The 57,671-nt window shown below is 57.7% G+C and carries 48 protein-coding genes and 2 pseudogenes (2 of these 50 cut by a window edge); 35 read left to right on the forward strand and 15 right to left on the reverse strand.

Features of this window, described 5'->3' with window-relative positions; translation table 11 throughout:
• Positions 1-807, forward strand: partial view of an RHS repeat-associated core domain-containing protein gene (locus H7698_RS28780; protein ID WP_194693671.1) — the end only. 3,441 nt of this gene lie to the left of the window's left edge; 807 of the gene's 4,248 nt are visible here — the last part of the coding sequence; the start codon falls outside the window, past its left edge; its stop codon occupies positions 805-807.
• 16 nt (positions 808-823) lie between these two features.
• A complete protein-coding gene (locus H7698_RS28785) occupies positions 824-1,393 on the forward strand; it encodes a hypothetical protein (RefSeq protein WP_194693672.1) in 570 nt (189 codons plus the stop codon).
• 300 nt (positions 1,394-1,693) lie between these two features.
• Here the strand turns inward: H7698_RS28785 and H7698_RS31985 are convergent, their stop codons facing one another.
• Complete coding sequence (locus H7698_RS31985; protein ID WP_442966341.1) at positions 1,694-1,993, reverse strand: hypothetical protein; 300 nt, start codon at positions 1,991-1,993, stop codon at positions 1,694-1,696.
• A gap of 351 nt (positions 1,994-2,344) precedes the next feature.
• Here H7698_RS31985 and H7698_RS28790 point away from each other — a divergent pair, with 351 nt between their 5' ends.
• The 4 genes from H7698_RS28790 to H7698_RS28805 all read left to right on the forward strand — a co-directional run bounded on the left by H7698_RS28790 (position 2,345) and on the right by H7698_RS28805 (position 8,708).
• Entirely contained in the window at positions 2,345-3,808 is a 1,464-nt protein-coding gene (locus H7698_RS28790; protein ID WP_442966344.1) for an RHS repeat domain-containing protein, read from the forward strand.
• 4 nt (positions 3,809-3,812) lie between these two features.
• Complete coding sequence (locus tag H7698_RS28795; protein ID WP_194693673.1) at positions 3,813-4,424, forward strand: hypothetical protein; 612 nt, start codon at positions 3,813-3,815, stop codon at positions 4,422-4,424.
• Between the two features lie 230 nt (positions 4,425-4,654).
• On the forward strand, positions 4,655-8,359 hold the full coding sequence (locus H7698_RS28800) for an RHS repeat-associated core domain-containing protein (RefSeq protein WP_235992980.1): 3,705 nt from the start codon (positions 4,655-4,657) through the stop codon (positions 8,357-8,359).
• A 16-nt stretch (positions 8,360-8,375) separates the two neighbouring features.
• The gene (locus H7698_RS28805; protein WP_194693674.1) at positions 8,376-8,708 is read left to right on the forward strand and encodes a DUF7716 domain-containing protein; all 333 of its coding nucleotides are present in this window, start codon (positions 8,376-8,378) and stop codon (positions 8,706-8,708) included.
• Positions 8,709-8,829: 121 nt separating this feature from the next.
• Here H7698_RS28805 and H7698_RS31990 read toward each other — a convergent pair whose 3' ends face one another.
• A complete protein-coding gene (locus H7698_RS31990) occupies positions 8,830-9,360 on the reverse strand; it encodes a hypothetical protein (protein WP_442966342.1) in 531 nt (176 codons plus the stop codon).
• 138 nt (positions 9,361-9,498) lie between these two features.
• Between H7698_RS31990 and H7698_RS28810 the strand changes: the two genes are divergently transcribed.
• The 9 genes and pseudogenes from H7698_RS28810 (at position 9,499) to H7698_RS28850 (ending at position 15,727) form a co-directional block, all read left to right on the forward strand.
• Positions 9,499-10,968, forward strand: coding sequence for an RHS repeat-associated core domain-containing protein (locus H7698_RS28810; RefSeq protein ID WP_442966345.1), 1,470 nt, complete (start codon positions 9,499-9,501; stop codon positions 10,966-10,968).
• A gap of 7 nt (positions 10,969-10,975) precedes the next feature.
• Positions 10,976-11,395: an NTF2 fold immunity protein gene (locus tag H7698_RS28815; protein ID WP_194693675.1), complete on the forward strand. Its 420-nt coding sequence runs from the start codon at positions 10,976-10,978 to the stop codon at positions 11,393-11,395.
• Between the two features lie 141 nt (positions 11,396-11,536).
• Positions 11,537-11,983 (forward strand): annotated as a pseudogene (locus H7698_RS28820) (type IV secretion protein Rhs); the annotation flags it as partial.
• Positions 11,984-12,248: 265 nt separating this feature from the next.
• Entirely contained in the window at positions 12,249-12,980 is a 732-nt protein-coding gene (locus H7698_RS28825) for a hypothetical protein (protein ID WP_194693676.1), read from the forward strand.
• A gap of 71 nt (positions 12,981-13,051) precedes the next feature.
• Positions 13,052-13,276, forward strand: a complete 225-nt coding sequence (locus H7698_RS28830) for a hypothetical protein (RefSeq protein WP_235992981.1) — start codon at positions 13,052-13,054, stop codon at positions 13,274-13,276.
• A 39-nt stretch (positions 13,277-13,315) separates the two neighbouring features.
• Positions 13,316-14,044, forward strand: a complete 729-nt coding sequence (locus H7698_RS28835) for a hypothetical protein (protein ID WP_194693677.1) — start codon at positions 13,316-13,318, stop codon at positions 14,042-14,044.
• Positions 14,045-14,425: 381 nt separating this feature from the next.
• A complete protein-coding gene (locus tag H7698_RS28840) occupies positions 14,426-14,854 on the forward strand; it encodes a hypothetical protein (protein ID WP_194693678.1) in 429 nt (142 codons plus the stop codon).
• A gap of 183 nt (positions 14,855-15,037) precedes the next feature.
• On the forward strand, positions 15,038-15,316 hold the full coding sequence (locus tag H7698_RS28845; protein WP_194693679.1) for a hypothetical protein: 279 nt from the start codon (positions 15,038-15,040) through the stop codon (positions 15,314-15,316).
• A 123-nt stretch (positions 15,317-15,439) separates the two neighbouring features.
• Positions 15,440-15,727: a hypothetical protein gene (locus H7698_RS28850; protein ID WP_194693680.1), complete on the forward strand. Its 288-nt coding sequence runs from the start codon at positions 15,440-15,442 to the stop codon at positions 15,725-15,727.
• A gap of 394 nt (positions 15,728-16,121) precedes the next feature.
• Here the strand turns inward: H7698_RS28850 and H7698_RS28855 are convergent, their stop codons facing one another.
• Together H7698_RS28855 and H7698_RS28860 are read right to left on the reverse strand one after the other, a co-directional pair.
• Positions 16,122-16,754 carry a response regulator gene (locus H7698_RS28855; RefSeq protein ID WP_194693681.1) on the reverse strand — a complete coding sequence of 211 codons (633 nt, stop codon included), beginning with the start codon at positions 16,752-16,754 and terminating at the stop codon, positions 16,122-16,124.
• A gap of 32 nt (positions 16,755-16,786) precedes the next feature.
• Positions 16,787-18,148, reverse strand: a complete 1,362-nt coding sequence (locus tag H7698_RS28860) for a cache domain-containing protein (protein ID WP_194693682.1) — start codon at positions 18,146-18,148, stop codon at positions 16,787-16,789.
• A gap of 463 nt (positions 18,149-18,611) precedes the next feature.
• Here H7698_RS28860 and H7698_RS28865 point away from each other — a divergent pair, with 463 nt between their 5' ends.
• Both H7698_RS28865 and H7698_RS28870 read left to right on the forward strand, forming a co-directional pair.
• Positions 18,612-20,669, forward strand: a complete 2,058-nt coding sequence (locus tag H7698_RS28865) for a carbon starvation CstA family protein (protein WP_194693683.1) — start codon at positions 18,612-18,614, stop codon at positions 20,667-20,669.
• A gap of 13 nt (positions 20,670-20,682) precedes the next feature.
• Entirely contained in the window at positions 20,683-20,880 is a 198-nt protein-coding gene (locus H7698_RS28870; RefSeq protein ID WP_059406027.1) for a YbdD/YjiX family protein, read from the forward strand.
• 143 nt (positions 20,881-21,023) lie between these two features.
• Here the strand turns inward: H7698_RS28870 and H7698_RS28875 are convergent, their stop codons facing one another.
• The 3 genes from H7698_RS28875 to H7698_RS28885 all read right to left on the reverse strand — a co-directional run bounded on the left by H7698_RS28875 (position 21,024) and on the right by H7698_RS28885 (position 24,770).
• Positions 21,024-21,314 carry a hypothetical protein gene (locus H7698_RS28875; protein WP_162438091.1) on the reverse strand — a complete coding sequence of 97 codons (291 nt, stop codon included), beginning with the start codon at positions 21,312-21,314 and terminating at the stop codon, positions 21,024-21,026.
• Positions 21,315-21,756: 442 nt separating this feature from the next.
• On the reverse strand, positions 21,757-22,485 hold the full coding sequence (locus tag H7698_RS28880) for a class I SAM-dependent methyltransferase (protein WP_194693684.1): 729 nt from the start codon (positions 22,483-22,485) through the stop codon (positions 21,757-21,759).
• A 116-nt stretch (positions 22,486-22,601) separates the two neighbouring features.
• Complete coding sequence (locus tag H7698_RS28885; protein WP_194693685.1) at positions 22,602-24,770, reverse strand: TonB-dependent receptor family protein; 2,169 nt, start codon at positions 24,768-24,770, stop codon at positions 22,602-22,604.
• A 705-nt stretch (positions 24,771-25,475) separates the two neighbouring features.
• Here H7698_RS28885 and H7698_RS28890 point away from each other — a divergent pair.
• The 16 genes from H7698_RS28890 (at position 25,476) to H7698_RS28965 (ending at position 47,550) form a co-directional block, all read left to right on the forward strand.
• The gene (locus tag H7698_RS28890; RefSeq protein ID WP_442966343.1) at positions 25,476-27,071 is read left to right on the forward strand and encodes an ABC transporter substrate-binding protein; all 1,596 of its coding nucleotides are present in this window, start codon (positions 25,476-25,478) and stop codon (positions 27,069-27,071) included.
• Positions 27,068-28,000 carry an ABC transporter permease gene (locus H7698_RS28895; RefSeq protein WP_194693687.1) on the forward strand — a complete coding sequence of 311 codons (933 nt, stop codon included), beginning with the start codon at positions 27,068-27,070 and terminating at the stop codon, positions 27,998-28,000. Before H7698_RS28890 ends, H7698_RS28895 begins: the two co-directional genes overlap by 4 nt.
• Positions 28,001-28,023: 23 nt before the next feature.
• A complete protein-coding gene (locus tag H7698_RS28900; RefSeq protein WP_194693688.1) occupies positions 28,024-29,298 on the forward strand; it encodes an acyl-CoA dehydrogenase family protein in 1,275 nt (424 codons plus the stop codon).
• The gene (locus H7698_RS28905; RefSeq protein WP_194693689.1) at positions 29,295-30,644 is read left to right on the forward strand and encodes an LLM class flavin-dependent oxidoreductase; all 1,350 of its coding nucleotides are present in this window, start codon (positions 29,295-29,297) and stop codon (positions 30,642-30,644) included. Before H7698_RS28900 ends, H7698_RS28905 begins: the two co-directional genes overlap by 4 nt.
• A gap of 38 nt (positions 30,645-30,682) precedes the next feature.
• Complete coding sequence (locus H7698_RS28910) at positions 30,683-31,735, forward strand: NADP(H)-dependent aldo-keto reductase (RefSeq protein ID WP_194693690.1); 1,053 nt, start codon at positions 30,683-30,685, stop codon at positions 31,733-31,735.
• Between the two features lie 84 nt (positions 31,736-31,819).
• Positions 31,820-32,668: an ABC transporter permease gene (locus H7698_RS28915; protein ID WP_194693715.1), complete on the forward strand. Its 849-nt coding sequence runs from the start codon at positions 31,820-31,822 to the stop codon at positions 32,666-32,668.
• On the forward strand, positions 32,665-34,323 hold the full coding sequence (locus H7698_RS28920) for a dipeptide ABC transporter ATP-binding protein (RefSeq protein ID WP_194693691.1): 1,659 nt from the start codon (positions 32,665-32,667) through the stop codon (positions 34,321-34,323). Before H7698_RS28915 ends, H7698_RS28920 begins: the two co-directional genes overlap by 4 nt.
• A gap of 122 nt (positions 34,324-34,445) precedes the next feature.
• On the forward strand, positions 34,446-34,868 hold the full coding sequence (locus H7698_RS28925; RefSeq protein WP_235992983.1) for a hypothetical protein: 423 nt from the start codon (positions 34,446-34,448) through the stop codon (positions 34,866-34,868).
• Positions 34,869-35,287: 419 nt separating this feature from the next.
• Positions 35,288-36,973: an ABC transporter substrate-binding protein gene (locus tag H7698_RS28930; protein WP_194693692.1), complete on the forward strand. Its 1,686-nt coding sequence runs from the start codon at positions 35,288-35,290 to the stop codon at positions 36,971-36,973.
• Positions 36,970-37,962 carry an ABC transporter permease gene (locus H7698_RS28935; protein ID WP_194693693.1) on the forward strand — a complete coding sequence of 331 codons (993 nt, stop codon included), beginning with the start codon at positions 36,970-36,972 and terminating at the stop codon, positions 37,960-37,962. Before H7698_RS28930 ends, H7698_RS28935 begins: the two co-directional genes overlap by 4 nt.
• The gene (locus tag H7698_RS28940) at positions 37,959-38,822 is read left to right on the forward strand and encodes an ABC transporter permease (protein ID WP_194693694.1); all 864 of its coding nucleotides are present in this window, start codon (positions 37,959-37,961) and stop codon (positions 38,820-38,822) included. Before H7698_RS28935 ends, H7698_RS28940 begins: the two co-directional genes overlap by 4 nt.
• Positions 38,819-40,531: a dipeptide ABC transporter ATP-binding protein gene (locus tag H7698_RS28945; protein WP_194693695.1), complete on the forward strand. Its 1,713-nt coding sequence runs from the start codon at positions 38,819-38,821 to the stop codon at positions 40,529-40,531. Before H7698_RS28940 ends, H7698_RS28945 begins: the two co-directional genes overlap by 4 nt.
• Positions 40,532-40,557: 26 nt before the next feature.
• Positions 40,558-41,766 carry an acyl-CoA dehydrogenase family protein gene (locus tag H7698_RS28950; protein WP_194693696.1) on the forward strand — a complete coding sequence of 403 codons (1,209 nt, stop codon included), beginning with the start codon at positions 40,558-40,560 and terminating at the stop codon, positions 41,764-41,766.
• A gap of 150 nt (positions 41,767-41,916) precedes the next feature.
• Complete coding sequence (locus tag H7698_RS28955; RefSeq protein WP_194693716.1) at positions 41,917-43,281, forward strand: MFS transporter; 1,365 nt, start codon at positions 41,917-41,919, stop codon at positions 43,279-43,281.
• A 94-nt stretch (positions 43,282-43,375) separates the two neighbouring features.
• The gene (locus H7698_RS28960) at positions 43,376-45,202 is read left to right on the forward strand and encodes an ABC transporter ATP-binding protein (protein ID WP_194693697.1); all 1,827 of its coding nucleotides are present in this window, start codon (positions 43,376-43,378) and stop codon (positions 45,200-45,202) included.
• 227 nt (positions 45,203-45,429) lie between these two features.
• Entirely contained in the window at positions 45,430-47,550 is a 2,121-nt protein-coding gene (locus tag H7698_RS28965; RefSeq protein WP_194693698.1) for a TonB-dependent receptor family protein, read from the forward strand.
• A gap of 57 nt (positions 47,551-47,607) precedes the next feature.
• Here the strand turns inward: H7698_RS28965 and H7698_RS28970 are convergent, their stop codons facing one another.
• Together H7698_RS28970 and H7698_RS28975 are read right to left on the reverse strand one after the other, a co-directional pair.
• Complete coding sequence (locus tag H7698_RS28970) at positions 47,608-48,558, reverse strand: magnesium transporter CorA family protein (protein ID WP_194693699.1); 951 nt, start codon at positions 48,556-48,558, stop codon at positions 47,608-47,610.
• A 66-nt stretch (positions 48,559-48,624) separates the two neighbouring features.
• Positions 48,625-50,211, reverse strand: coding sequence for a RimK family protein (locus H7698_RS28975; protein WP_208525888.1), 1,587 nt, complete (start codon positions 50,209-50,211; stop codon positions 48,625-48,627).
• 92 nt (positions 50,212-50,303) lie between these two features.
• Here H7698_RS28975 and H7698_RS28980 point away from each other — a divergent pair.
• A pseudogene (locus H7698_RS28980) lies at positions 50,304-50,768 on the forward strand (GNAT family N-acetyltransferase); the annotation flags it as partial.
• Between the two features lie 446 nt (positions 50,769-51,214).
• On the forward strand, positions 51,215-52,045 hold the full coding sequence (locus tag H7698_RS28985; RefSeq protein ID WP_194693700.1) for an alpha/beta fold hydrolase: 831 nt from the start codon (positions 51,215-51,217) through the stop codon (positions 52,043-52,045).
• Between the two features lie 130 nt (positions 52,046-52,175).
• Here H7698_RS28985 and kdgD read toward each other — a convergent pair whose 3' ends face one another.
• From kdgD to H7698_RS29015, 6 genes are all read right to left on the reverse strand, one after another.
• Positions 52,176-53,087, reverse strand: a complete 912-nt coding sequence (gene kdgD / locus H7698_RS28990; protein ID WP_194693701.1) for a 5-dehydro-4-deoxyglucarate dehydratase — start codon at positions 53,085-53,087, stop codon at positions 52,176-52,178.
• Positions 53,088-53,253: 166 nt separating this feature from the next.
• The gene (locus H7698_RS28995; RefSeq protein ID WP_194693702.1) at positions 53,254-53,982 is read right to left on the reverse strand and encodes an amino acid ABC transporter ATP-binding protein; all 729 of its coding nucleotides are present in this window, start codon (positions 53,980-53,982) and stop codon (positions 53,254-53,256) included.
• Complete coding sequence (locus H7698_RS29000) at positions 53,979-54,665, reverse strand: amino acid ABC transporter permease (RefSeq protein WP_194693703.1); 687 nt, start codon at positions 54,663-54,665, stop codon at positions 53,979-53,981. The genes H7698_RS28995 and H7698_RS29000 overlap by 4 nt, the downstream gene beginning before the upstream one ends.
• A gap of 3 nt (positions 54,666-54,668) precedes the next feature.
• Positions 54,669-55,397: an amino acid ABC transporter permease gene (locus tag H7698_RS29005; protein WP_162438446.1), complete on the reverse strand. Its 729-nt coding sequence runs from the start codon at positions 55,395-55,397 to the stop codon at positions 54,669-54,671.
• A 127-nt stretch (positions 55,398-55,524) separates the two neighbouring features.
• Complete coding sequence (locus tag H7698_RS29010) at positions 55,525-56,424, reverse strand: transporter substrate-binding domain-containing protein (protein WP_162438447.1); 900 nt, start codon at positions 56,422-56,424, stop codon at positions 55,525-55,527.
• 55 nt (positions 56,425-56,479) lie between these two features.
• Positions 56,480-57,671, reverse strand: the 3' portion of a protein-coding gene (locus H7698_RS29015) for a pyridoxal phosphate-dependent aminotransferase (RefSeq protein ID WP_194693704.1). The gene runs 11 nt beyond the window's last position; only the last 1,192 of its 1,203 coding nucleotides appear in the window; the start codon falls outside the window, past its right edge — the gene reads right to left on this strand; its stop codon occupies positions 56,480-56,482.

The raw sequence follows: 57,671 nt of genomic DNA on the forward strand, positions 1-57,671 counted from the left end.
CTTTATGTGTATGAGCCGGGGAGTTATGCGCCACTTGCTCGGGTGGACCAGGAAGAGGGTGGGGAGCAGACGCTTTATTACTTCCATACCGACCAGATTGGTACGCCGCTGGAGATGACTGACCGGGAAGGGCAGATTGTCTGGCAGGCGACGTATAAGGCGTGGGGTGCCCTCGAAACGCTGACGGTGAATGAGGTAGAGCAGAACCTGAGGTTTCAGGGGCAGTATTTCGATGATGAGACGGGGCTGCACTACAATACTTTTCGGTATTATGATCCGGAGGTTGGGCGGTTCTTAACTCAGGATCCGATAGGCGTGGGTGGTGGGCTTAACGTCTACCGCTATGCTCCAAATACTCTAATGTGGTTGGACCCTTTAGGGCTGACCGTTAGATATAAACCGAATGATAGTTTGACTCCGATGCAGGGTGGCAGGAGTACTGCAATTGATAGGGCTTGGGCTCAGGAAAAAGTACTTGTCGCCGAAACGGGAAGCGGAACCAGGGCGTGGACGGGGGCTGAGAAAGATCTTATAACGGGAACCCCCAACAAAAATCTGACATCCGTGATGTCTCGGGCCGGTTACACTGGGCACCATATCAACTCAGTTGAGGGAAATGGGAAGCTGGGCGCGTTGTGGCAAGGAGACCCCCGGAACATAGTTTTCCTGCAAAATCATAATCATCCAAGCGGTATTAATGAGCACGTTCATGGAAAGCAAGGGCATCGGGGCAATACCAAGAATTCGACTAATGGTAGATTGATTGATCGACAAGCTACGATGAAACACGGCGCGACAGGGTGTTAATACTGGAGGTTAAGTCATGACTAATGATGTGATAAAAAAATTCGCGGATCGATTTAACAACAATAATCAAAATATGGGTACGGTTTTATACAGTACAGATCCAATTGTTCGAAAAAGCGACGTATTTCCTCACCTAAACGAACAGATTGAGGAGTTCTATCTGCATATCCACCTAGAGAATGCTCCAACAATCGGAGGTGATTTTTTTCTCCAAATATTCGCGCTGAATGAGCTGGAGAATGCTCAGGTCGGATGGTCGGGGCCAGACGATGAGGAATTGGCTTGGAAACAAAGCTTTGTGGTTTTTGCCGACAGGAATGGGGACGCATTGGTTTACGATTCGGAACAAAAGAACTGTCCTGTGTACGGGAGTATCCAGAAGCATAGTTTTTTAGTGGCTAATTCGTTTTTTTGCTTTTTAGAAGCGTTGCTTGTCGGGATCGCGGTTGAAGAAGAGTTTGGCGGCGATACGAGGGAAGAGGACTTGAGTTATAAATCTAATTTTATAAGTGAGGTCGAGAATAGAATTTCCAGTATGGGTGATGTAGTGAGCGTCCAAGGGTTTATGAAGTTTTTTTTCAATTAAAGGTCTATTGTCCTGAGCTTTTTTACAGCTGCGAGATGCATTTACCCCGGTGTCTCGCAGTCCACCTAGTTTGTGACCAAATACTTGTGGTGGAACGCGCGACGCCAAGGGCAACCTCATCGCTGTTTATTCCGTTTTGCGCTTTACCTGTGCCTAGGCTTGCCGCACACCATTAACGCTATGACGAGCGTCGGCATTTGGTCGCCGTTACGGATGCGCTGAATCAGACGACAATTCGTCTCGACGTTGCCGGCAGAGAAAGTTTCGCAGATTCTCAATTCCGGCATCCAGCCTGGCCTATTAGTAAAACATTTCTACAATCCGACCCATCGCCGTCACTTGCGCACTGCTCGCGGTTTGCCACGCAGCCGCCAGGACGCCAAAGGCCAGCGCATCCGCTACGAATAACACCAGGCCATTCGCCTGACCGCGCTGGTTAACGAAAACAACGCGGCGTACCAGTTCGCCTACGACGCGTCCGATCGTCTGATCGAAGAAAAACGCATCGACAACCTGACTCGCCAGTTCAGCTACAACCTCGGCGGGCACCTGACACGGGTCAACGAAATCGGCTACGGCGAACGCGCCGAACGACCACAACGTCAGACCGAATTCGAACGCGATTCCATCGGCCGACTGCTGGCCAAACTCAATGCCGATGCCCGTCAGGATTACACCTACGATGACGCAGACCGCTTGCTCACCATCGAGCGCCTGCCTACCGCCAACGGCAAGAAACTCGGCGTCAGCGAAGAAACACTAGAATTCTCCTACGACTTGCTGGGCCGTCTGATCAAAGAGACCACCCCACAAGGCGCCTTGTCCTACGACTACGATCCACTGAGTAACCTGACCACCCTGACTTTGCCCACCGGCCAGCACCTGAACCACCTATATTACGGCAGCGGCCACCTGCACCAACTCAACCTCGACGGCCAGCTCATCAGCGACATGGAGCGCGATGACCTGCACCGCGAGGTGTTACGCACCCAGGGCAAACTCACCAGTTGTTTCGGCTACGACGCCATGGGTCGTAAAGCCTGGCAATTCGCCTCGACGTTGCCGGCAGAGAAACTCTCGCAGATTCTCAATCCCGGCATTCAGCCTGAGCTGTTGGTAGAACACGCCTACAACCCGATTCACCGCCGTCATCACTACGACCCGGCCGGCGAACTCATTCGCACCCTCGACAAACTGCGCGGCGAGATCAAGTACGAGTACGAAGCCAACGGCCAGTTGCACAGCCGTGATACCGGCAAGTTGGTGGACAGTGAAGAGTTCAGGTACGACGCGGCGGCGAACCGGTTGAACTTCAACACCAGTCAGTTTGATCACGTGAAAGACAACCGGATCAAGCAGTGGCGGGATCAGGAATATACCTACGATGCGTGGGGTAACCTGATTGAAAAGCGCAGCGGGATGAGCCGGCTGCAGACGTTCAGCTATGACTGCGAGAATCGGTTGGTCAGGGCTGAGACGTTGGTGGGCGGCAAGCTGGAAAGCACCGGAGCTTATCGTTATGACAGCCTCGGACGACGTGTTGCCAAGGTGTCGGAGGTCAACGGGGTCACTGAACAGAAGCATTTTCTGTGGCAGGGCTTGCGGATGTTGCGTGAGGAAACGCCGGGGCAAAGTAGCCTTTATGTTTATGAGCCTGGGAGTTATGCGCCGTTGGCGCGAGTGGATCAGGAAGAGGGTGGGGAGCAGACGCTTTATTACTTCCATACCGACCAGATTGGTACGCCGCTGGAGATGACTGACCGCGAGGGGCGGATTGTCTGGCAGGCGACGTATAAGGCGTGGGGTGCCCTCGAAACGCTGACGGTGAATGAGGTTGAGCAGAACCTGAGGTTTCAGGGGCAGTATTTCGACGATGAGACGGGACTGCATTACAATACGTTTCGGTATTACGATCCGCAGGTGGGGCGGTTTATTACGCAGGATCCGATTGGGTTGTTGGGGGGGGATAATCTCTATCAATATGCACCCAATACCACTGGGTGGATTGACCCGTTTGGCCTATGCAAAAGCTCTGCAAGTGGTGTTAAAGGCACAAATAAAGCACGGCATGATCTTGAGCGAAATGGATATAAGGTGATTTCGGAAGAGGTTACGATGAAAGTTAATGGCAGTAGGGTTCGTGCCGATATAGTCGCTCAAGATACACATGGGAATTACCACGTATTCGAGGTTAAGCATGGTTCTGGTGGACTCACTAAGAATCAAAAAGCAGCTGGAGTCTATGATATGTCAAGTCCTGCCAACACTACGCAGCATCTGGGTGGTGGGACCATAAAGCATTCGCAAGGTACAGCAGGCACATTCAAAGTTGATACCAAAGGTAAGCCAGGTAAATCCTTAGGTGGCAAAGGCGCCGTTCATAATGCTACGTTCAATGTTTTGAAATATGGGTGATTTTATGAGTAAAGAAGATAGGGTTTATTTTGAGAGTGAACTGCTAAAGGAGCTGAAGGATCTTGAATGGCCTGGCTTGTCGATTAAGGCGGTAAAGGGGGGGGTTAAATTTCGCTGGGAAAAAAATTTAGTAGCCGAGCTTGATTTTCAGTATTTGGTAAATTCGAATGCATATGTCCTGAATGGCATGGTCTTCGGGGGGCCTATTTTTGACTGTTGCTCTGAAGTCAATCCTCCTTATAAAAGCAATTTGGGTAGTGCTGCGTGTTTCTCATTTACAACATCAGGAAGGCAAGATAAAAAATTCGGCACAAGTATATATGGCACCATAAGTGCACCTAAACGAGAGGATGTTGGTGCGATATGTGCGCATATCCGGCGCGCGCTTGAAAGCCACTATATTCCCCTCGTGGCAGGGTGTATATTGCCAAGCGCCCGGACTATTGATGATGTGCTGGCATCTCCGACTGACTATGCATATCCCGCATTGTTTATTCATTGTGCTGTTTCTTATAACTCAGAAATCATCGGTAGCGAAAATCTTGAGAGGGTGAAGTTAAATAAAAAGATAATTAAGAATAAAGATTTTGATTTGGGGCTTTTGAGCGGCTTGTAGTATTGTTGGCTGTACATTAGCTTAGGTGTTGGCACTGCTGAGAATTGAAAGCGTTAGTTTGAGTACTTCCTGCATTCGTTTTGGGTTTGCTCTTTAATAATTTAATTAAAAGTGGTTGCGAGGTTAGCGCAGCCACTTACCCCGCTATGAACTGAGACCCTTCTGGCAACGTATTCATCGGCGGGGGCACCCACCGCTACCTTCCGGTAGATGACGAGATTCCCGGCTGGTTGCGCACTACCGTCGATATTCTGATGGCGGTCGCCGGTGCGGCGGGCGGTATCGCTCAATTGATCAAGAACGCTTCCCAGGCCTGCCTCAAATCCGGCATGTCCTGCGTGTTGAAATTCACCGCCGGGTTCGTCGCCGGTGAAGTGGCCAGCCGTTACGTCGTGGGACCGGCGATCGAGCGTGCAGTCGGCGGTCTGATCGGCAACCCTGTCGATGCCACCACCGGCCGCAAGGTCATCCCCGACGAAACCGATTTCAGCCTCCCAGGCCTGATGCCCATCGACTGGTCACGCTTCTACGCCAGTGACCTGACCGTCGACAGTGTGTTCGGCAAGGGCTGGGTGTTGCCTTGGGAACAAAGTCTGCGCCGCAGTGGCAGCTTCGTTTACCTGACCGACAATCAAGGTCGCACGGTGCCCTTCGTAGACGTCCAGCCGGGCGAACGCATCTACAATCCGCACGAACAGGTGTATCTGGTCTGCACCGAAGGCGGTCACTACCTGCTGCAAACCCTCGACAACATCTTCTTCTACTTCGGCGAAGTGCCGGACGACAACAACCCTGTCCCGCTACAACGCATCGAAAATGCCCTCGGCCACTTCCTGCATTTCACCCGCACGGTCGACGGCACGCTGACCGACATCAGCGCCACCGGCGGCGTTCGTGTGCACCTGCATTACGACAACCCGCTGGGTCGTCTGACCGATGTCAAACGCGTCGTCGACAATCAGGCCGTCGAAACCCTGGTGCAATATCGCTACGACGAGAATGGCCAACTCATCGAGGTGATCAATCGCAACAACGATTCGGTTCGCCGCTTCAGTTACGCCGACGGCGTCATGGCCAGTCACAGCAATGCCTTGGGCCTGACTTGCAATTACCGCTGGGAAAACATCGCAGACCAACCTCGAGTGGTGGAACACTGGACCAGCGATGGCGAGCACTTCCATTTCCGCTACGACATGGATGCCCGCACCACGTCGATCACCGATGTGCTCGGGCGCGAAGCTGAACTTCATTACAACAGCGATAACCGCGTTACCTCGAGCCGCGACTTCGGTGGCGAACACTACGTTATAGAGATTGACGACACCGGCAACATGACCGGACTTACATTGCCCGATGGCAATACCGTCAAGCTCAAGTACGACGAGTACGCTCGGCTGGTCGAAGAAACCGATCCGCTCGGGCGCAAGATCAAATACCAGCACCACCACCTGACCACTCTGGTTACGCAGGTTGATTACCCTGACGGCAGCACCTGGAAAGCACGCTACGACGCCAAGGGCAACCTCATCGCCGAAGTCGATGCGCTGGGCAACAAGACCGAATACCTCAACAGCGATGACGGCCTGCCGCACACCATCATCGACGCCACACACAAATCCAAATACCTGTGGTGGAACACCCTGGCCCAGGTCGAACGCTTCCAGGATTGCTCGGGCAAAAACACCCGGTACCGTTTCGACGAACGCCATCACCTCGTCGCCGTCACCGATGCCCTGAACCAGACCACCACCCTGGAGCGCAAACCCGACGGCGAAGTGCTGCGCATCCAGCACCCGGACGGCAGCGCCGAATCCTTCACCTACAACGCCCTCGGCCAAGTGCTGACGCACACCGACGGCAAAGGCCAGACAACGCGTCTATTGCGCACTGCTCGCGGTTTGCCAAGCAGCCGTCAGGACGCCAAAGGCCAGCGCATCCGTTACGAGTACGACCAGGCCATTCGCCTGACCGCGCTGGTCAACGAAAACAACGCGGCGTACCAGTTCGCCTACGACGCGTCCGATCGTCTGATCGAAGAAAAACGCATCGACAACCTGACTCGCCAGTTCAGCTACAACCTCGGCGGGCACCTGACACGGGTCAACGAAATCGGCTACGGCGAACGCGCCGAACGACCACAACGTCAGACCGAATTCGAACGCGATTCCATCGGCCGACTGCTGGCCAAACTCAATGCCGATGCCCGTCAGGATTACACCTACGATGACGCAGACCGCTTGCTCACCATCGAGCGCCTGCCTACCGCCAACGGCAAGAAACTCTGCGTCGGCGAAGAAAAACTCGAATTCTCCTACGACTTGCTAGGTCGCTTAATTAAAGAGACCACACCCCAAGGCGCTCTGTCCTACGACTACGATCCACTGAGTAACCTGACCACCCTGACTTTGCCCACCGGCCAGCACCTGAACCACCTATATTACGGCAGCGGTCACCTGCACCAACTCAACCTCGACGGCCAACTCATCAGCGACATGGAGCGCGATGACCTGCACCGCGAGGTGTTACGCACCCAGGGCAAACTCACCAGTTGTTTCGGCTTCGACGCCATGGGTCGTAAAGCCTGGCAATTCGCCTCAACCCTGTCGGCGGAGAAACTTTCGCAAATCCACAATCCAGGTATTCAACCCGAGCTGTTGGTAGAACACGCCTACAACCCGATTCACCGCCGTCACCAATACGACCCAGCCGGCGAACTCATCCGCACCCTCGACAAGCTGCGCGGCGAGATCAAGTACGAGTACGAAGCCAACGGCCAACTGCACAGCCGTGATACCGGCAAGTTGGTGGACAGTGAAGAGTTCCGATACGACGCGGCGGCGAATCGCCTGAACTTCAATACCAGTCAGTTTGATCACGTGAAGGACAACCGGATCAAGCAATGGCGGGATCAGGAATATACCTACGATGCCTGGGGCAACCTGATTGAAAAGCGCAGCGGGATGAGCCGGCTGCAGACGTTCAGTTACGACTGTGAAAATCGGTTGGTTAAAGCTGAGACCTTGGTTGGCGGCAAGCTGGAAAGTACCGGGGCTTATCGTTATGACAGCTTGGGACGCCGTGTGGCCAAGGTGTCGGAGGTCAACGGGGTCACTGAACAGAAGCATTTTCTGTGGCAGGGCTTGCGGATGTTGCGCGAGGAAGCGCCGGGGCAAAGTAGCCTTTATGTGTATGAGCCGGGGAGTTATGCGCCGTTGGCGCGAGTGGATCAGGAGGAGGGTGGGGAGCAGACGCTTTACTACTTCCATACCGACCAGATTGGTACGCCGCTGGAGATGACTGACCGCGAGGGGCAGATTGTTTGGCAGGCGACGTATAAGGCTTGGGGGGCGGTGGAGCGTCTGGACGTCAACGCAGTCGAACAGAATCTGCGGTTTCAGGGGCAGTATTTCGACGACGAGACGGGGCTGCATTACAATACGTTTCGGTATTACGATCCGGAGGTGGGGCGGTTTATTACGCAGGATCCGATTGGGTTGTTCGGGGGAGACAATCTCTACAGATATGTAGAGAATCCTATTAGATGGATTGATGTTTTGGGTCTTGCAAGCTCAAATCCTGGGGTGTACGACGTATTTTTTGAAGCAAGATTACCTACACGTGAAATGTATAGGTTGTCGGATCCCGTGCACTTTAGTGAGTCGAATAGACAGCTTTACTATGCAATGAAAAATGATCCGGCTCTAAGGTCTCACCTAGAGGGGAAATATCCCGGAATTGAATCCCACGTTTCTCCTACTACACGTGGAACCTTCCGAGGAAAAGCTTTCCCAGGAACTACATGGCACCATCATGGCCAAGTTGGAGGTCTCCTACAGCTAGTCGACATGAAGGATCATAAATCAAGACATACGGATTATCATGCTAAAGGTGTTGGTGGTCGAAAGGGTTGGGGTGGCGGAAGTTCATGCAGGTAAATAAGGGAATTTAGCTATGATCAGATATAAAAATTTTGGCTCTCTCCTTGCTGAAGTTGACAATCTTGACAAGTTCGGGACGTTGTTTGCATGTAAAAGCGGCTGGGCTGAGGATCCTAGCAATACTGAAATATTATTATTGCTTGGCGATGATGAGCTTGAAGATTTAGATGAACGTGGCAACCCGGTGTTGGCCAATAAATATGGTGCAAGCTATTTTTTTGATGTGGAGATATTTCAGAGTGTGATCGACTTGCAAAGAAAGAACAACTCAAAGTCAAACGTTAACGACTATATTCATGCAATAAACTATTACCTTGAAAATGATGATTTTTATGAGGTGACTTAAATACAGTTACACATGGAGGTGACGGGCGGGGACAGCATTTCGACGTAGAGACGGCGCTGTATCACTACGGAACCCCGAAGGAGTTCCTTAGCGGGCCGCGTTGATACCACTGTCACAACGTTTAGCCTGGTTGAAAAAACGCAGTGGGATTAACCGACTGTAGACGTTCACGCGTCTGCTGCGCACCGCCCGAGGCCTGCCAAGCAGCCGACAGGACACCAAAGGCCAGCGCATCCGCTACGAATACGACCAGGCCATTCGCCTGACTGCGCTGGTCAACGAAAACAACGCGGCGTACCAGTTCGCCTACGACGCGTCCGATCGTCTGATCGAAGAAAAACGCATCGACAACCTGACTCGCCAGTTCAGCTACAACCTCGGCGGGCACCTGACACGGGTCAACGAAATCGGCTACGGCGAACGCGCCGAACGACCACAACGTCAGACCGAATTCGAACGCGATTCCATCGGCCGACTGCTGGCCAAACTCAATGCCGATGCCCGTCAGGATTACACCTACGATGACGCAGACCGCTTGCTCACCATCGAGCGCCTGCCTACCGCCAACGGCAAGAAACTCGGCGTCAGCGAAGAAACACTGGAATTCTCCTACGACTTGCTGGGCCGTCTGATCAAAGAGACCACCCCACAAGGCGCCTTGTCCTACGACTACGATCCACTGAGTAACCTCACCACTCTGACTTTGCCCACCGGCCAGCACCTGAACCACCTGTACTACGGCAGCGGCCACCTGCACCAACTCAACCTCGACGGCCAGCTCATCAGCGACATGGAGCGCGATGACCTGCACCGCGAGGTGTTACGCACCCAGGGCAAACTCACCAGTTGTTTCGACTATGACGCCATGGGCCGTAAAGCCTGGCAATTCGCCTCGACGTTGCCGGCAGAGAAACTCTCACAGATTCTCAATCCCGGCATTCAGCCTGAGCTGTTGGTAGAACACGCCTACAACCCGATCCATCGCCGTCATCAATACGACCCGGCCGGCGAACTCATCCGCACCCTCGATAAACTGCGCGGCGAGATCAAGTACGAGTACGAAGCCAACGGCCAACTGCACAGCCGTGATACCGGCAAGTTGGTGGACAGTGAAGAGTTCCGATACGACGCGGCGGCGAATCGCCTGAACTTCAATACCAGCCAGTTTGATCACGTCAAAGACAACCGGATCAAGCAGTGGCGGGATCAGGAATATACCTACGATGCGTGGGGCAACCTGATTGAAAAGCGTAGTGGGATGAGCCGGCTGCAGACGTTCAGCTATGACTGTGAGAATCGGTTGGTTAAAGCTGAGAAGTTGGTTGGCGGCAAGTTGGAAAGTACCGGGGCTTATCGCTACGACAGCCTCGGACGACGTGTTGCCAAGGTGTCGGAGGTCAACGGGGTCACAGAGCAGAAGCATTTTCTGTGGCAGGGCTTGCGCATGTTGCGCGAGGAAGCGCCGGGGCAGAGTAGCCTTTATGTGTATGAGCCGGGGAGTTATGCGCCACTTGCTCGGGTGGACCAGGAAGAGGGTGGGGAGCAGACGCTTTATTACTTCCATACCGACCAGATTGGTACGCCGCTGGAGATGACTGACCGGGAAGGGCAGGTTGTCTGGCAGGCGACGTATAAGGCGTGGGGTGCGGTGGAGCGTCTGGACGTCAATGTAGTCGAACAGAATCTGCGGTTTCAGGGGCAGTATTTCGATGATGAGACGGGGCTGCATTACAATACTTTTCGGTATTACGATCCGGAGGTGGGGCGGTTTACTACGCAGGATCCGATTGGGTTGTTTGGGGGGGATAATCTTTACCAATATGCCCCCAATACCAATGGGTGGATTGATCCTTTGGGTTGGTGTGTCAGTACCGCAGTCACACGTGGCGCAGCAGGGCAGCCTCTCCGAGCAACGGCGACTATTACTGCGAAGGATTTAGGAACAGGAACGGCAACGAATGCATCATCTAGAGTGTGGGCGCGGGCGCTAGGTAACTCTAAAGATGACGCAGGTCACATAATCGGAAAGCTGCTGGGTGGTTCAGGCGGTAAGAATGGTGTTTTTCCACAGCTCTCAAGAATAAACCGAGGTCTTTTTAGAGATTTTGAAGGGGAGGTAGCCAGCTTCGTAAGAAGTAATGGTCCCGTCGATGTAGATATTAAATTTATCTATGGTGCATCCAGCACGAGGCCAACGAAAGTTGTGTATAACGTTTTCCAGCAAGGGAAAACTGTACTGTCAGACATTTTTAGTAACTGAGGTTGTTATGGAAGAAAAAGTTTTAGTTGTTGAGGTCTTGAAGGGTTTTATGTCAGAAATGCGGAACTGGGAGACAGCCTTTCGCGATGAGCAAATGGGGCTGATCAATGAAGATAAAGATACCTCTGACTGTGATAAAGCATATGAGCTTAAGCTTAAGAGTGTACTAGCTAAGTATTCTGTATCAGATGAACGAAGCTGGGCTCGTCTTGTAGATCTAGGTTGTGGATCACCTCCGACTTATGATCCAGAGAGGGATGTAATAAATGACCCTGTTCAAGAAGGTAAAAATTATACTGTGATTGTCGAACAGATGGCTAGGCTAAAGGCTGTATATAAGTTTTTTATAAAAAATACTGTAGATGGATGGCTGATAGTGAAAAAAGAAACAAAAAATGGTGATAAGTGGAAAAAAACGGCTCTATGACGATTTTTGTAAAATTGTGCGGTTTTTCGTTGCAAAGATTGATCTGAAATTTACGTGTATGTAAATTTGCTTGTGGGGCGTTAAATATGGCTTACAGCGAACTCGCCGGATGGCCACAACACCAACGCCGAACTCTAACTCGATTCAATCGGAAGTTTACTGGCCTAATTTACCGCCGATGCCTGTCAGGCTTATACCTACGAAGATGCGGACCGCTTGCAGTCCACCGGGCACCTGCCTACTACTAACGGCAGGAAGCTCGGCGTCAGCGAAGAAACACTCGAATCCTCCTACGATTTGCTGGGCCGCCTGATCAAAGAGACCACCCCACAAGGCGCTCTGTCCTACGACTACGATCCACTGAGTAACCTGACCACCCTGACTTTGCCCACCGGCCAGCACCTGAACCACCTGTATTACGGCAGCGGCCACCTGCACCAGCTCAACCTTGACGGCCAGCTCATCAGCGACATGGAACGCGATAACCTGCACCGCGAGGTGTTACGCACCCAGGGCAAACTCACCAGTTGTTTCGGCTACGACGCCATCGACTGGTCACGTTCCTACGCCACCGACCTGACCGTCGACAGTGGGCTCGGCAAGGGCCGGGTTTTACTTTGGGAGCAAAGTTTACGCCGCAGTCAGCCAACGAACCTGGCCTCGTTAGCCGGGGGCATGTAAGGTGGGGCTGGCTTTACGCTCCTCTATGTCACGGCTTTTGCGGCCGCTGCACCATTAGCTTTAGTTTTGATTGTCGGATCCACTGCCGGTCTCTTTGCGCAATATATAATGGTTAGCAATGGCAATGGCTATGATAAAGATGTCGAAAATTACCTGAAGAGATGATAGTCAAATGATTTTAGACTTTAAAAGTCTTAAGCAGGGTGCATGGGTTTCGCTAGGTGCGCTGGTTTTTGCCATGGTCCTGGGCCTCTCCGCGATCCCGTTTTTTTGGCAGGCATATATTTTTATTTTTATTATTAAGCTTGGATGGTGCGTTTACTTAGTGTGTGCGTGTGAGAAGTTCACTTTCTATGTGGGGTGGCTTTTTATTGCTATGTTAGGATTTTTAGTTTTAATGGCTGGTAGTGCGGCCTATTTTTTGGCGGTCAAAAGTTTGGGGGTGGGGAATATTCAAGCCGTTATTGTGGGCTTGTTGCCAGCCGCCTGTTCGCTTCTAGTATATTTGTTCATAGTTAACACCAAGGCGTTATTCGATCCTTTTGAATATAATGGAATTAAAGTTCAACCTAGACCTCAAGCTGCAAAAAAAGATTTTGCTTATTACCCTCTCGTATTACTAGCTGGTGCGACGACGCTAGCGGCTAGTGTTTTTACCAAATCAGTGGGAATACCGGTCGGCGGTGTCATCGGTGCATTGCTGCTAACATTTTGCACCATATTTATTTTAATCAATTTGCGCCATTCGATCCGAGGCCTGCGCACCCTCCGCATCCAAGAAAAAACCATGCCCATCCCCTACACCTTCATGCAAATCGACGAAATTCGCGAAGCGCGCAGTCGTTGGTGGTTGAGCAGATTGTTCAAGTGGGTCGCTTCCTGGTGCAAGTCGCCGGGTGCCTGATTTTCGATGATCACTACGTGCAGGCCGTCCAAACCTGATGACGTGTTACTGGTTAAGGAGTAGTTGAAGCGATGGATCTTTCCTCACTGTTTTTGGCGCAGAACAGGCGCCTGTTCAAGCTGACCATGGTCCTCAAGAGCGGGGGGCAGGCCGCGACGAGTGAAATCGAACTCGCCATCGACGGTAGCCGTTATATCAACGGCCATATGCTGAGCATCGGGAACAACGGCAGCAGTGGCAGCAATATCGCGCTACTCAGCCTATGGGGTTCGTGGTTGAGCTTGATTGCGACTTAATAAGACGGTCAGCGACGCGTTGAAAATTGAGGATGATGAATGATCGACTCCCAGAATATTAAGAAAACCAGTTGGGGTTTTTTTGGGTTCTTAGTTTTTTTTATGGCATTTGGGCCTTCAAATTTAAAGTATTTTTGGCATGCATTTTTTATTATGTCGCTGCTCGCATTCATGTGTACTATATATCTTGTCTATGTATGTGAGAGAATTACTTTTTATTTGACTTCGGTGCTTGTTATGGTCGTATGCGCATTTTCCTATATGGCCTGTACGGCAGCTTATATACTTGGTGCAAGTTTCTGGGGAAAGACAAGCATTGCTGCCCTCATGATGTGGCCTGTGCCAATGGGGGTCGTGTCATTGACGTATTTAGTCCTGGCAAATGGCAAATCGTCATTTCATCCATTCGAATACGATGGAATCAAGGTCCAGCCACGTCCGCAAAACAAGCAAAAATCATCGGCCGCATATAGCCCTCTTTTTGTGGCCGGCGCAACCACCTTGGCGGCAAGTTTTTTTACTAAGACAGCCGGTTTCCTCACTACCGGTATGGTTGTCCTGTTTGGGATGCTAGCTGTTTCCGTCACAATATTATTCTACGCGCGCCACATAATCAGAGGCCTGCGTACCCTCCGCATCCAAGAAAAAACCATGCCCACTCCCTACACCTTTATGCAAATCGACGATATTCGCGAAGCCCGCAGTCGTTGGTGGTTAAGCCGGTTGTTCAAGTGGGTCGCTTCCAGGCGCAAGTCGCCGGGTGCCTGATTTTCGATGATCACTACGTGCAGGCAGCTCAAGCCTGATGACGTGTTACCGGTTAAGGAGTAGTTCAAGCGATGGATCTTCCTCACTGTTTTGGGCGCATAACAGGCGCCTGTTCGAGCTGACCCTGGCCCTCAAGGGCGGCCAGGAGTTGTTGCTTGTTTGCTTTGCCGGCAGTGAAGGTTTATCGACTGATTTCGGGTTTAAGCTGGATCTAATTCCTGCAGACGCGAGCGGACGCTGCGGCGAACCCCCGCAGACATCTGGCGGACGTCTGTCCCAGGCGGGGAAAGTCAAACTCAGGTTCTTAATTATCAGGATAGGGCTAAAATGAAGCCGGTAGGAAAACCAATAGCGCTACATTTTAGTGGTTGTGGAGGTTGCATGAGCGTTATTGAAAGTTTTTCTGTAATAGACAATCTTGGATCGTATGATCGCGCCGCCAACCCTCAAGGTTTAAGCGTCTGGGAGCTTTTGCCTACGGGAGTCGCATGGTCATTTCTTGGATATTCATACAAAATCGAAAATCCCCACAAACTTATCCCTAAATTATTACTGGACGGTATTGGCATAGCGGTCGTGATTGCTCCTTTTAATACAAAAGAGAATAAGGCCCTGATTGTCAAGTCAGACGGAGATCTGATGTGGGATATCAGTGCTGCTGCAAAAGCTATAGTTGGACAAGGTGTTTTTTCTGATGTCTATTATGTAGCTGGGCAACTGTGTTTTTTTGTAAATATCAATAATATAGACCACAGGTTTTCGTTTGATGTTGTTTCTGGAGCAGTCGGTGTATTAATCCCTTCATATTAAATTAATTTCGTAATCATCTGATTGTAGTCGGTTCTTGGTTTTGTGTTTTGTTTTTGCCTTGTGGTGTTTTATATTCTGGGTGAAATAACCATGTCTTCAGCAATGTTATTGATTACCATGTGTCATGCTCTATTTATGGTCGTCGTGTTGAATTGAGAACTTTTGCAATCCAAGGAGTGGCCATTGAATAAACATATGATGCTGGATTTGTTACTGGAAGTGCTAGATGAGTTGCGGAGCATTAAGAGAGGACGTGCGGAAAATCTTCTTTACTCGGTGATTAGTAGTTACGAAGAGGCGGTGCGGAATTTGGAGAAGGATGAGATTAATGAAAACCCAATCACAAATTCACCTCGAGTATATTTAGAAATCTATAGCGACTATGATAATCCCTTGCTTCAAAAAATGGATTATGCGCAGCGACAATTAAATTTTTTCGTTGTAACTGGTACTCGAAAGTGAAGTAGCAATTGGCGTGTTGGCTAAGCTTTGCCGAAATTCACCGGAGGGTGGGACAGCAGATTAAGATTTGGGGGGGGTGAGTTCCAGTATGGTATTACTTAACGACCTTGGAGGGATGGCGGCATGAAAGATTCTAAAAAAGCTGTTGAGCTGGTTGGTCGAGCTATAGGAGGCATTGACGAGGCACTACTACGTCACCGCAAGGATGTTTTCTCAAGCATAACTGACAATCAACTCGTCAGATTTAAGCACAGCTTACTGCATGTTTTGGATATGATTGGTTCGGGCGATATCCCTAACAACAGTAATCGTGATCTCGGATTGGCGCGGGTTATCGTAGATCAGTGGACAGAGGATCTTGAGCTGGGGCTATTGATTATTGATGCAGAACAGGCTTACAAGAATTTGTAAGTGCCCTCTAAATGTCCGTCGTGGGAATTTGTATGAATTTTATCTTCACCTGCACAACGGTTTCACGTTCTGTCCGGCGCAGTCCATGGGCTCACTAAAGCCCAGAATTTTTCCATTTTTGCTGATATATCGATGAAGAAGTTAAGAGTTTCGCGGAAATCTGGCTTGCGATTTTTCCCAATCGCGCATGGGATTATCTATCGATAGACACGGAAAGTCTGGTTCAGGATCGAAGCGTTATTTGGTGGCACGAACAGCCCATGGAACCCGAGCTGGATGTCGATATCTTGGAAGTCATGGATGCGTGGATTTTTCTGAAGGACACGCTGCCGCGGAAAGAAGTGCTGTTGTACAGCTCCGGTACTTAAGGCGACGGCCTCATGTGTCGGAACGCCTACCGCGAAATAATCCCATGATCAATCGCATACTTCACCAATGCCGCCGGCTTATCGATATTCAGCTTTCGACGAATACTCAATCGATGCGTCTCAACAGTCCGCACGCTGATATCCAGTTCCCTCGCCATTTCCTTGTTGTTCAACCCCTGAGCCATTTTGTACAGCACCTGACTTTCCCGTGGTGTCAGCTCAGTGTCGGTGCTTTTATCAGCGATCAGCCGTTGGGCAATTTCCGCGCTGTAAAACGATCCGCCGTTGGCGATGGCTTCGATGGCCGCGATGATTTCCCGGGACGGTGAGTTCTTGAGGACGTAGCCGCTGGCACCGGCGCGGACGGATTCGCTGACGTATTCATGATTGTCGTACATGCTCAGCACCAGCACTTTGAGGGTCGGGTAGCGGTTGCGCAGCAGCCGGGTGAGTTCCAGGCCGTTCATGTCTTTGAGGCCGATGTCGACCAGTACCAGGTCTGGCTGGCAGCGGCCGACCATGTCGATTGCGTCTGCGCCGTTCTCGGCTTCGCCCACTACTTCCAGCGGTGCCATGACCGAGAGCAGGGCTTTGATGCCGTCGCGGACCAGGGAGTGATCGTCGACCAGGGCGACGCGGATCGGGGAGGGCAGGTTCATCGCGGCTTTTACTCTTGTTGTTGGGTGGGCGGTCAGCGTGTGGCGCCGGTGGGTTTCATCGGCAGCAACACGTCCAGCTCGCTTCTTCCCGGTGTCGATATCAGGGCGAACTGGCCACCAAAATGTTCGACGCGTTCGCGGATGTTACGCAGGCCGATGCCGGTATGGCGACGTTCGACCTGGGCGACGTTGAAGCCGATGCCGTCATCGACCACGCTCAGGCGTACGCCTTCTGTTGAGCCGTGCAGGGTGATCGCTACGTTTTTCGCCTGGGCATGGCGTTCGATGTTGGTCAGGCCTTCTTGCACGATGCGAAACAGCGAGACGGCGGCGCCGTCCACCAGATCACAGTCGAATTCGTTGTCGTTGTAGGTCACTTTCAGGCCGCTGCGTTGCTCGAATTCGGCGGCGAGCTGGCCGATGGCGGCGGGCAGGCCGAGGGTGTCGAGCAGGGACGAACGCAGGTCGTGGGACAGGCTGCGGACTTCGCCAATGGCATCGCCGAGGCGTTCGGTGGCTTCTCGCAGGATGCTCAGGCCTTTGTCCTGACCGTTCTCCAACACATGGCTGGCCAGCTCGAACTGGAATTTGATCGAGACCAGCACCTGGCTGATGCCGTCGTGCAACTCGCGGGACACTCTGGAGCGCTCTTCTTCTTGCAGGCTGACGATGCGTTGGGTCAGGCGCTGGAGTTTTTTGTCGGCCAGTCGGTGTTCGCTGACGTTGAGTGTCATGCCGCTGGCGAAGACGAACAGCACCGCGACGAGGGCTACGGCGGCGATGGCCAGCATGGTTTTGCGGATGCCTTGGGCGACTTCGTCTCGGGCTTGCTGGGTGGCACGTTCGACGTCTTCCAGGTAGATGCCGGTGCCGAGCATCCAGCCCCAACGGTCGAGCATCACCACGTACGCGAGCTTGTCGGTGACTTGTCCGGATGAGGGTTTGTTCCAGGCGTATCGCTGGAAACCTTCGCCGGATTCGGCGCTTTTCAGCAAGGCCTGGATCACCGGCAGGCCGTGCGGGTCTTTCATGTCCCACAGGTATTGGCCGACCAGTTCCGACTGGCGCGCGTGCATCAGGCTGCGGCCCTCGCGGTCGTAGACGAAGAAGTAGCCGTTGATGCCGAAGCTGAGTTTGCGCAGTTCTTCCAGCACTTGTTGCTGCGCGTGAGCGTCGCCGTGGCCGTCGTCGTAGAGCGGGGCGATGAGGCTTTGCGCCATTTCCACGTAGTTTTTGAGCTCTGCGCGCTTGCTCGCCAGGATGCTGTCTTCGATGAGCTGCGCCTGCTGGTCGCCGAGTTGGCGGTTCAGGGAAATCACCAGCGCACAGATGACCGCGATGGCCAGGACCAGCGGCAGGATGCCGAGCGCGACGATTTTGTGTTTGAGCTGCATCTGGGCTCCTGTCCGGGCCGAGGGGGAAAGCGAGGGCCCGGCATCATATGCCAAAGATACGCGGGTTCTGTAGCGCTGCTGGACGGAATGACTTGTGGCTAATCCCCGTAGAAGCAAAGCTTGCCCACGATAGCGGTGGATCAGCTGGCATCATTGTCGAACGAAAGATTGTCATCGCGGGCAAGCCCGGCTCCCACGGTAATACTGTTCACTTAAGAAGAGGCAAGCACAGTACTGTGCTTGCCTGAAGCTCTCTTACAGAGAAAAGCATTATGGCTCCCATTTAGGCTTTGTGTTTGGGCCTGTAAATGGGGGTATCTACGTAGAACTACGTAGGCCGGTTGTACGTAGTTCTGCGGATTTATTTGTGGACGGCATGCGGGGATATTGGGCCAGCTCCGCACAGCGGACACAATTATAAAAATTACCGCCGCGGCCACGAGCTGTCGGCAGGAGACACACAATGCCCCGTCTGGCTAAACACCTCGCCTGGTTTGCCGTGGCTGTCCTTGGAGCGTTCGCGCTGAGTGTCGTGGCCTTGCGCCGTGGCGAAGCCATCAACGCCCTGTGGATCGTAGTCGCAGCAGTCGCTATCTACCTCGTCGCTTATCGCTATTACAGCCTGTTCATCGCCAACAAGGTGATGCAGCTCGACCCCAATCGGGCCACGCCCGCTGTGCTCAACAACGATGGTCTGGACTTCGTACCGACCAACAAGCACGTCCTCTTCGGTCATCATTTCGCGGCCATCGCTGGCGCGGGGCCTTTGGTCGGTCCGGTGTTGGCGGCGCAAATGGGCTATCTGCCCGGTACGCTATGGCTGATCGCCGGCGTGGTGCTGGCCGGTGCGGTTCAGGACTTCATGGTGCTGTTCCTGTCCACCCGCCGCAACGGTCGCTCCTTGGGCGACATGGTGCGTGAGGAAATGGGCCGCATTCCCGGCACCATCGCCTTGTTCGGCTGCTTCCTGATCATGATCATCATCCTCGCGGTGCTGGCGCTGATCGTGGTCAAGGCCCTGGCCGAAAGCCCGTGGGGCATGTTCACCGTAATGGCGACCGTGCCGATCGCGATGTTCATGGGCATCTACATGCGCTACATCCGCCCGGGCCGCATTGGCGAGATCTCGGTGGTGGGCGTGTTGCTGCTGCTGGGTTCGATCTGGCTGGGCGGGCAGATTGCTGCTGATCCGGTGTGGGCCAAGGCGTTTACCTTCACCGGGATCCAGATCACCTGGATGCTGATTGGTTACGGGTTTGTCGCAGCGGTGCTGCCGGTGTGGCTGATCCTGGCCCCCCGTGACTACCTGTCGACCTTCCTGAAAATCGGCACCATCATGGCCCTGGCGATCGGCATCCTGGTGACCATGCCAGACCTGAAAATGCCAGCCCTGACCCAGTTCATCGACGGCACCGGCCCGGTGTGGAAAGGCGGTCTGTTTCCGTTCCTGTTTATCACCATCGCCTGCGGTGCGGTGTCGGGTTTCCATGCGCTGATCGCTTCCGGCACTACGCCGAAGTTGCTGGCCAGCGAAGGGCATGCCCGTTACATCGGTTACGGCGGCATGCTGATGGAATCCTTCGTGGCGATCATGGCGATGGTTGCCGCTTCGGTGATCGAGCCGGGTGTGTACTTCGCCATGAACAGCCCGGCGGCGATCGTCGGTTCCGATGCGGTGACGGTTGCGCAGACGGTCAGCAGCTGGGGCTTTGCGATCACGCCGGACGCGCTGGAAGCGGTGGCCCGCGATATCGGTGAAACCACCATTCTGGCCCGTGCCGGTGGTGCGCCGACCCTGGCTGTGGGTATCGCGCAAATCCTGCACCAGTTGCTGCCAGGTGAAAACACCATGGCGTTCTGGTACCACTTCGCGATCTTGTTTGAAGCGTTGTTTATTTTGACAGCGGTGGACGCCGGTACCCGTGCCGGGCGCTTCATGCTGCAGGACTTGCTCGGCTCGTTTGTGCCGGCGCTGAAACGCACCGAATCCTGGACCGCCAACCTGATCGCCACCGCCGGTTGCGTGGCGATGTGGGGCTACCTGCTGTATCAAGGCGTAATCGACCCATTGGGCGGCATCAACACCTTGTGGCCGCTGTTTGGTATCTCCAACCAGATGCTGGCGGGTATCGCGCTGATGCTGGCGACGGTCGTGCTGATCAAAATGAAACGTCAACGCTACGTCTGGGTGACCATGCTGCCCGCCGTCTGGCTGCTGATCTGCACCACCACGGCCGGTTTCATCAAGCTGTTCGACGCGAACCCGGCGATTGGTTTCCTGGCATTGGCCAAGAAGTACAGCGATGCGCTGGCCAATGGTCAGATCCTGGCTCCGGCCAAGGACATCAACCAGATGCAGCACGTGATCTGGAACGCCTACACCAACGCGACGCTGACGGCGCTGTTCCTGCTCGTGGTGTTCAGCATCTTGTTCTTTGCACTGAAAGTAGGTATTGCCGCCTGGGGTACGAAAGAGCGCACGGATAAAGAAGCACCGTTTCAGGCGCTGCCAGAGGCTTGAGTGAGGAGGGCACATGTTCAATGACTTGAGCCGCCTCGGTAAATACCTGGGGCAGGCTGCGCGCTTGATGGTGGGGATGCCTGACTACGATAACTACGTCGAGCATATGCAGAGCAAACACCCGGACAAGCCGGTGATGGATTACGAGATGTTCTTCCGGGAACGCCAGGAGGCGAGGTACGGGAGTAAAGCGGGGCCTAAGTGTTGTTGATGCGAAACCAGCCTTAACGCTACCCGTGTAGGAGTGAGCCTGCTCGCGATGACGATATAACAGCCAATAAGATGTTGGATGTTATGGCCTCATCGCGAGCAGGCTCACTCCTACAGTTGTGTGTGTATCCAGTAAAAGGCGTATCAGCTACCGCCACTGCCACCGCTGCTGCTCCCGCCACCCGCCTTGTCAGCACCACCGGCTTTCGAACCGGCAGGTGTAGGGCCGCTGTCGGTAGTGCCGCCATCCGCGCCTTGTGGCAGGGAAGCGGCGTCCGGGTCTGCATTGGTGGCTTTGGGCGCTGGATCACGGGTCTGGCTGGTACCATCCGCAGAGGGCGTTCCAGTGGTCGTTTCGCCCGCCGCAAAGGCGTGAAGCGAGCAGGCCGACATGATGCCTGCAAGCGTAAGTACCGCAATTTTTCTGTTCATCATGTTGAATTTTCCTTGCGAGTGGTTAACACAACATTGGAAGGATGCGCGGGCCATAGGTGCGGGCCAGCGGACGAACGGTATCGACACTCAAATCCTGAAACCACAAAGCCCTGAAATGTCAGGGCTTTGTCGTATGGGTGAGTTGTGTCTGCGCCGTTCAATCAACGCCGCAAGCGTATTTTCTGCCAGTTATCCGCACTGGTGAGCGTTCCCGTGTCGCCGCGCACTGAATACAAGGTGGCTCGATAGAAAGCAGTGAGGCGAGAGCAGTGCAGGCCACGAAGCTTTCGGTAGGCCCATGTCCAACCATGCTTAGGTATGTCGCTCATACATTCCCCTATATCAAGATCATCCATTCCCTGAGGGTAGCAGGTTACTTCGTCGATGTCGGGCGATTGGATCCAGTCGATGCCAGATTGCCTTCGGAGCCTCTAGGTGGCGCTTATCGACTGGCGGCGACGATCAACATCATGGGGCGATGCACCTCATCGGCCAGGGCGGGACGGGCAACGAGGTCCTCGGCTGACGGTCCCCACTCGTTGATGTGGTCGAGCCTGAATCCCGCGTCGATCAACAGATTCAACAGTGTTCCCAGCGTGCGGTGCTGCTTGATCACATTGTCGCTCAGCCAGTTGGTCGAGCGCGGGCCCTCGACCTGGTAGTGGTCCACGGGCCATGTTTTGCCTTTTTGTTCGTCGACAATCCAGTCGGGGTGCAGTGAGGCCATGAAGATCGGGTGCTCGATCGAGAACACCAGTTTTCCCCCCGGCACCAGTGCTTCATACACCGTGCGCAGCAGTGCCGCCAGGTCAGTGATGTAGTGGAAGGTCAGCGAACTGTAGGCTAGGGTCAGGCTGGAGGGCTCAAGTTCAAGGTGTTCAAGGTCAGCCTTACGGTAAGTGATACGTGGGTGATGATGCCGGGTTTCGGCACGCTCCAGCATCTTCTGCGAGACGTCCAGGCCGGTCACGCTGGCAGCGCCCTGTTCGGCGGCCCAGTAACTGAACCAGCCGTAGCCGCATCCGAGGTCCACGACTTTTTGCCCGGCCATTTGCGGTAATAGCTCACGCAAGCTCGGCCATTCAGGCGCGCCGGCGAGTCCTTCAACCGAACGGGGCAGTTGGCTGTAACCCTCAAAAAATTCGGGGGTGTCATAGATGTTCTGCGTCACGTCTTGCCTCTCTCGATGAATCTCCGATGTGGGTCAAAAGGGCAGCCTGCGCCAGGTCAGGCTGCCTGTATTTCAATGGTCATCGACAGCTCGAATAGCCGTCACCGGGCTGCAATTCAATAACGCATTTCTACCGCCACATACGCACCAATCCCGTCACCCGGATACAACGCCGCAGTGTCCTGGCCTTTGGCGTCGTACAGCGGTTGGACCGCCGTGACGTATTTTTTGTTCGCCAGGTTCTTCAGATCAAGGGACACCTTCCAGTCCTTGTTAGGGGTCTCGTAACCCACGTTCGCGCCAAAAATAGTGTAGGAGGGCGCGTAGAAACTGTTGGCGTAATCCACCGCGGTGCGGGACGCGGACTGCACGTTCACACCGGTGTAGAAGCCTGTCGGATGCTCGTACTGAACTTCACCCTGATACACATGTTTGGGGATGCCCGGCAGTTGATTGTTACCAAAGGTCGGGTCGTGACGGTAGTAGAAATCGTTGTAGGTGTACACCTGGCGCCATGTGACCTGCTCGCCGCTGTCGCTTTCCCACAAACGCGTGTTCAACCCGGCTTCGATGCCCTGGTGGATCGTTGGCGTCGCGTTGAAGGCGCCGGTCACCGCCGCGGCGGTCGAGGTAGCGGGGATCAGTTGAACGTTCAGCAATTCGTTCTTAACCCACGAGCGATAGAGCGCCAGGCTGCCATCGAAAATGCCTTCGGAGCCCTTGATACCGATTTCCACCGTGTTGGCTTTCTGTTCTACCAGCGGACGCACGTACGGCGCGGTCGGACCGGAACCCGAATACTCCCAGGACGCCGGTGGATCCACCGAACGGCTGACGTTGGCAAACACCTGCAGGTTCGGATTGAACTGGTAACGCACGCCGATGCGTGGCGCCAGGCTCCAGTTGTCGAAGGTCACATCGGTGGGGAACGCGGTGGTGTTGGGCACCAGCGATTCCTTCACATTGGCGTGACGACGGACGTTGATGGCCGACAGGCCGGTGGTCAGCCACAGGTCATCCACCAGTTCCAGGTCGTTGCCCAGCGAGAACACGTGGTCGAACGAGGAGCCATAGTCCACGAACTTGCGCGTCTGTTTGTTGGCAAACGTGGAATTCACTTCACCCTTCAAATGCTCGGTTGAAGTGAAGGCCAGACTCGAGCGGCTTTCATGGCCGAACCATTGATCCGTGCGGTCGTAATTGATCACGGCGCTGAGGTCATGCCAGTCCCAATAGCTCGGGTTGCTGGGGCTGTTCGGGCTGTTGTTGTGAGCGTACTCGTAGTAGGACAAACCCACCGACAAGGTGGCGTCATCATCGAAGGTGTAGGTGGTCTTGCTGCCCGCCCAGACGCTGCCCGGACGCCGGCTGCCGGCACCGCTGGAAGCGGCGGTCGCACTGGCACGATCGCTGTGGTGCTTGACCTGATCCAGCGTGGTGGCGCTTGGGTCGTTGTGGTATTCGTCGCGGTAACGCAGCATCAGCTGGGTTTCCAGTTTGGGGCTGAACTTGTAGCCGAAATTGGCGACCACCCCTTGGCTTTTCGAGAGGCTGTAGTCGCGGAATCCATCGCTGCGGTAATTGTCGGCGTTGACGTAGTAGTCGAAGGCACCCTCGACGCCACCAAAACTGACGCTTTGTTTGTTGTAGCCATAGCTGCCAGCTTCAGCGCGCAGGCGCAGCCCCGGCGCGGTGTAGCCGGTCTGGTTGACGAAATTGATCGCCCCGCCCAGGCTCAAGGCCCCGTACTGAAAGGCGTTGGCACCGCGCAGGATCTCGGTGTAGTTCACCCCGGAGCCGTTCAGAAACTCGTAAGGCGTGCCGCCGGGACCGGTGATGGGCAAACCGTTGAACAGGAATTTGATGCCCTCGCGGAAGTAACCCGGCGACGTGTTGGCACCCGAGCCGCGAATGGAAATCTTCGCCGCGTCATTGCCGCCGGTGGATTGCACGAACACACCTGGCTGATAGGCGAGGGTGTCTTGCAGCGTCGCGGTCCGTCCTTTGGACACTTGCTCGCTGTCGACAATGCTGGTGCCGCCCGGTACTTCATCCAGCTGACTTTTAGCGGCCTCGACCGGTGTGATCTGCTGCCCCTTTACCGTGACCGTCTGAAGCTGTGGCTCGACCGATTTCGATGAACCGGTTGTTGTGGTTGATGTGTCATCCGCACGTACGACACCTGAGAGCAACAACGCAGAACCGAGTCCTACTGTTGTCAATCGGGTGGCCTGTCGGATGGCCTGCGGTAACTTTTGTAACGCTCCCCGGAATACTGAACGCATCACGCTTAATCCCCAATGAATAGATAAATTCGTCTGAGCTTTCTATTCGTATAGTCATGCTTGATTGGCTCTAAGCAGTAACTGTGCCAATGGGGTTGTTAATTGGAGTTCGCTGTTTAATGGCTCGCAGTGCAGAAGTAACGTTGCTGCGAAGTGATCTTTTATTTGAACCGCTGTTGGTGTGGCAACAGTTGGCGATTCCCTGCGCATCGCTGTAGGAGCACAGCTTGCTGGCGATGGCGGACCGCCATTCGATTTCGATGTTGACTGATGCGGCCTCATCGCCAGCAAGCTGTGCTCCTACAAGGCTGTCAGCTGTTTCTGGCGCAACAGTGAATGGACAGATTGCGAAATTACCGGCAGTTGCTGACTGGCAATAAATGCATATCGATATAAGTGTTTGTCATTAATAAAGGCCCGGGCGATTCGAGTATTAAATCGAATAAACACCACGGAACAAAAGGCCTCGCGCAAGTAACCACCTTTGCAGTAACCGGCTACTAATACTCAATATCGACGCGTAGTAGCCCATGGCATGTTCAGTGCATAGGCACTTCCAACTCCTGGTATTTGCTGAACTCTATTAAGGACGCGTCATTGAGAACAGTCTTCAAACTCTCGGGCCTTATCGTTTTATCCCTAGCGATAAACGCCTGCTCGCCCTCAGCGGCTCCCCAGCCGGGCGCGCCGCAGGCTGACGGGACCGTGAACAATGGAATCATTTCCTACCCGGCGGTGGGTTTTCACGAGCCGTCACCGGGTCGCAGCGGTGGAACCCTGAAAGTCTCGGCAGCCTCGGACGCCGGCAGTTTCGACATCCACGCCTTGTCCAACGGCAACATTCAGTGGCTGGGCCGAATCCTGTTCGACTGCCTGGTGTATCAGGACGAGCAAGGCAACATCAGCCCGTGGCTGGCGCGTTCCTGGGAGATCTCCGAAGACGGCAAGACCTACACGTTTCACCTGCGCGATGACGTGACGTTCAGCGACGGCGAAAAATTCAACGCCGCGGCGCTGCAAACCAACCTGGAACACATGCGTGATCCGGCGACCAAGTCGCCATTGGCGGCGGCGTACATCGTGCCTTACCTGGACGGCAAGGTCGTCGACGAATACACCTTCGAAGCTCACCTGCGTGAGCCCTATACACCGTTTCTGGATGTGCTGGCGCAGTCCTGGCTAGGGATGATCTCGCCGAAGCAGATCCGTGAAGCGCCGAAAACCATCGCCGAACACCCGGTTGGCAGCGGCCCGTTCCTGCTCCAGAGCTACACCCGGGATCAGGGCGCAGTCTTTGTGAAACGCCCCGGCTATCACTGGGCGCCGGCAGTCACGCGCCACGTCGGTGAGGCCTACCTGGACCGCATCGAACTCAGTTACGTCCCCGAAGCGATGATCCGCTTCACCGCGCTGGAATCCGGGCAATCGGATTTCGCGCTGGACGCGCCGGCGCAGAACGCGGCTGCAATTCGCGCCAACCCTGAACTGGTGATGCGCAGCCGTATTCGCAAAGGCAACCCGAGTCGCAGCATGACGTTCAACGTCGAGCAGCCCCCCTTTGATGACGTGCGGATACGTCGCGCGGTGGCCCGGGCAATTGATCGCGAAGGCCTGGCCTGGATTTCCGGTTTCGGCGAGTTCCTGAGCAAGGCCGATTTCCTTGCCGCCAACACGCGCTTCTATCAACCCAACAACGACGCCCTGGCGTATGACGTCAGCGCCGCCAATGCCTTGCTCGACGACGCGGGCTGGACCGGGCGCGATACGCAGGGGTACAGGACCAAAGACGGTCAGCGTCTCAAGGCGACCTTGCTGACCTATGACAATCCGGCCTTTCCCGCCAGCGTGTCGGTGGCCATACAGGCCGACCTGAAAAAAGTCGGCTTCGACATGCCCATTGAAATGCTGCCCCTGACCCGCGTCACGGAGCGGCGCTATGCCGGCAAGTTTCAGGCCGTGGCGGCGGGTTACTGGCACACCAACACGCCTGATGGTTTGTTCGTGCTCTACCACAGCCAGTCAATCAGCACGGCGAAACTGATCGGCCAGAACGCCGGGCGTTTTCGCGACGATGAACTGGATCGCGTCCTCAGCGCTGCGCGTCGCTCTCGCGATCCAGTGGAACTGCAGGCGCTTTACAGCAAGGCGCAACAGCGTCTGGTTGAAACGGTGCCAGCGGTGCCTTCGGTCGAAAGCCAGGTGCTGACCGCGTATGGGCGTCAGGTCAAAGGCGTGATTTTCGACACGTCCCACAACGTTCCGTTTTTCACCAGCGTCTGGCTGGACCGGGGGCAACCATGAACCTGCTCAAACGTATTGCCTGGCGTCTGTTGGCGGGCATTGGTGTGTTGTGGGGGGCCGCCACCCTGACGTTTCTGGCGGTGAACTTCAGTGGCGGCGACACCGCGCTGGCGATCCTCGGTGGCCCGGATGCCTTGCCGACGCCGGAGTTGCTGGCCAGGGTGCGTGCCGAGTACGGACTCGATCAGCCATTGATCGTGCAATACGGCCAATACTTGCTGCGCCTGGCTCACGCCGACCTGGGCGAGTCCTATCGCTTGCGCATTCCAGTGTCCCAAGCGATCGGCGAACAGATCGGCGCGACCCTGCAACTGTCCGTCAGCGCCGCGTTGTTGGCGGTGGTGCTGGCGCTGGTCTGCGCGATCCTCACCGCCAACCGTTCGCGCTGGGTTCGCTCGTTCGCGTCAGGCAGCGAACTGGTGATTTCGTCCGCACCGTCGTTCGTGATCGGCCTCTTGCTGCTGCTGGTGTTTTCGTTCCATTGGCACTGGTTGCCGCCGTCCGGGTCCGTGGGCTGGCGCTCGTTGATATTGCCGTCGGTTGCGCTGGCATTGCCGGTGGCGGCGGTGCTCACCCAACTGTTGCGCCAGTCCCTGGAAGACACCCTGGAACAGCCCTTTATCGCCATGGCCCGTGCCCGTGGGCTGTCCGAAACCGCCGTGCGCCTGCGCCATGCCCTGCGTCATGCACTGGTGCCTTTGGTGACGCTGGCCGGGTTCATTTTTGCCAGCCTGCTGGGTGGCGCAGTGGTCATCGAACTGCTGTTCGCACGCCAGGGCATTGGCCGCCTGATGCTTGACGCCACCAGCAACAAAGACGTGCCCATGGTGTTGGGCGTGACCTTGCTCGCCGCCGCTGTTTACGTGGTGGTGAACCTGACTGTCGATTTGATCAACCGCTGGATCGACCCTCGGGCGGATCAAGCGTGAGTGTCTATGAAAAAGGAAAAATCATGAGTGCTGCGATTTCACCTGCTGTGACCGATGAAGACCTGAACCAGCGTTTTGCCGAGGTATTTGCCCGCATCGCCGACACCGCTGTCGCTCGCGAGCAGCAACGCGAGTTGGCGCATGATGCGGTGACCTGGCTGCGCGAAGCGGGGTTCGGGGCGTTGCGGGTTCCCGCCTCCCAAGGTGGTCTGGGCGCCAGTCTGCCGCAGTTGTTTCGGTTGTTGATTGCCTTGGGCGAAGCCGATTCGAACCTGCCGCAGATCGTCCGTGCGCACTTCGGCTTCGTCGAAGGCCGGCTGTCCAGCCGCGACGCCGATTCGCAGGATTACTGGCTGGGCAAAGTGGTCGATGGTCAGCTCTGGGGCGCGGCCATGGCCGAGCGCAGCGACACCACACGCAACTCGGTCACGCTCAGCGCGGTCGAGTCTCAAAAGGGTGAGGCCGGCTGGCAGCTGGATGGCGAGAAGTACTACTGCACCGGCACGCTGTACGCCAACTGGATCGCCGCCGTGGCACTGGACGGGGATGACTTTGTCAGCGTCGCCGTGCCCACCGATGCACCGGGCGTGACGGTCGAGGATGACTGGGACGGTTTTGGCCAGCGCCTCACGGGCAGCGGCACCACGCGCTTCAAGGCGGTGAAGGTGCCGGCGCAGCATATCGTCCGTCGCTTCAAGAAGGACGAGCTGCGCGCCGAATCCTACCTGACGGCCTTCTATCAGCTGTTCCATCTGGCGACGTTGGCCGGCATTGCCAATGCGGTGCTGCGTGATGCCACCGAATTCGTGCAAGGGCGCACGCGGGCGTTTGGCGTACCGGGGCAATCCAGCCCCAAGGATGATCCGCTGGTGCAGCGTGTCATCGGGCGCCTGTCCAGCCTGGCCTATGCCGCGCGCACCCAGGTGTTGGCGGTGGCTCAGGTGCTGCAGGACGTCCATGAAGCGGAGCAGGGCGGTACTGCCACCGAACAGCAGTACACCGAGGCGGAAATTCGTGCGTATCAGGCGCAACAGATCGTGCTTGAGCAAGTGCTGGAGGCCACGACCTTGCTGTTTGAAGTGGGCGGCGCTTCCGCTACCAGCGAGGCACGACGCTTTGATCGCCATTGGCGCAATGCGCGCACGCTGGCCTCGCACAACCCGGTGATCTACCGCGAGCGCGCCCTGGGCAATTACTACCTCAACAACATCAGCCCCAACGCCGCCTGGCGCCAACTGCAAGCGGCCGACGCCGAGAAGCAGGGCAGCGGCGCGCGTGACGAAGCGAGTGCCGTATGAGCAAGCCATCGAGCAATACCCGTGACGGACAAATGAGCCTGGGCATGAACATCCTGGGCTTTGGCGCGCACTCCGGCGCCTGGCGTGCGGCCGAAGTGCCGGCCAACGCGTATCTGGACGTGGAGTACTACCGCAACATCGCGCGGATTTCCGAACGCGGCTGCCTGGATGCGATTTTCCTCGCCGATGGCCCGGCGTTGGCAGGCGACGTTGCCAGTCAGCCGGGCGGACGCCTGGAACCCACCGTGTTGCTGACCGCCGTGGCGCTGGCCACCCAGCGCATCGGAGTCATCGCCACAGCCTCCAGCACCTACAACGATCCGTACAACATCGCCCGCCGCTTTGCCTCGCTGGACTACATCAGCGGTGGTCGCGTGGCGTGGAACGTAGTGACCAACGCGGGTGATGCCGCCGCGCAGAACTTCGGCCTTGCCGGCGCGCCGTTACACGTGGACCGCTATGCCCGCGCAGACGAATTCATCGACGTCACCGTCAAGTTATGGGACAGCTGGGAGGACGACGCGATCATCGGCGATGCCCGTGCCGGACGCTTTGCCGACCCAAAAAAAGTCCACACCATCGACTTCGTCGGGCAGCACTTTTCCGTCAAAGGCCCGTTGAATGTACCGCGCTCACCCCAGGGCCGGCCGGTGCTGGTACAGGCCGGGTCGTCGGAGGGCGGCAAAGCCTTGGGCTCACGTTACGCCGATGCGATTTTTACCACCCAGACCACTCTGGAGGACGGGCAACTGTTCTACGGCGAAATGAAGGAGCGGGCCCTGGGCTGGGGGCGCAATCCCGAGCACCTGAAAATCATGCCCGGCCTGTCGACCGTGATCGGCAGCACCGAAGCCGAGGCCCATGCACGCTTCGATGCACTCAACGCGTGGCACGGTGAACACGGCTTGCTGGAGCAGGTGGCAGGCCGGATCGGCATCGCTGCCAAGGAGCTCGACCCGGACGCGCCATTGCCTTGGGACCGTATCGGTCCGGTGGCTGATTTCGAACGCGGCTCCCAGGGTTTCCTTGAGGCGCAACTCAATCTCGCCCGTCGGGAAAACCTCAGTATTCGCCAGCTTTCGCGGCGCATCCTGGTGGGTCACCGGTTGCTGGTGGGCACGCCGGAACAGGTCGCCGACACCTTGTCGCACTGGTACCTGGCGCATGCCGCAGACGGCTTCAACATCATGCCGGACATGTTCCCCTCCGGCGTCGAGATCTTTGTCGACGAGGTCGTGCCGTTGCTGCAAAAACGCGGACTGTTCCGTCATGAGTACACCGGCAGCACGTTGCGCGAGCACCTCGGCTTGCCGTTTCCGACCAATCAATACGCGCTGCGGACCTGAACCCCGGCGTCTTCAACAATTCAATGAAAGGATGAACCATGCGTTACCGCCAATTGGGCAACAGTGATATCGAAATCAGTGTGCTGGGTCTGGGCACCATGACCTGGGGCCACCAGAACAGTGAAAGCGATGCGCATCAACAAATCGATCTGGCCCTGGCCGAAGGCATCAATTTCATCGACACCGCCGAGATGTATCCCACGCCGACCCGGGCCGAAACCTGGCGCACCACTGAGCGTTACATCGGCAGTTGGCTGGCCGCCAGCGGTGGTCGTGAGCGTATTGTCCTGGCGAGCAAAATCGCTGGCCCGGCCCGCGATCCTGCGGGTCAGCAGCATATTCGCGACGGTCTCAGCCGGCATGATCGCCGCAACATCGTCGAGGCGCTGGACGGCAGCCTCAAGCGTTTGAATACCGATTACCTGGACCTCTATCAACTGCACTGGCCGGACCGAAAAACCAACTTCTTCGGTCAGCGTGAATACCCTTATCTCGATGACGCTGACAGCGTCGCCATCGAGGAAACGCTGTCGGTGCTGGCCGAGCAAGTCAAGGCCGGCAAGGTCCGCCACATTGGCGTGTCCAACGAAACACCGTGGGGCGTGGCCGAGTTCATCAAGCAGAGCGAGCGCCTCGGTCTGCCACGGATTGTCAGCGTGCAGAACCCTTACAGTCTGCTGAATCGCCTGTACGAGGGCGGCCTCTCGGAGTTCAGCCACCGCGAGAACGTCGGGCTGCTGGCGTACTCGCCCCTGGCGTTTGGTGCGCTGACCGGCAAGTACCTGGGGGGCGCGCGTCCTGAGGGTTCACGGCTTTCGGCGGTCTATCGCACGTTCAATCGCTACGACAGCGGGTCGGCTCAGGAAGCTATCGCCGGTTACGTAGAAGTTGCGCAACAGCACAACATCAGCCCGGCGCAATTGGCACTGGCCTACGTCATCAGCAAGCCATTCGTTGCCAGTGCCCTGACCGGCCAGACAAGCCTTGCGCAATTGCGCGACAACCTCGGTGCGCTGGACGTCACCCTCAGCGAAAAGATTCAGGCGCAGGTCGCGGCCATCCACCAACGCATTCCCAATCCTGCGCCGTGACATGACGCGCGGGGAATGATCGGGTTCGAAAAAAAGGAGCGGTGAATGGCGCAGACAATTGGAACGGTGATGACAGGGCCGGTGATGGGCGTCGGGGGGCAACGTCCGTTGCGTCTTGCCGGCCTGGGACGGTTGCGACCCGGTTTGTTACTGGCCGGGGTGTTCGTGGCACTGTTGCTGCTGGCGGCAGCTTTTCCAGCGGCGCTCGCTCCGTATGACCCGCTCGATGCGTCGGCGCGATTGGCCTTTCAGCCGCCCGGCAGCGTTCACTGGCTGGGCACCGATGAAAATGGTCGGGACGTGCTCAGCCGTTTGATCCACGGCGTGCGCTCGTCGTTGTTCATGGGCCTGGCCGCAACAGCGCTGGGCCTGGCCTGGGGCGCTTTGCTGGGCTTGTTGTCGGGCCTTGGACCGCGTTGGCTGGACGCCGCGCTGATGCGTGCCATTGATGTGCTGCTGGCGTTTCCCGACCTGTTGCTGGCGCTGGTCATCATCACGTTCTTCGGTCAGGGCACTGCGAATTTGATTCTCGCCGTGGGCATTGCCGGTGTTCCCCGTTATGCACGACTGGTGCGTGCGCAAACCCTCAATGTGCGTAACGCCGGTTATGTCGAAGCGGCGGTCACACTGGGGCAATCCCATCTAGCGGTGGTGCTGCGGCACATCCTGCCGAATGCGTTCAAGCCTGTGCTGATCCTCGCCACCATCGGCATCGGCGGCACTATTACGGCTGGTGCGGCCCTGAGTTTCCTGGGGTTCGGTGCGCCGCCTCCCGCGCCGGAGTGGGGCGGGATGATGGCCATCGGTCGCAGCTTCCTGGCCAACGCTCCGTGGCTGGTCGCCTGGCCGGCGCTGGTCATCACCCTCACCGTCGTCTCCATCAGCGCCATTGGCCGCGAACTGCTGCGTCGCAGCGAAGGAAAACCTCTATGAATGCGAATATTCAGACCCTGGGTCCGTTGGTTGATATCCGTGATTTGACGGTGCGTTTCGGCGCGGCCGAACCGGTGCTGCACGGCGTCAGTGTGCAGGTGCATCGCGGCGAATGCCTGGCGCTGGTGGGGGAGTCGGGGTCGGGCAAAAGCGTGACCGCGCGGACTCTCGCCGGGCTTACCGGCCGGGGTGCGCAGGTGCAGGCGGTCAAACTGGCGTTTCAAGGCATCGACCTGCGTCAACTCAATGAGCGGCAATGGCAGCGGCTGCGTGGCGCGAGCATCGGATTTGTCATGCAGGACGCGCTGGGTGCGCTGGATCCGTTGCGCCGCGTCGGTGCCGAAATCGAAGAGCCATTGCAGTTGCACACGCCGTTGGGCCTTGAAGCCCGGCGTTTGCGCGTACTGGAGTTGCTGCGCAATGTCGGCGTGCCCGAGCCGGAACTGCGGGCTAGCCAATACCCGTGGCAGTTGTCCGGTGGCTTGCGGCAACGGGCGTTGATCGCGTCCGCCATCGCCTGTAACCCACGGTTGATTATTGCCGATGAACCCACCACGGCACTGGACGCGACGGTGCAGGCACAGGTCATCGCCTTGCTGGAAAGCTTGCGCGGTGAGGACAACGCGCTGTTGATGGTCAGTCACGACCTGTCCGTGGTGTCGCGCCTGGCGGACCGTGTGGCGGTGATGCGTCATGGGGTCATCGTTGAGCAGGGCACGACCGAGCAGGTGCTGCAGGACCCGCGTCATCCGTACACCCAGTCGCTGCTGCGGGCTGCCAGGGCCGTGCATTTTCAACCGGCGCACAGGCTGCTCAACGCGGTCGAAACCGAGCCGGAGCCGGTGGGCGAGGTGTTGCTGGAGGCGCGCGGGCTGTCGAAATCTTACGTCGGCCCGGACCACCTTAGTCGTACCGTCCTGAACGAGGTGTCGTTGCAGCTTCGTCGCGGTGAAACCCTGGGCATCGTCGGTGAATCAGGCTCCGGGAAGACCACGTTGACCCGATTGATTCTTGGGCTGGAAACCGCCGATGTCGGCGATGTCTGGATCACCGGGCAGCGCTGGTCGACGATGGACACCGCGCAAAAGCGTCAGACGCGGCGCGCGGTGCAGGTGGTGTTCCAGGACCCGCTCAATTCCTTCGATCCGCGCTACACGGTGCAACGGGTGTTGTTCGAAGCGTTGGCGGTGGCGGGGTTGACGCGCCGCGATTGGCGCAGCCGGGCGCTCGAATTGCTCGACCTGGTGCGACTCGACGCCAGTGTGCTGTCGCGCCGGCCGATTGAACTCTCCGGTGGGCAGCGACAACGCATCGCCATTGCCCGGGCGTTGGCGTCCCAGCCGCAAATCCTGATCTGTGATGAGCCAGTGTCGGCGCTGGATGTGTCGGTGCAAGCGCAGATTCTCGAACTGCTCGACGACCTCAAGCGTCGTCTCGGCCTGGCCTGCCTGTTCATTTCCCATGACCTGGGGGTGATCAATCACGTGAGTGATCGCGTGTTGGTCATGAAGGATGGCGTGGTGGTGGAATCCGGCACGGTGCGCGCGGTGTTCGACCGGCCGGCGCATGCCTACACACGGGCATTGATCGATGCGATTCCGACACTCGAAACCGATTACACGCCGCCCGCGTTCTTTCTGCAGTTGGCGATCTGAGGGTCTGGTTTGAAAAGGAGTATGGATGGTGCCAAGCAACTGCACGTCAACCTGTTTGAAATGAACTGTGTGAGCCGGCGATCGATCTGACAGCTTATCCCCGTGAGTGGCTGATCAGTGACTTGGTCAGCCGCCAGGTCAAGGGCTGGCAAAGTTTGCAACGCTACAACCCGGCGTCGACGGTGGGCGCGGTGTTGGCGCAGTTTTCGGGGTTCAATCAGGAGCGTTTTTTTGTCGCGGGGACGCCGAGTGTGGTGGCCGATGAAATCGAGAAATGGCTGGATGTGGATGGCATTGACGGGATCAATCTGCGTCAGTACCTGTCGTTTGAAACGGCCCGGGATTTTATCGAGTTGGTGATTCCTGAATTGCGTCGCCGTGGTCGTTTTCGTGAGCGTTACAACGACGGGGAAACCTTGCGAGAGCGATTGTTCGGGGCAGGTCAAGCGCGTTTGCCGGCCGACCATTTCGGCGCCCGCTTCCGCGATCCCGCGGCGCTTGGGCAACCGGCGTTGCCATTGCGTTTTGCGGCTATAACCGTCTGATATTCACCATCAATGTCGCCTGGTATGGCCTCATCGCGGGCAAGCCCGCTCCCACAGGTATTGGCGGTGTCTGCCATTCCGGGCGCGACACAAATCCCTGTGGGAGCGGGCTTGCCCGCGATGGCGGTCTGACATTCAGCATCAATGTTGCCTGGTATGGCGCCATCGCGAGCAGGCTCGCTCCTACAGTTTGATCGGGCGCATCTGCAAGGAAGGATTGGCTGTCGGGCCGTCATCGTCTGAATGCCGCACGGGCCTCGCTCAGCCAACTGTTGCCTCACCAACACTCGCCGCACACATTGTTCTTTCTGATGCCGCGCACTGCCCCATCCTCCACTCAAACCCCCTTGTTCGCTGCTGCAAAAAACCGGCATGCCTTGTGCAATAGCCCTGTTCCCGGACTATAGGCATCAGGACCCATGCGAGCACTTGCCCCTTATTTGCGACTTTACGGCAGCCGACCCAGGTCGCTGTTCAAGCACACGCCCATTGTGGGTATCGCTGCGATGTGCAGTCTGTTGATTGGCTGCGGTCAGGGCGAGTCCACGGTGGCTCGCAGCGATCAGCCGGCCAGCGGCGGGACGTTGGTGTACGCCACTGACCGCGAGCCCACGTGCCTTGATCCGCATGTGGGCGGCGACATGCCGCAGGTTTTCGTAGCGCAGCAGTACCTCGATTCGCTGGTTTCCATGGACGAGGAGGGCCGTATCGGTCCTTGGCTGGCCGAGCGCTGGGAGGTGTCCGCCGATGGTCTGGCGTACACCTTCCATTTGCGCAATGACGTGCGCTTCACCGACGGCACGCCGTTCAATGCTGCCGCGGTCAAGGCCAATCTGGATCACATGGCCAACCCGAAAACCCAGTCCAGCACGGCCGGTGGCTACATTCGCCAGTACCGCAGCACCGACGTGCTGGATGACACCACCGCCGTGGTGCACCTGGCGACACCGTATGCCGCGTTTCTGGAAGTGCTGGCACAAGGATTTCTCGGGATTCAATCGCCCACCGCGTTGACGCGCTCTCGTGACGTGAACTGTGAAAGTCCGGTGGGCAGCGGTCCGTTCAAAGTCGTGCGTTGGGATCGTCAGAGCCAGGTAGAACTGGTGCGCAACTCGGATTACAACTGGGCGCCGCCCACGGCCAAACATCAAGGGCCGGCCTGGCTGGACCGTATTGTCTGGAAATTCATTCAAGAACCGTCGGTGCGTTTTGCGTCGCTGCAGGCCGGCGAAGTGGATGTGATTGAGGCCTTGCCGCCGGAATCCCACGAAGCTGCCCGACGCAATCCGGACCTCGCGTTGATCATCGCCCAGCGTCCGGGCAACCCCACCAATGGCACACTGAACATCACTCGAGCGCCGTTCAATGACCTGAAAGTGCGCGAAGCCTTTGTGCGCAGCGCGGATGTTGAGGGCGCGTTGAAAAGCGTGTACTTCAATGAGTTCCCGCGGGCAGGTGGGCCGCTCAGTTCAGCCACACGTTTCTACAGCCCGGACTTCCAGAGCGCCCAGGATTACCAACCCGCCAGAGCCGCGCGGCTGTTGGATGAAGCGGGCTGGGCCACACGCGATGCCGAAGGTTACCGGACCCGGGACGGCAAGCGATTGCAGGTTCACGTGATCATGGGCAATCGCACGCCGCCCTCTGAATACACCCTCTGGGAACAGGTGCAGGCGACCACGCGTCAAGCCGGTTTTGAGTTGATCGTCGAGCAAATGAGCGACGTGCAGAGCACCAAGCGTCAGGCCGACTGGGATTACGACATCCGGCTGGGCTACTGGAACACCAACACCGCCGACGTGCTGCGGATCATCTTCGGCGCTGATTTCATCAGTCCCGCGGGCGTCGGCGGGTATCACCAGAACACCGCCGGCTACACCGATCCCACGTTCGAAGGGTTCGTCCAGGGTGCCTTGACTACTCAGGACGCCGAGCAACGCCGGGCGCTGTATTACCAGGCGCAACAGCTGGCTTCGAGTCAGTACCTGCAATTGACCACCTACCCGCAGAGTTCGCGACTGGGTATCTACAAGACCACTCAAGGCGTGCGCCTGGAACCTTCTCTGGCAGTGACGTACCTCTATGACGCATGGGTGAACAAATGACGAGTGAATCGTTGGTCAACGAACTTCCCAACCCACGGCGCGAGCGTCTCGCCCGGTTGGGACGACGCGCGCTGTGGCGTTTGCTGGGTGGCGTACTGGTGTTGTGGGCGGTGGCGACACTGACGTTTTTCGCCCTGCGCCTGATGCCGGGTGATCCGGTGCTGGCCATTCTCGGCGGGCCGAGTGGCAACCCGACAGCCGAAACCATCGCCGAGGCCACCCGTGAATACGGTTTGGACAAACCTTTGGCGGTTCAGTACGCGCTGTACCTGGGCCGTCTGGTTCAGGGTGACCTGGGGGTTTCCTATTCCCAGCACCTGCCGGTGACCCGCGTGCTCGCGGAACAGTCCTGGCCCACCCTGGAGCTGACCCTAACCTCGCTGGTGCTGGCCTGGATACTGGTGCTGGCGCTGACCGTGCTGACGGCGGGCGGTCGGCGTTGGGTGTCGAGCCTGGCTTCGCTGGCGGAAACCCTGTCGGCGGCACTCCCGCATTTCTGGCTCGGGATCTTGCTGCTGGCGGTGTTCGCTTTCGGCCTGCGGCTGTTCCCGCCCGCCGGCAGTGACGGTTGGCGCACTTTGGTGTTGCCGTCGGTGGCGTTGGCGATCCCGTTGGCCGGATTCATCGCACAGGTCACCCGTGAGTCCCTCGAGCTGACCCTGGATCAACCCTTTGTGTTGACCGCCCGCACCCGTGGACTCAGTGACACGGCGGTGCGTTTCAAGCACGCGCTGCGCCACGCCGTGTTGCCCGGCATCTCGTTGTCCGGCTGGGCGATTGGCGCCCTCATCAGTGGTGCCGTGGTGATCGAAGTGATCTTTTCCCGCAAAGGGCTTGGCCGTCAGTTGTACCAGGCGGTGCAGGCACAGGACCTGCCGCTGACCATCGGCATCAGCCTGGTGGTCGCCGCCGGGTATGTGCTGGCCAACATCCTCGTCGATCTGCTGTACCTCTGGGTCGACCCACGACAACAGGAGCATGCGGCATGAGTGAACTCCTCCTCGACACACCGCTGCCCGGCATCCGGGTTCAACGCACACCGCGCAAGTGGCGCTTTGGTCCTTTACTGGCCGTCAGCTTTCTTGGGTTTCTGATCATCGCAGCAGTGTTGCCGCAACTCTTCGCCCACAGCGATCCGTTGGCGATCGTGCCGCACGACGCTTTTCATCCACCCGGCTGGGCGCATTGGTTCGGCACTGATCAGTCCGGGCGCGACATCTTTTCCCGGGTGATCTACGGCACGCGCCAATCGCTGTTCATCGGCCTGGCCGCCACAGCCTTGGCGATGTCCATTGCGATTGTTCTGGGACTGCTCGGCGGCCTGGGGGGCGCTTACCTGGACCGAGGCGTTGGCTGGTTGCTGGAAATTCTCTTCGCGTTCCCAAGCCTGATTCTCGCGCTGTTGTTCGTCGCGGTGTTTGGCAGCGGCATCGGTCCATTGATTGTCGCCACCGGGTTGGGTGGTGCGCCTGGCTACGCGCGGATGGTGCGCGGCCAGGTGCTGGCGGTGCGCAACGCCGGCTATATCGAGTCGGCAAAAGCCCTCGGCCATCCGCCGCTGCGGATCATTACCCGCCAGCTTCTGCCTAACGCCATGCGCCCGCTGATTGTCACGCTGACCATGGGCGTCGGCCAGGCCATCGTCTGGGCTTCGGCCTTGAGCTTTCTGGGGCTGGGTGCCCGGCCGCCAGCGCCGGAGTGGGGGACGATGCTGTCGATGGGGCGTGATTTCATTGCCAACGCCTGGTGGCTGACGTTTTTCCCGGGGCTGTTCATCGTCCTGACCACGCTGTCGACCACGGTCGCTGGCCGTTACCTGCAACAACGCCTGGAGGGCCGTCTCGCATGAGCGATAAACAGTTGATCGTCGAAGGACTGTCCATCGAATTCGCAGGCCAGTCGGTGGTGCGCAACCTGTCGTTCACCCTCGCGCCGGGCAAGACCCTGGCGCTGGTGGGCGAGTCCGGTTCCGGCAAGAGCGTCACTGCCCGTAGCCTGATCGGCCTGGCAGGCGCCGGAGCGCGGGTGACCGCGCGCACCCTCAGTTACGGCGGGCAGGATTTGCTCAGTTTGTCCGAACGCGGGTGGCGCGGCTTGCGCGGCAAGGGCATCGGTTTTGTGTTGCAGGACGCGCTGGTGTCGCTCGACCCGTTGCGCCCGGTGGGCAAGGAAATCCTCGAAGTGCTCCAGACCCACGACTGGGGTGACCGTCGCAGCCGCCCGGAGCGGGTCATCGAACTGCTGGAAAAAGTCGGCGTGCCCGAGCCTCGGTTACGGGCCCGCCAACGTCCCGACCAATTGTCTGGAGGCCTGCGCCAACGCGCGCTGATCGCCAGTGCGCTGGCGCTGAGCCCCGGCCTGGTCATCGCGGACGAGCCAACCACGGCCCTGGATGCCACGGTGCAGGCGCAAATTCTGCAGGTGCTGCAGGAAATCAAGGCACGGGGTGACTCGTTGCTGATCATCAGCCACGACCTGGCCGTGGTCGCGCAACTGGCCGATGAGGTGCTGGTGCTGCGTCACGGCGAAGTGGTCGAGCAAGGGCCGATGGACCAGGTATTGCGTCATCCGCGCCATCCGTACACCCGAGCGTTGCTTGATGCCGTGCCCGCCGAGCATGCCCGGGGCACGCGCTTGTCGCCGGAGCGCAACACCGTTGCCGCGCCACCACGACCGGGTGCGGATTCGCCGGTGGTACTGAAGGCAACGCAGCTGGGCAAACGTTACGTCGGCCCCGATCAGCAATCGCGTCAGGTGGTGGATGACGTCAGTTTTGAGCTGCGGGCGGGGCGCACGCTGGGGATCGTCGGCGAATCGGGATCGGGCAAAACCACGGTGGCGCGCATCGTCCTTGGCCTGCTGGAACCGGACGCCGGCCAGGTGCAGTTTCTCGATCAGCCCTGGTCAGGCACCGGTCACGCACGCGTGCAGGAAAAGCACCGGCGGCTGTACCGACGCGACATCAGCGTGATCTATCAGGACCCTCTCAGTTCGTTCGACCCGCGCTGGAGCGTCGGGCAGATTCTCGCCGATGCGCTGGACGTCGCCGGCATCACGCCAGACCAACAGCCCGCACGCATCGCGCAACTGTTGGATCAAGTGCGTCTGCCCAAAGAGCTGGCGGTTCGACGGCCATTGCAGCTGTCGGGCGGACAGCGTCAGCGCGTCGCCATCGCCCGGGCCATCGCGAGTAGTCCGAAAGTCATTATCTGTGACGAGCCGGTCTCGGCGCTGGACGTGTCGGTTCAAGCCCAGGTGCTGGACCTGCTGGCCGATCTGCAAGCGACCCTGGGGCTGGCGTATCTGTTCATCTCGCACGACCTGGGAGTTATCCGCCATGTCAGCGACGACGTGCTGGTGATGCGTCACGGCAGGGTCGTTGAAAGCGCCGCGGTCGAGACGCTCTTTGAAAACCCGCAGCACGAGTACACCCGTCGACTGCTGGGGGCGGTGCCGCGTTTGCCGAGCGCCGAGACAACCCTGGTCGTGCCGCCGCTGGAACCGGAAGACGCGGCGTGGCTGTTTGATGAATCCCGGCTTTGGAAAATCGCCATTTAAGTTCGAACCTTGAGCAAGGAACTGCCATGACTACGTTGACTGCTGTACCCAAGACACCGGTTGCTTCGGTGGAAGAACTCAATGCCCGTGCCGACCGTTTGTTGCCGCAGATCGCCGTAGGCGCGGCGCAACGTGAGCGTGATCGGCAATTGCCTTATGAGGCCGTGGCGCAGATCGCCCTGGCGGGATTGTTCACCGTGCGGATCCCGACTCGCTTCGGCGGCGCCGGGGGCTCAGTCAAGGATGCGATTGCGTTGTTGATTCGAATCGCCTCGGCCGACTCCAATGTGGCCCAGGCGCTGCGCCCAGGTTTCGGTTTTATCGAAGGGCTGCTGGCGTCCCGGGCCGACGGGGCGGAGGGCGAACGTGAGCGCTGGTTCGAGCGTTATCTGCAGGGCGCCGTGGTCGGGAATGCCGGGTGGGAAGTGGGCGGTGCAAACGGTTCGATCAGCGCGCGGATCGTGCGTGACGGCGATCACTACCGCGCCACCGGCAGCAAGTACTACAGCACCGGATCGTTGTACGCAGACTGGGTCAGCGCCGTCGCCCTGGACGAGAACGAGCAACCGGTGTCGTTCATTCTTCCCCGTGATCGCAAGGGGCTGGAATTGCTCGACGATTTCGACGCGATGGGCCAGCGTCTGACCGCCAGCGGGACCACCCATTTGCATGACGTGGTGGTGAAGGCCGACGAGATTCGCACGCGCACCGTGGAGGAGGGCAAACGCACCATCGTCACGCCGTTTCTTCAGGTGTTCCTAGCGGCCGTCCAGGCGGGTATCGCACGCAATGCGTTGAACGATGCGGTCGCGTTTGCCAATGATCATGCGCGCCCGATCAAGCACAGTACGGCGACGCGGTCGGTTGACGACCCTTATGTAGAACTCAGTGTCGGCGATATTTCGGCACGTGCGTTCACGGCGGAAGCGGTGGTGTTGCGGGCTGCCGAAGCCATCGACCGGGCCTGGGCAGCCGACCTCGATCCGCAGGCGGTGGATCAGGCGGCGGTCGATGTCGCGCAGGCGCAATACATCGCGGCCGAGTCTGCGCTCAAGGCGGCAGAGCTGGTATTTGACGTGGGCGGCGCCTCTACAACGGGTCGCGCACATAACCTGGACCGTCACTGGCGCAACGCGCGCACCGTGGCCAACCACAATCCTCGGCACTGGAAAGCGGCCGCCGTGGGTGCCTGGCAACTCAAAGGAACGCCACCACCGACATCAGGATTGTTTTGAGCATGGGCCGGACTGTGCGTCGTATGGGCGCCTATATCAGGCGGATGACCCGAGGGCTTCATGGGCGCGACTGAACGCATCGAAACGCTTGACCGGGTCGCCCTTCGACCTGTCGACCCGGTGGCCGGCACCAGCCTGCGCCGGGTGCCGATGATCATCGGCTGTGCGCTGTTCATGGAACTGATCGACGCCACGGCGGTGCTCACGGCGTTGCCGCAGATGGCCCGGGATTTCGGTGAGCCCAGCGTGCGCATGAACCTGGTGGTGTCGCTGTATTTGCTGGCGGTGGCGCTGTTCGTCCCGGTCAGTGGTTGGGCGGCGGATCGCTTCGGGCCTCGGCGCGTGTTCGTCAGTGCGATCGTGCTGTTCACCCTCGCATCGGTGGCCTGCGCCTGTTCGGGCTCGCTGTTGCAACTGTCGCTGGCGCGCATGGCGCAAGGGGCGGCCGGGGCCATGATGGTGCCGGTGGGGCAGGTGATTCTGTTGCGCTGGTCGGCGCGGGAGAACCTGCTGCGCGCGATGTCCTACCTGACGATTCCGGCGCTGATCGGGCCTGTTTTAGGGCCGCCGTTGGGCGGTTTGCTGGTGACCCTGTTGTCGTGGCACTGGATCTTCCTGATCAATGTGCCGATCGGCCTGTTGGGCATCGCGCTGGTGGTGCGCTACATCCCCGATTACCCCGGTTCGCGTGGGCGGCCACTGGACGTCCCCGGCCTTTTGCTCAGCGCGGTCGGCCTCGGCGGTCTGGTGTTTGGTTTCGAGGCATTCGGTCACGGCTTGCTGGCGCGGCAGTGGGCGCTGCTGCTGATTGCGTTGGGGGTATTGAGTGCCTGGTTGTACGTCAGGCATGCCCGGCGTTCGGCGCATCCGCTGATTGATTTCTCCTTGCTGCGGATCCCGACCTTCGGGGTGAGTTTCTGGGGCGGCAACCTGATGCGAATCGGCAGTGCGTCACAGCCTTTTCTGTTGGTGCTGCTGTTTCAGCTGTGCTTTGGCCTGAATCCGCTGGAAGCCGGCCTGTTGAGTTTTGCGGGCGGGGCAGGCGCTTTCCTGATGAAGCTGCTGGCAGTGCGAATCGTCAGCCGGTTCGGCTTCAGGCGCACGCTGATCGGCAACGCAGTGCTGACGGGGCTGACGATCATTGCTTGCGGAATGTTCGAAGTGTCCACCCCTTACTGGATCGTCGTGCTGGTGTTGTTCGGTAGCGGCATCATCCGTTCGCTGCAGTTCAGCACCCTGGGCGCCTTGACCTATGCCGATGTGCCGCCGGAACAGTCCAGTCGGGCCAGCAGCCTGTCGGCGATGACCATCCAGCTGACGATGAGTTTGTCAGTGGGCATCGCTGCTGCGTTGCTGAGCCTGATCATGTCCCTGCGCGGGCATGCCAGTCTCGAGCAGAGCGATGTGGCGCTGGTCATGGTGTTCGGTGGGGTGGTGTGTGCCTTGTCGGGCCTGGTGTTTCGCCGGCTTTCGCCCTCGGCGGGTTCGGCTGTGTACGCCGGGCGTTCCGGCTGATTCGTTGTTTTTAGCTATTGAACCGGGCACCTCGCGTGCCTCTTTTGCCTGAAAGCTGCGCGGCCACAGGCGTTATTCAGGAATGCCATCCGTCATGACCTCGTCTTTTTCACCTTTCACGCCCCGTGACCGCCGGTTGCACAACTGGAAAGTCCAGCATCTGCCGGCCACGCCGGGTGCGTTCGTGCGTTTTTTTATCGGCAACTTCAAAGGCTGGTACGTGGCGATCCTGCTGCTGCAGATCGCTGCAGTGGTGTGCACCATCCTCATTCCGTGGGGGCTGGGCCAGATCACCCGCACGGTCAGCAACGGGCTGGATGCCGAGCGCGCGTTCGAGGTGCTGCAGTGGCCCTTGACCCTGTTCGGCGCTTTGCTGGTGCTGGAAGTGTTATTCACCCGAGCTGCCGCGGGTTGCCACATTCACGTCTTGCCGTTGCAGCGGCGTACAGTCACCCATGTGGTGTTCGCCTATCTGCAGCAGCATTCGCATCGGTTCATCAGCAACGAATTTGCCGGCGCCCTGGCGCACCGGGTGTCCGAGATTGCGCTCGGGGTCAATCAGACACTGAGCATCCTGCTGTTCGATCTCATCCCGCTGCTGGTCACGCTGAGCCTGGCCACGGTGTTGCTGTGGACGGCCTCGCCGTTTCTGGCGATGTTCATGGCGGGTTGGTCGCTGCTGTTCATTGCCGTGTGTTATCTGCTGGCGCGCCGCAGCCATCCTCTGGCCCAGCAATACTCGGCAGCGCGCAGCACCAGCTCGGGAAAAGTCGTCGACGCCGTGTCCAACCTCGCCAACATCCGCTTGTTTGCCCGTCATGCGTTCGAGCACAGCTATCTGGGCACGTTCCTGGACAAGGAAGTGGCTGCGGCGTATCGCTCGCTGGGGTACATGGAGAAGATCCGCTGGTTTCAAACCGGTTGTGGCGTGGTCCTCAAACTGGGGCTGTTGCTGGTGGCGCTGTACCTGTGGCGCACGCAGCGCATCGACATCGCCGCGTTTGTCATGTCGACCAGCCTTTCGCTGTTGATCATCAGCGACGTGGGGAACCTGTCCCGGCGTTTTCTGGAATTCTTCGAGGCGACCGGGAACATTGCCAACGGCGTGCGCACGCTGATTCGTCCGCACGAAGTGATTGACCGGCCCGGGGCGTCAGCCTTGCAGGTCAAGCGTGGCGATATCGAGTTTCGCGACGTTGGCTTCAGCTACGGGTCTGACCAGCCGATTTTCAGCCGCCTGAATATCGTGATTCCGGCGGGACAGAAAGTCGGGCTGGTGGGCTCCTCGGGGTCAGGCAAATCGACCCTGCTCAATCTGCTGCTGCGCTTGTATGACGTGCAACAGGGGGCGGTGCTGATTGACGGCGTGGATGTGCGCGATGCGACGCAGCATTCGCTGCACCAGCAGATCGGCCTGATCCCGCAAGAGCCTGGCCTGTTCCACCGCAGCATTCGCGAGAACATTCATTACGGGCGCCTGGATGCTTCGATGGATGAGGTGGCCGATGCGATCCATCGCGCGGGTGCCAGCGAGTTCATCGACAGCATGGAAGACGGCTATGAGTCGCTGGTGGGGGAGCGCGGTGTGAAGTTGTCGGGTGGGCAGCGGCAACGGATTGCTATCGCACGGGTGCTCCTGAAGAACGCGCCGATCCTGGTCATGGACGAGGCCACCTCAAGCCTGGACTCGATCACAGAGCGCTTCATTCAAGACAAACTAGACGAAATCATGGAAGACAAGACGGTGGTCGTGGTCGCACATCGGCTGTCGACTGTCGCCCATCTGGACCGCATTCTGGTGTTCGATAACGGCCGGGTGATCGAGGATGGCAGCCATGAGGAACTGCTGCGCCAGGGGGGACAATATTCACGCCTGTGGAGTCGTCAGTTCAGTGCCGCGTTCGATGAAGCGGTGGTGTGATTTGATGGGGCGGCGGCTTTGGTTGCGTAAATGGACGCCGTAACGACGTGAAGTGTTGTAAGCGAAACAGCCCTTCAGCAATGTGTACCGCTGCACCGCGATAGATGTCCGTATTTACCTGTTTTTACTGCGTTTTCTGCTGGCACGAACCCTGCAAAAGCCGAGGTGAGAGCGCGACTATACACATAGATGCTCCAACCATTAATCAGGCCAGGAGTATCGAAACGATGTGGCAGAAGTTTGAAGCACGCGCTCTGGGGCTGGACCCGTTCAAGACGGCATCCAGCCTGGGCATTCTGATGATGCTGGTTCATGGCACTTGCGCAACGGCTCAAGCGCAGCCTTCAGGTCAGGACCCGACATTGGCCACGGTGGTGGTCACCGGAGCCCAGGCCACCGAGGTTCAGAAAGTGCAACGGCAGCTGGAGAAAGTGGCGGGGCAGACCGCTGTGGTGGACAACCGGGAAATCGAACGCGGCCGGGCGGCCAATGCCGAGGACGTGCTGGCCTTGCAACCTGGGGTGTTTGCCCAGGCCACCAGTGGGTCCGGCGCCAACAAGATTTCGATCCGCGGCTCGGGGCTCAATACGTTCTATCAAGGCTACGTGCTGGGGATCAAATTCCTGTTTGACGGGCTGCCGCTGACAGGGCCGGGCGGTACGCAAGAGGATATGCTCGACATGGCATCGGTGGATCACACCGAAGTGCTGTACGGCGCTAACGCCTTCAACTATTCAGCGTTGTCACTGGGCGGCGCCATCAACTTTGTCAGCAAGACCGGTCGCACCGATCCGGGCAATTACGCGCGTTTCGAAGTCGGCAGTTTCGGCTATCGCAAGCAGCAATTGAGTACGGGCGGGGTGGTCGATAACAGCGATTACTACGTCAGTATTTTGCACAACGAGCGGGACGGTTATCAGGACAACACGCCCAACGAAGGGCAGGGCATCGTGGCCAACTTCGGGCATGTGTTCAACCCCAAGCTGGAGACGCGATTCTTCGTGCGCTACCGCGAAGAGACGCTCACCCAGGGCAACACCCTGACCAAGTACCAGATCAACCATGACCCCAAGAGCAACAACGTCCCGACCGGTCGACAAAAAGACGGATCAACCCTGCTGGGCAGCAAGACCACCTATACCTTCGACGACAATGCGAAGCTGGAAGTCGGCCTGGGCTATAACGACTACCCCTTGTACAACGGCTGGCGGTACTCCGCGACGCCCCAGGATTGGCGATCCAAGGACATCAACCTGACCCTGCGCTACCTGCGTACCGGCGACAGATTCCTCGGATTGCCCAGCGACAGCAGCGTGACCTTCAGCAATACCCGCGCGTACCTGGCGGATGTGAAATCTCACGCCAAGGGCACCGACACCAAGCTGCAGGAAACCAACTACACGGGTTCGCGCGATACCGTGTTCTCTTTGGGCAACGAGCTGCAATTCGGCGAACGTACCTGGCTGTCCACCGGCCTGTCGTTTATCGATATCAAGCGCAAGGCGGAGATCGAATACACCACGGGCACCAACACCACGGCGTTTCCCAACGGGGTCGAGTACAACGAGCACGACATCGCGCCGCGCATCGGCCTGCGTTACCAGCTGACCCCGGAATTTGAAGTGTTCGGCAACGCCAGTCGCTCAATCGATCCGCCGGTGACCTGGCAATTGGGAAGCACCGGGACGCCTTATATCCGCGATGTGCGGCCGCAGAAAGGCAACACGGTCGAGTTCGGCATTCGCGGCGGGCACGGTATTTTCGATGGCAGCCTGACGGTTTACCGATCGTGGATTCAGAAGGAGCTGCTGTCGATCGTGGTGCGTCAGGCGACGGCCACGCAAGATCAACTGGTGGCCACGTCCAACGGCAGCGGGACCATTCACCAAGGGATCGAAGCGGGGCTGAATGCGCAGCTTTGGGAAGGTGAGAATGGCGACGCGGTGACGTTGCGCCAGGCGTATACCTTCAACGATTTCCACTATCGCGACGACGACACGTTCGGCGGCAACGAGCTGCCAAGCTTGCCGCGCGAGGTCTATCAGGCCGAGCTTCAATATCGGCAAACCGCTGGCTTCTACGCGCAGCTCAATGCGCGCGCTGCTTCCAGCTATTACGTCGATTTTGCCAACACCCTCAGCGCGCCGTCCTACACGATCTGGGGCGCGAAAGTGGGCTATGAAGCCCCGAGTAAAAAGTGGGAAGTGTTTCTGGACGCCCGTAACCTGACCAACGAGCGCTATGCCACGGCGGCGAATACGGCCTACGACGCCAGGGGGCAGGACTCGGCGAACTTCTACCCGGGTGATGCGTTTAACGTGACGACCGGGGTGGCTTTTCGGTTTTAGCGCCTGCTCGCGTTTTGGCTCAGGAGCGCCTGAAGCAAGCTGAGGCAGCGCAGGCGTTCAATGGGGGCCGTTGATGCTGGATGAACCACGGGTCAGACGCTTGAGCGCGATGACCATCAGGCCCCCGGTAACTCCCATTCCTGTGAGAAAAAGCGGATACGCCACCCACCACGGAACGGCCGAGGTCATCATGCTGAACTCGGACATTCCGCCGATGCTGGCGATCAGGTTGAGCGGCAGGAAGACCACATTGATCAGCGTCAGTTTGCGCAGCAGGTTGTTCATGGTGTTGTTCATCAAATTGCCCCGCGCATCGATCAGGCCGGCAAACACCCTGGAGTAGATCTCCGCCTGTTTGTTGCACTGGGTGTTCTCGATGATCAGATCGTCGATCAACGCGATCGCCTCGGCGCTGAAGTGCTCTTTTTCTGCGTGGTTGCGCAACCGGGTCAGGACAGCGCCATTGCTGTGAATCGCGTTGATGTAATAGATCAGGCTTTCGCTGAGGTTGAACATCTGGATCAGATGCCGATTCTCCATTGATGTGTTGAACTTCTGCTGCAGTTCTCGAGCCACCAACTTGATCACCTTGAGGTGACCCAGGTAGTGGTGGAGGTTGTTGAACAGCATGTCCAGCAACACGTCCAGCGGGGTGTACAACGGATGCCGCACGCCCAATCCGCTCAGCTGGGAATCGTCGGTTGCAATGACCAGCAGGCGTGTTTTGGAGAACAGCAGGCCGAACGACGACACCTCAAACGTCAGGCTTTGCGCACCCGAGTAACTTTCCGGACGCTTCCAGATCAGGAACAGATTGTCCGGGTGGAACTCGATGCGTGAGACCTCGTCCGGGTCCAGTGCCGAAGCCAGCGCGTGATCGTCCAGTTTGAAATCGCTGCGCAGCAGATCCCGTTCTGCAGCGTCGGGATTGCTGAACAACATGACCTCGGCATTGAGGTGTACAACCGGTACCAACGCCCCATTGGCGAGCTGAAAAGGCTTGATCACATCTGGCCTCTGGTGTTGTTGGCCGGGGAAGTCTGCGTGTTGCAGGACGGGTTTCGATTCAAGCGCTCACCAGGCCTGGCCGCGGCGCTTGAGTTCCAGGCGCCGGACGAATTCTTCCAGCACCAATGAATACAAATCGTCCTGCAAGTAAGCGTCCTCGGTGCCGGCGTCCATGTTCGGGTTGTCGTTGACCTCGATCACCACCACCTTTTCGCCGGACTGCTTGAGGTCGACGCCGTACAAACCATCACCAATGAGGTTGGCGGTCTTCACCGCCAGTTCGACCACCGCTCGCGGTGCCTCGTGGACCGCGAGGGTCCGGCATTCACCGTTGATGTCCTGGCCCTTGGCTTTGTGGTTGTAGATCTGCCAGTGACCTTTGGACATGAAGTACTGGCAGGCGAAAATCGGCTTGCGGTTGAGCACGCCGATGCGCCAATCGTATTCGGTGTAAAAGAACTCCTGAGCCAGCAACAGCACCGAATGTTCGAATAGCTCGGAGGTGGCTTCCAGCAAAGCTTGCTGGCTTTCGACCTTGATTACGCCACGGGAAAAACACCCATCGGGAATCTTCAGCACCAAGGGAAAGCCCAGGCGTTCACCGACCCGCTCGAATTCTTCCGGTCGTTCCTTGTAGAGAATCTCGGTGGCTGGCATGCCCAGTTGGTGGCTTTTAAGCAGATCGGTCAGGTACACCTTATTGGTACAGCGCAGGATTGAAGCGGGATCGTCCATCACCACCAACCCTTCACTTTCGGCTTTCTTGGCGAAGCGGTAGGTATGGTTACCCACGCTAGTGGTTTCTCGAATCAGCAGGGCGTCGTATTCGGCGATGCGTGAATAGTCCTTCTTTTCGATCAGATCGACATCGATACCCAGGGTTTTGCCGACCCGGATAAAACTCTCGAGTGCCTTGGCATTGGAAGGCGGCAGCGCTTCTTGCGGGTCATGCAAGATGGCCAGGTCATAGCGGGCCACGCGGGGTGAACGTGGCATTCGCCAGATCTTGCGACTGAAACTGTCCAGCGAGTTGGCGAAATGATCTTCCTGGTCTTCGCGTAATTTGTGCAATACGCCGGATCTTATTCCCTCGATGCGCCAACTGGTGCTTTTACGGAATTCAATCAAGAGGATTGGGCACGGGAATGTTTCGAACAGTTGTCGCGCCAGTTCTTGCAAGGGTTCCAGGTTGGTTTTGCCGAAGTAGAGTGTCAGTGTGAATCCTTCGGTATTGCTATAAAGGTGGTTATTGAGTGCTTTGTCCAGCGCTTTGTCCAGGTCATCCAAAGCCAGGCCGTACAATGACTTTCGGGTCAGCTCACTGATTGTTCGTACCGATGGAATAACTTTGTGGCCACGGGCTTCCGCCAACAGTGAACAGTAATAACCATGCCCGAGATACTTGTAGCTGCGGCACAGATTAATCACCTGAACACGCTTGCCAACCTCGCTTTCAGGGGGTTGCTCGAGGTACTCCTGGGCACTCATCACGTCTTCTGAAGGGAAGTAGGAAGCCCAGTCTTCTTTTCGTTCGACAATAATAACGACTTGGCTGGTTCTTCTAGGTTCACCCGATAAATAAGTTGGTTTTGATATTGCTGTTATCCGATTTTGTTCTGATACTTTGCGCAAGTAACCCTGTGCCGCTGACATAAGAGAAGGTCCGTTGGAGAACAAGTCCTTATCTATTAAGCATGAAATTTTCAGGAAGTCTCGTTTCGTTACGCAACTTTTACGGCGGTCATATGAACCTGTTATTTCGCAAGGCTACACCCCATGATCTGAAGTCCCTGCTGGTGCTGGAAGAACAGTGTTTTACTTATGATCGACTGACGGCGCGCAGTTTTCGGTGGATGATCAGTCGAGCCCACGCCAGCCTGATCGTCGCTCAGGCCGGGGGTCAATTGATGGGTTACTGCCTGGTCTTGTTTCGTCGCGGCACTTCCCTGGCGCGTCTGTATTCGATCGCTATCGCCAGCCACAGTCGTGGCCTGGGCCTGGGAAAACAGCTTTTGGATCAGGCGGAAGAGAGTGCGCACGCACATGATTGCGCCTGCCTGCGGCTGGAAGTCCGCCCCGACAATCCAGTCGCCCTCTCTCTTTATGAGCGTAATGGCTACAGGCGCTTTGCTGTCGTACCCGACTACTACGAAGACCATGTGCATGCGCTGCGGCTGGAGAAGCGCATTCTGCACCCACGGGAAAGCCGTGAATGACAGGTGCTTGAAAAAAAACGGCAACCCGAGGCTGCCGTTGTCCGTTGCCTGAACGAATCCAGTCAGACGATTCCGGTCAGGTAATAGACGCCGATCACGAAAAACGCCGCGAGTATCTTGAAGATCGTCATGCCGAAAATGTCTTTGTAGGCCTGCCGATGGGTCAGTCAGTCGCGCGGTCGGGAATCCGGACAGGAATACAGCGATGTCTCACCGCCGCTCGGGTTTTTCATCGGCAATCTCCATTTATCGTTTGAAGGTGTTGCTTTCCGTGCGTCTTCTACACTGACCAAGCCCTCTCGTGACCCGCTCCTCACGATGTCGGGCTCACTGCCTTTTGCACGTTTGCTGGTAACGCTTTCGAGCCTTTGCGGGTTCACGCAGGCACTGATAAGCAACCTGCAACCTCACACCCACCTGATCGCGAGGGGACACACGCCATGAACGCAATTACGACCAAAGACGGCACCAGGATTTTCTACAAGGATTGGGGCCCGAAAGACGCGACGCCTATCGTGTTTCACCACGGTTGGCCGTTGAGTGCGGATGACTGGGACAATCAGATGATGTTCTTCTTGCTCAAAGGCTACCGGGTGATCGCGCATGACCGTCGCGGACACGGGCGCTCGACCCAGACGTGGGAGGGCAACGAAATGGACACCTACACCGCCGATGTCATTGAGTTGACCGATGCGCTCGACCTCAAGGGCGCGATCCATGTCGGCCACTCGACCGGCGGCGGAGAAGTAGCACGCTACGCCGCGCGAGCCAAACCAGGACGCGTTGCCAAGGCCGTATTGATCAGCGCGGTTCCACCCATCATGGTCAAGTCGGAAAAGAATCCTGGAGGTTTACCCCTGGAGGTGTTCGACGGTTTCCGTTCGGCATTGGTTGCCAGTCGTGCGCAGTTCTACGTGGACGTGCCGGCGGGGCCGTTCTACGGTTTCAATCGACCCGGGGCCGAGGTTTCGCAAGGTGTCATCGACAACTGGTGGCGCCAGGGCATGATGGGCGGTGCAAAGGCTCATTACGACTGCATCAAGGCGTTTTCCGAGACCGATTTCACCGAAGATTTGAAAGCGATTGAGGTGCCGACTCTGGTCATGCATGGCGAGGACGATCAAATCGTGCCGTTTGCAGACTCGGCGCCGCTTTCGGCCAAACTCTTGAGGCATGCCACGCTCAAAACGTACCCGGGCTTTCCTCACGGAATGCCGACGACCAACGCGGATCAGATCAATGCTGATGTGTTGGCGTTTATTCGCGGCTGAGGTTTTAGCGAGCGACGTCGGCGGTTTCTTCTCTGGCGAAAAAAAACACCCTGCGAAAGCTTGACCTTCGCAGGGTGAATTAAACCTCTCGATAAGCGGCGCTTCTCAGCACCTTTGAATCATCGGTTTTTTATTGCGGACCAAGCTTGTCGATCAGCGCTGCAAGCATTTCGTATTCTTGCGAGGTCAGGTCGGTGAGCGGGGCGCGCACCGGTCCGGCATCGTAACCGACGATTTTTGCGCCGGCCTTGACGATGCTCACGCCATAACCCGGGCAGCGGTTACGAATGTCCAGGTACGGCAGGAAGAAGTCGTCGATCAACTTGCCGACCGCTTCGTGATCTTCCCGAACGATGGCGTGATAGAAGTCCATCGCGGTTTTCGGGATGAAGTTGAACACCGCCGAAGAGTAGACCGGCACGCCCAGCGCCCGATACGCCGCTGCATAGACTTCGGCGGTTGGCAGACCACCCAGATAGGTCAGACGATCGCCAAGACGACGGCGGATTGAGACCATCAGCTCGATATCACCCAGGCCGTCCTTGTAGCCGATCAGGTTCGGGCAGCGCTCGGCCAGACGTTCCAGCAATGGTGCGGTCAGGCGGCAGACGTTGCGGTTGTAGACCACCACGCCGATCTTCACCGATTTGCACACGGCTTCAACGTGGGCAGCAACGCCGTCCTGACTGGCTTCGGTCAGGTAGTGCGGCAGCAGCAACAGGCCTTTGGCGCCCAGACGCTCGGCTTCCTGCGCATATTCGATGGCTTGACGGGTCGAACCGCCAACCCCGGCCAGAATCGGCACGCTGGTTGCGCAGGTGTCGACGGCGGTCTTGATGATTTCCGAGTATTCGCTGGCTGCCAGAGAGAAGAATTCGCCAGTGCCGCCTGCAGCGAACAGGGCGCTGGCGCCGTACGGGGCCAGCCACTCAAGGCGTTTAACGTAACCAGCGCGGTGGAAATCGCCCTGGGCATTGAAGTCGGTCACCGGGAAAGACAGCAGGCCGGAGGAGAGGATCGATTTCAGTTCTTGTGGGTTCATTGTTAGAAATATCCTTATTAGCGTACGGAAATATGTAGCGGTGTTGCTCGTTGTTGTACGTCATCGTACAACCTAAAATGACGATGCTCAAGACTGGATTGGTTACTGCCTCCGGGGGAGGCTGACCGTCCTCCAGAGAGGTTTCACGATCAGCGAAGCCCCGTGATCAATGCTGCAAGATCTTCGACAGGAAGCTGCGTGCGCGGTCTGTGCGAGGCGCACCGAAGAACTCTTCGGACTTCACATCTTCGATAATCTCGCCGCCATCCATGAACACGATGCGGTCAGCGACCTTGCGCGCGAAGCCCATTTCGTGGGTGACACACATCATGGTCATGCCCTCGTGGGCCAATTCGACCATCACGTCCAGCACTTCATTGACCATCTCGGGATCGAGTGCCGAAGTAGGCTCATCGAACAGCATCGCGATCGGGTCCATGGCAAGGGCGCGAGCGATCGCGACTCGTTGCTGCTGACCACCGGACAACTGGATCGGATACTTTTGCGCATGGCTCTTGAGCCCTACGCGCTCCAGCAACATCATGCTTTTTTTCGTCGCAGTCACGTGGTCTCGGCGCAATACCTTCATTTGGGCAAGGTTGAGATTTTCGATGATGGTCAGGTGCCCAAAGAGTTCGAAATGCTGGAACACCATCCCTACACGCGCACGCAGTTTGGGCAAGTCCACGCCCTTGCCGGTGACGGACTGGCCTTCGATGAATATCTCGCCTTCCTGAACCGGTTCCAGCCCGTTCACGCACTTGATCAGGGTGCTTTTACCCGAGCCGGATGGCCCGCATACCACCATCACTTCGCCGCGAGAGAGTTGTGTGGTGCAGTTTTTCAGGACCTGAAAGTTGCCATACCATTTACTCAGGTTTTTCATCTGGATCATGCTGTTTTCCCTATGTTTCTTTTCATGCGTTTAGTCAGGCTGGACAGCAAATAGCAGATCACCAGGTAGACGAGGGCGACGAACAAATACAGCTCGACCAGACGCCCGTCACGTTGGGCGAACTTGCTGGCCGCACCGGTGAAATCGGCGATGGACAGCACGTACACCAGCGAGGTGTCCTGGAACAGGATGATGGTCTGGGTCAGCAATAGCGGCGCCATGCGGCGCAACGCCTGGGGCAGAATCACGTAGATCATCGATTGCGACGGCCGCAGGCCAAGGGCCGCTGCAGCCTGTTTCTGACCGCCGTTGATGCTCTGGATACCGCCACGAATGATTTCGCTGTAGTACGCCGCTTCGAACATGCAGAAGGTCACGAATGCAGTCACCACCGGGCCGATCTGCACTGGCCGTTCTGTGCCGAAAGCCATTTGCAGCAGCAAGGGCATCAGGAAGTAGAACCAGAAAATCACCAGGACCAGCGGAATGCTGCGCATCACGGTGACGTAGCCCAAGGCAAAGCCACGCAAGACGCGGTTGTGCGACAGGCGCATGAGTGCCAGCAAGGTGCCGGCGACGATCCCCACCGACATCGCCACCAGGGTCAGCAGCAAGGTAAATTTCAGGCCGCTCCACAGCGCCGGCATGGCCCTGACAATGACACTTGGATCTAGATCAAACATGACTTACCTCGTCGCGCCGCGAATGGTCAGTGAACGTTCGATATGACCCATGACGAAAGTCACCAGCAGCGAAATGACCACATAGATCACGGTCGCGGCAGTGAAGGCTTCGAAGGTATTGAACGAGTATTCGCTGACGTTGCGTGCTTGTGCGGTCAGCTCCATCAGGCCAATGGTCAGCGCCACGGATGAGTTCTTCAGGGTGTTCAGTGCTTCGGAAGTCAGCGGCGGGAACACCACCCGGATGGCCTGGGGCAGCAGCACCTGCAGGTACATCTGCGTCGGCCGCAAGCCCAGCGCCAATGCCGCGCCACGCTGGCCCTCAGCAACCGATTCGATGCCGGCCTTGAACAGTTCGGACAGCTTGGCCGAGGTGAACAGCGTCAGGGCGACGACAGCACTGAAGAAGGAGGGGTAAGGCAAATCCTGCTTGAGGTAGTCACCGAGCGATATCGGCAGCAGCTCGGGCACGACGAAGAAGCAGATGAACATCTGCACCAGCAGGGGGATGTTGCGGAACACTTCGGTGTACAGGTTGCACAACCACACGACGGGTCGCAGTGTCGTGGTGCGCAGGGTTCCGATCAAGCCACCGATCAGGAACGCCAGGATAAACGCGGCGAGGGTAGTCGCCAGCGTCCAGCTCGTGCCAGTGATCAGCCAATACAGATACGAAGACGTCTCTCCGGGCGCGGAGCCCCAGAAGACGCCCCAATTCCAGTTGTAATCCATGAAAACACCAACCTTGGTGAGGGTGCGCAGCCTGGAACAGCTCGCAGTACCGGCCAATCAGGCTCGCTTGAACGGCTTGATTGGCAGGTATCGAGGCGTGTCCACCCGGCACAGTGACGGGTCGGGATCAGACGCCGGTATCGTTCGGGTTCGCGATGGCTTCTTTGAGTGCTTCGCTCATGGGCAGATTGATCACCGCGTTCTTCGGAGGGATCGGCTGCTGGAACCATTTCGGATACTGGGTGTTGATCTCGCCGCTGCTGTAGAGGTTGCGCAGAACGTCATCGGCGAACGCCTTGAACTGCCCATCGTTTTTGCGAATGCCGATGGCATAAGGTTCAGCGGACATCGGCTCGGGCAGCAAGGTATAGGCGTCCGGGTTGCGACTTTGCGCGATGGTTGCCATCAACTGCACGTCGTCATTGATGTAGGCAACGGCGCGCCCCGTCTCCAGCATCAGGAAGGCTTCGCCGCCATCCTTGGCATTGAGGATCTTCAGGCCCAACGCTTTTTCGCGGTCGAGGTTCTTGGTGATCCATTCGCCGCTACCCCCGGTGATGACCACCACGGATTTGCCTTTGAGATCGGCAACGCTGTTGATGCCAGCGGTTTTCTTCACTGCGTATTTGGCGCTGGCCACGTAGCTGGTGAGCAGGAAACCGATTTGTTTCTGGCGCTCCACGGTGTTGGTGGTGACGCCGCATTCCAGATCGATGGTGCCGTTGATCAACAGAGGCGTACGAGTGGCTGCGACCACCGAGACGTACTCGGTCTTGAGGTTGGGTTCACCGACTTTGACTTTGATTTGATCGACGATTTTTTTGCACAGTTCAATGCTGTAGCCGATGGGCTGCTGGGCATCATTGAGGTAGGAGAAGGGCAACGACGCGTCGCGATAACCCAGGGTGACGGTGCCCAGCTCCTTGATTTTTTTCAGTGTTCCGGTGAGGTCGTCAGCCTGTGCAGCGCTGGTGCTCAGGCACGCAGCGACGATGAGGGCAAGCAGCTTTTTCTTCTGATCGAACATGGGGAATCTCCGATTTATTGTTATGGCAGCTATGGCACAGCGAAAGGCGAAGGCTTTAGCGCAAGGCTGCAAGCGCTTCACTGATTGAAACGACGGCTTTTTTTATTTGTTCGCGAGAAGTGGCAAACGACAACCGGAAGTACCCCGGCAAGCCGAACGCGAGACCCGGCACTACGGCCACGCCTGCTTGATCGAGCAGATAGGCGGACAGTTCGACGTCATCATTGATCACCCGACCTTGCGGGGTGCTGCGGCCCAGCAACTGGCTGCACTCGGGGAAGGCATAGAAGGCACCGGCCGGTGCGCTCAGGCGCAAGCCTTCGCACTGACTCAGACCATCCACGAGCAGGCGCCCGCGCTCGGCGTATTCGGCGGCACTCTGGCTGACAAAATCTTGTGGACCTTGAAGGGCCGCCCGGGACGCTTCCTGGGAAATAGCGCTGGCACCTGAAGTGCTCTGCGATTGAATCTTGCTGATCGCAGCAATCAGGGCTTTGGGTCCTGCGGCGTAACCGATGCGCCAGCCGGTCATGGCATAGGCCTTGGCCACACCATTGATCAGCAAGGTTCGTTCACGCAGCTGCGGGCAGGCATTGCCAAACGAGACGAAGGGCTGATCAGCGAGTAACACGTGCTCGTAGATCTCGTCCGACATCACCAGGACGTTGGGGAAGTCTTCCAGCACTTTGCCCAGCGCTTGCAGTTCGGCTTCGGAGTAGATGGCGCCACTGGGATTGGAGGGCGAGTTGAGGATCAGCCAGCGGGTTTTGCCGGTCAGCGCACCTTGCAGTGCCTCGGCGGTCAGCTTGAAACCGACGTCGATACCACAGGGAATGACCTGCGGGCTGCCACCGTTGAGCGTGACGATATCGGAGTAGGAAACCCAGTATGGCGCAGGGATGATGACCTCGTCGCCGGCTTCCAGGGTCGCCATGAACGTGTTGAAGATCACTTGCTTGGCGCCGTTTCCGACGGTGATTTCATCAACGCTATAAGTCAGTCCGTTTTCCCGCTGGAACTTGCTGACAATCGCCTGGCGCAGAGCCAGGGTGCCTTGCGGCGCGGTGTAGCGGGTGTGGCCATCACGCATGGCCTGGTAGGCCGCTTCGACGATGTGTGCGGGGGTATCGAAGTCGGGTTCGCCGAGGCTCATGTCGACAATGTCGCGGCCTTGGCTGGCCAGCTCTTTGGCGCGCATGGAGATGACCATGCTGGGAGAGGAAGAGATCTGTTTGACGCGTTGACTT

It is taken from the genome of Pseudomonas sp. p50(2008) (assembly GCF_015351605.1).
Classification (GTDB): Bacteria; Pseudomonadota; Gammaproteobacteria; order Pseudomonadales; family Pseudomonadaceae; genus Aquipseudomonas.

Excerpts from the sequence above, each read along its gene's own strand:
- H7698_RS28910 (WP_194693690.1), top strand. The coding sequence starts at position 30,683 with ATGCGTTACCGCCAATTGGGCAACAGTGATATCGAAATCAGTGTGCTG.
- H7698_RS28995 (WP_194693702.1), bottom strand. The coding sequence starts at position 53,982 with ATGATCCAGATGAAAAACCTGAGTAAATGGTATGGCAACTTTCAGGTC.
- H7698_RS28785 (WP_194693672.1), top strand. The coding sequence starts at position 824 with ATGACTAATGATGTGATAAAAAAATTCGCGGATCGATTTAACAACAAT.
- H7698_RS28875 (WP_162438091.1), bottom strand. The coding sequence starts at position 21,314 with ATGATGAACAGAAAAATTGCGGTACTTACGCTTGCAGGCATCATGTCG.
- H7698_RS28965 (WP_194693698.1), top strand. The coding sequence starts at position 45,430 with ATGTGGCAGAAGTTTGAAGCACGCGCTCTGGGGCTGGACCCGTTCAAG.
- H7698_RS28805 (WP_194693674.1), top strand. The coding sequence starts at position 8,376 with ATGATCAGATATAAAAATTTTGGCTCTCTCCTTGCTGAAGTTGACAAT.
- H7698_RS29005 (WP_162438446.1), bottom strand. The coding sequence starts at position 55,397 with ATGGATTACAACTGGAATTGGGGCGTCTTCTGGGGCTCCGCGCCCGGA.
- H7698_RS28900 (WP_194693688.1), top strand. The coding sequence starts at position 28,024 with ATGAGTGCTGCGATTTCACCTGCTGTGACCGATGAAGACCTGAACCAG.
- H7698_RS28960 (WP_194693697.1), top strand. The coding sequence starts at position 43,376 with ATGACCTCGTCTTTTTCACCTTTCACGCCCCGTGACCGCCGGTTGCAC.
- H7698_RS28810 (WP_442966345.1), top strand. The coding sequence starts at position 9,499 with ATGGAGCGCGATGACCTGCACCGCGAGGTGTTACGCACCCAGGGCAAA.
- H7698_RS28940 (WP_194693694.1), top strand. The coding sequence starts at position 37,959 with ATGAGTGAACTCCTCCTCGACACACCGCTGCCCGGCATCCGGGTTCAA.
- H7698_RS28885 (WP_194693685.1), bottom strand. The coding sequence starts at position 24,770 with ATGCGTTCAGTATTCCGGGGAGCGTTACAAAAGTTACCGCAGGCCATC.
- H7698_RS28835 (WP_194693677.1), top strand. The coding sequence starts at position 13,316 with ATGATCGACTCCCAGAATATTAAGAAAACCAGTTGGGGTTTTTTTGGG.
- H7698_RS28935 (WP_194693693.1), top strand. The coding sequence starts at position 36,970 with ATGACGAGTGAATCGTTGGTCAACGAACTTCCCAACCCACGGCGCGAG.
- H7698_RS28895 (WP_194693687.1), top strand. The coding sequence starts at position 27,068 with ATGAACCTGCTCAAACGTATTGCCTGGCGTCTGTTGGCGGGCATTGGT.
- H7698_RS28815 (WP_194693675.1), top strand. The coding sequence starts at position 10,976 with ATGGAAGAAAAAGTTTTAGTTGTTGAGGTCTTGAAGGGTTTTATGTCA.
- H7698_RS29000 (WP_194693703.1), bottom strand. The coding sequence starts at position 54,665 with ATGTTTGATCTAGATCCAAGTGTCATTGTCAGGGCCATGCCGGCGCTG.
- H7698_RS28865 (WP_194693683.1), top strand. The coding sequence starts at position 18,612 with ATGCCCCGTCTGGCTAAACACCTCGCCTGGTTTGCCGTGGCTGTCCTT.
- H7698_RS28830 (WP_235992981.1), top strand. The coding sequence starts at position 13,052 with ATGGATCTTTCCTCACTGTTTTTGGCGCAGAACAGGCGCCTGTTCAAG.
- H7698_RS28855 (WP_194693681.1), bottom strand. The coding sequence starts at position 16,754 with ATGAACCTGCCCTCCCCGATCCGCGTCGCCCTGGTCGACGATCACTCC.
- H7698_RS28945 (WP_194693695.1), top strand. The coding sequence starts at position 38,819 with ATGAGCGATAAACAGTTGATCGTCGAAGGACTGTCCATCGAATTCGCA.
- H7698_RS28840 (WP_194693678.1), top strand. The coding sequence starts at position 14,426 with ATGAGCGTTATTGAAAGTTTTTCTGTAATAGACAATCTTGGATCGTAT.
- H7698_RS28950 (WP_194693696.1), top strand. The coding sequence starts at position 40,558 with ATGACTACGTTGACTGCTGTACCCAAGACACCGGTTGCTTCGGTGGAA.
- H7698_RS28860 (WP_194693682.1), bottom strand. The coding sequence starts at position 18,148 with ATGCAGCTCAAACACAAAATCGTCGCGCTCGGCATCCTGCCGCTGGTC.
- H7698_RS28915 (WP_194693715.1), top strand. The coding sequence starts at position 31,820 with ATGGGCGTCGGGGGGCAACGTCCGTTGCGTCTTGCCGGCCTGGGACGG.
- H7698_RS28850 (WP_194693680.1), top strand. The coding sequence starts at position 15,440 with ATGAAAGATTCTAAAAAAGCTGTTGAGCTGGTTGGTCGAGCTATAGGA.
- H7698_RS29010 (WP_162438447.1), bottom strand. The coding sequence starts at position 56,424 with ATGTTCGATCAGAAGAAAAAGCTGCTTGCCCTCATCGTCGCTGCGTGC.
- H7698_RS28795 (WP_194693673.1), top strand. The coding sequence starts at position 3,813 with ATGAGTAAAGAAGATAGGGTTTATTTTGAGAGTGAACTGCTAAAGGAG.
- H7698_RS28975 (WP_208525888.1), bottom strand. The coding sequence starts at position 50,211 with ATGTCAGCGGCACAGGGTTACTTGCGCAAAGTATCAGAACAAAATCGG.
- H7698_RS28790 (WP_442966344.1), top strand. The coding sequence starts at position 2,345 with ATGGAGCGCGATGACCTGCACCGCGAGGTGTTACGCACCCAGGGCAAA.
- H7698_RS28905 (WP_194693689.1), top strand. The coding sequence starts at position 29,295 with ATGAGCAAGCCATCGAGCAATACCCGTGACGGACAAATGAGCCTGGGC.
- H7698_RS28955 (WP_194693716.1), top strand. The coding sequence starts at position 41,917 with ATGATCATCGGCTGTGCGCTGTTCATGGAACTGATCGACGCCACGGCG.
- H7698_RS28930 (WP_194693692.1), top strand. The coding sequence starts at position 35,288 with ATGCGAGCACTTGCCCCTTATTTGCGACTTTACGGCAGCCGACCCAGG.
- kdgD (WP_194693701.1), bottom strand. The coding sequence starts at position 53,087 with ATGAACCCACAAGAACTGAAATCGATCCTCTCCTCCGGCCTGCTGTCT.
- H7698_RS28920 (WP_194693691.1), top strand. The coding sequence starts at position 32,665 with ATGAATGCGAATATTCAGACCCTGGGTCCGTTGGTTGATATCCGTGAT.
- H7698_RS28985 (WP_194693700.1), top strand. The coding sequence starts at position 51,215 with ATGAACGCAATTACGACCAAAGACGGCACCAGGATTTTCTACAAGGAT.
- H7698_RS28825 (WP_194693676.1), top strand. The coding sequence starts at position 12,249 with ATGATTTTAGACTTTAAAAGTCTTAAGCAGGGTGCATGGGTTTCGCTA.
- H7698_RS28870 (WP_059406027.1), top strand. The coding sequence starts at position 20,683 with ATGTTCAATGACTTGAGCCGCCTCGGTAAATACCTGGGGCAGGCTGCG.